Source organism: Pseudomonas sp. E1MeOHC2, assembly GCF_058745025.1.
Genome location: NZ_CP196675.1, coordinates 4,344,106 through 4,400,426, shown reverse-complemented (window position 1 = coordinate 4,400,426; position 56,321 = coordinate 4,344,106). Strand labels below are relative to the sequence as shown.

The 56,321-nt window shown below is 59.9% G+C and carries 52 protein-coding genes, 1 tRNA gene and 3 pseudogenes (2 of these 56 only partly in view); 32 read left to right on the top strand and 24 right to left on the bottom strand.

Translation table 11 applies throughout. The features are described from left to right. On the top strand, positions 1 to 738 hold the 3' portion of the coding sequence (locus ACSSU5_RS19910) for a cupin domain-containing protein (RefSeq protein WP_492559588.1). Its footprint begins 75 nt before the window's first position; 738 of the gene's 813 nt are visible here — the last part of the coding sequence; the start codon falls outside the window, past its left edge; it ends in the stop codon at positions 736 to 738. 133 nt (positions 739 to 871) lie between these two features. Here ACSSU5_RS19910 and ACSSU5_RS19905 read toward each other — a convergent pair whose 3' ends face one another. Genes ACSSU5_RS19905 through ACSSU5_RS19890 form a run of 4 tightly spaced genes read right to left on the bottom strand, consistent with a single transcriptional unit; the run spans position 872 to position 4,827 of the window. Next, entirely contained in the window at positions 872 to 1,714 is an 843-nt protein-coding gene (locus tag ACSSU5_RS19905; RefSeq protein WP_492559587.1) for an ABC transporter permease, read from the bottom strand. Further along, on the bottom strand, positions 1,714 to 2,634 hold the full coding sequence (locus ACSSU5_RS19900; protein WP_492559586.1) for an ABC transporter permease: 921 nt from the start codon (positions 2,632 to 2,634) through the stop codon (positions 1,714 to 1,716). Before ACSSU5_RS19900 ends, ACSSU5_RS19905 begins: the two co-directional genes overlap by 1 nt. Positions 2,635 to 2,678: 44 nt before the next feature. Continuing rightward, positions 2,679 to 3,749 (bottom strand): ABC transporter ATP-binding protein, encoded by a 1,071-nt coding sequence (locus ACSSU5_RS19895; RefSeq protein ID WP_492559585.1) that lies wholly within the window; start codon positions 3,747 to 3,749, stop codon positions 2,679 to 2,681. A gap of 25 nt (positions 3,750 to 3,774) precedes the next feature. Continuing rightward, entirely contained in the window at positions 3,775 to 4,827 is a 1,053-nt protein-coding gene (locus ACSSU5_RS19890; protein WP_492559584.1) for an ABC transporter substrate-binding protein, read from the bottom strand. A gap of 251 nt (positions 4,828 to 5,078) precedes the next feature. Here ACSSU5_RS19890 and ACSSU5_RS19885 point away from each other — a divergent pair, with 251 nt between their 5' ends. From ACSSU5_RS19885 to ACSSU5_RS19855, 7 genes are all read left to right on the top strand, one after another. Then, positions 5,079 to 6,458, top strand: a complete 1,380-nt coding sequence (locus ACSSU5_RS19885; protein WP_492559583.1) for an aspartate aminotransferase family protein — start codon at positions 5,079 to 5,081, stop codon at positions 6,456 to 6,458. A 62-nt stretch (positions 6,459 to 6,520) separates the two neighbouring features. Beyond that, entirely contained in the window at positions 6,521 to 7,054 is a 534-nt protein-coding gene (locus tag ACSSU5_RS19880; RefSeq protein ID WP_492559582.1) for a MarR family winged helix-turn-helix transcriptional regulator, read from the top strand. 3 nt (positions 7,055 to 7,057) lie between these two features. Continuing rightward, complete coding sequence (locus ACSSU5_RS19875; RefSeq protein ID WP_492559581.1) at positions 7,058 to 8,023, top strand: NAD(P)H-dependent flavin oxidoreductase; 966 nt, start codon at positions 7,058 to 7,060, stop codon at positions 8,021 to 8,023. 13 nt (positions 8,024 to 8,036) lie between these two features. Beyond that, complete coding sequence (locus ACSSU5_RS19870) at positions 8,037 to 8,780, top strand: enoyl-CoA hydratase/isomerase family protein (protein ID WP_492559580.1); 744 nt, start codon at positions 8,037 to 8,039, stop codon at positions 8,778 to 8,780. Then, positions 8,777 to 10,018 (top strand): CaiB/BaiF CoA transferase family protein, encoded by a 1,242-nt coding sequence (locus tag ACSSU5_RS19865; RefSeq protein WP_492559579.1) that lies wholly within the window; start codon positions 8,777 to 8,779, stop codon positions 10,016 to 10,018. The genes ACSSU5_RS19870 and ACSSU5_RS19865 overlap by 4 nt, the downstream gene beginning before the upstream one ends. 2 nt (positions 10,019 to 10,020) lie before the next feature. Beyond that, positions 10,021 to 10,770, top strand: a complete 750-nt coding sequence (locus tag ACSSU5_RS19860; RefSeq protein WP_492559578.1) for an enoyl-CoA hydratase/isomerase family protein — start codon at positions 10,021 to 10,023, stop codon at positions 10,768 to 10,770. A gap of 11 nt (positions 10,771 to 10,781) precedes the next feature. Continuing rightward, complete coding sequence (locus ACSSU5_RS19855) at positions 10,782 to 12,410, top strand: AMP-binding protein (protein WP_492559577.1); 1,629 nt, start codon at positions 10,782 to 10,784, stop codon at positions 12,408 to 12,410. 143 nt (positions 12,411 to 12,553) lie between these two features. On the opposite strand, the gene ACSSU5_RS19850 is transcribed toward ACSSU5_RS19855, so the two are convergent. Both ACSSU5_RS19850 and ACSSU5_RS19845 read right to left on the bottom strand, forming a co-directional pair. Next, positions 12,554 to 13,114, bottom strand: a complete 561-nt coding sequence (locus ACSSU5_RS19850) for an AAA family ATPase (protein WP_492559576.1) — start codon at positions 13,112 to 13,114, stop codon at positions 12,554 to 12,556. A gap of 292 nt (positions 13,115 to 13,406) precedes the next feature. Further along, positions 13,407 to 13,613, bottom strand: a complete 207-nt coding sequence (locus ACSSU5_RS19845) for a hypothetical protein (RefSeq protein ID WP_492559575.1) — start codon at positions 13,611 to 13,613, stop codon at positions 13,407 to 13,409. Between the two features lie 916 nt (positions 13,614 to 14,529). Here ACSSU5_RS19845 and ACSSU5_RS19840 point away from each other — a divergent pair. Beyond that, on the top strand, positions 14,530 to 14,967 hold the full coding sequence (locus ACSSU5_RS19840) for a GNAT family N-acetyltransferase (RefSeq protein WP_492559574.1): 438 nt from the start codon (positions 14,530 to 14,532) through the stop codon (positions 14,965 to 14,967). On the opposite strand, the pseudogene ACSSU5_RS19835 reads toward ACSSU5_RS19840, so the two are convergent. Next, a pseudogene (locus tag ACSSU5_RS19835) lies at positions 14,964 to 15,161 on the bottom strand (helix-turn-helix domain-containing protein); the annotation flags it as partial. The gene ACSSU5_RS19840 and the pseudogene ACSSU5_RS19835 sit on opposite strands and share 4 nt — an antisense overlap. Beyond that, a pseudogene (locus tag ACSSU5_RS19830) lies at positions 15,162 to 15,521 on the bottom strand (hypothetical protein); the annotation flags it as partial. It lies immediately after the preceding pseudogene. Between the two features lie 590 nt (positions 15,522 to 16,111). Here ACSSU5_RS19830 and ACSSU5_RS19825 point away from each other — a divergent pair. Further along, positions 16,112 to 16,318 carry a hypothetical protein gene (locus tag ACSSU5_RS19825; RefSeq protein WP_492559573.1) on the top strand — a complete coding sequence of 69 codons (207 nt, stop codon included), beginning with the start codon at positions 16,112 to 16,114 and terminating at the stop codon, positions 16,316 to 16,318. 326 nt (positions 16,319 to 16,644) lie between these two features. On the opposite strand, the gene ACSSU5_RS19820 is transcribed toward ACSSU5_RS19825, so the two are convergent. Then, entirely contained in the window at positions 16,645 to 17,364 is a 720-nt protein-coding gene (locus ACSSU5_RS19820; RefSeq protein WP_492559572.1) for a helix-turn-helix transcriptional regulator, read from the bottom strand. Positions 17,365 to 17,525: 161 nt separating this feature from the next. Between ACSSU5_RS19820 and ACSSU5_RS19815 the strand changes: the two genes are divergently transcribed. Then, entirely contained in the window at positions 17,526 to 18,503 is a 978-nt protein-coding gene (locus ACSSU5_RS19815) for an alpha/beta fold hydrolase (RefSeq protein ID WP_492559571.1), read from the top strand. 729 nt (positions 18,504 to 19,232) lie between these two features. Here ACSSU5_RS19815 and ACSSU5_RS19810 read toward each other — a convergent pair. From ACSSU5_RS19810 to ACSSU5_RS19795, 4 genes and pseudogenes are all read right to left on the bottom strand, one after another. Next, positions 19,233 to 20,258, bottom strand: coding sequence for a hypothetical protein (locus tag ACSSU5_RS19810; protein ID WP_492559570.1), 1,026 nt, complete (start codon positions 20,256 to 20,258; stop codon positions 19,233 to 19,235). A 239-nt stretch (positions 20,259 to 20,497) separates the two neighbouring features. Beyond that, a complete protein-coding gene (locus ACSSU5_RS19805; RefSeq protein WP_492559569.1) occupies positions 20,498 to 21,292 on the bottom strand; it encodes a DNA adenine methylase in 795 nt (264 codons plus the stop codon). Positions 21,293 to 21,442: 150 nt separating this feature from the next. Then, on the bottom strand, positions 21,443 to 21,997 hold the full coding sequence (locus tag ACSSU5_RS19800) for a lysis system spanin subunit (RefSeq protein WP_492559568.1): 555 nt from the start codon (positions 21,995 to 21,997) through the stop codon (positions 21,443 to 21,445). Further along, positions 21,997 to 22,089: pseudogene (locus ACSSU5_RS19795) on the bottom strand (glycoside hydrolase family 19 protein); the annotation flags it as partial. The pseudogene ACSSU5_RS19795 and the gene ACSSU5_RS19800, both read right to left, overlap by 1 nt. On the opposite strand from ACSSU5_RS19795, the gene ACSSU5_RS19790 reads away from it, so the two are divergent. Next, on the top strand, positions 22,063 to 22,971 hold the full coding sequence (locus ACSSU5_RS19790; protein ID WP_492561344.1) for a tyrosine-type recombinase/integrase: 909 nt from the start codon (positions 22,063 to 22,065) through the stop codon (positions 22,969 to 22,971). The pseudogene ACSSU5_RS19795 and the gene ACSSU5_RS19790 overlap by 27 nt on opposite strands. A 45-nt stretch (positions 22,972 to 23,016) precedes the next feature. Here ACSSU5_RS19790 and ACSSU5_RS19785 read toward each other — a convergent pair whose 3' ends face one another. Beyond that, complete coding sequence (locus ACSSU5_RS19785) at positions 23,017 to 25,839, bottom strand: HD domain-containing protein (RefSeq protein ID WP_492559567.1); 2,823 nt, start codon at positions 25,837 to 25,839, stop codon at positions 23,017 to 23,019. Positions 25,840 to 26,154: 315 nt separating this feature from the next. After that, a tRNA-Ser gene (locus tag ACSSU5_RS19780) sits at positions 26,155 to 26,242 on the bottom strand. Between the two features lie 133 nt (positions 26,243 to 26,375). Between ACSSU5_RS19780 and ACSSU5_RS19775 the strand changes: the two genes are divergently transcribed. The 8 genes from ACSSU5_RS19775 (at position 26,376) to ACSSU5_RS19740 (ending at position 32,160) form a co-directional block, all read left to right on the top strand. Further along, entirely contained in the window at positions 26,376 to 27,047 is a 672-nt protein-coding gene (locus tag ACSSU5_RS19775) for a Bax inhibitor-1/YccA family protein (RefSeq protein WP_264309345.1), read from the top strand. Between the two features lie 179 nt (positions 27,048 to 27,226). Beyond that, the gene (locus ACSSU5_RS19770; RefSeq protein WP_492559566.1) at positions 27,227 to 28,606 is read left to right on the top strand and encodes a nucleobase:cation symporter-2 family protein; all 1,380 of its coding nucleotides are present in this window, start codon (positions 27,227 to 27,229) and stop codon (positions 28,604 to 28,606) included. A 116-nt stretch (positions 28,607 to 28,722) separates the two neighbouring features. After that, positions 28,723 to 29,115: a sulfurtransferase complex subunit TusD gene (tusD, locus tag ACSSU5_RS19765; RefSeq protein WP_264309347.1), complete on the top strand. Its 393-nt coding sequence runs from the start codon at positions 28,723 to 28,725 to the stop codon at positions 29,113 to 29,115. A 1-nt stretch (position 29,116) separates the two neighbouring features. Beyond that, complete coding sequence (gene tusC / locus ACSSU5_RS19760; protein WP_264309348.1) at positions 29,117 to 29,476, top strand: sulfurtransferase complex subunit TusC; 360 nt, start codon at positions 29,117 to 29,119, stop codon at positions 29,474 to 29,476. After that, positions 29,476 to 29,772, top strand: coding sequence for a sulfurtransferase complex subunit TusB (tusB, locus tag ACSSU5_RS19755; RefSeq protein ID WP_492559565.1), 297 nt, complete (start codon positions 29,476 to 29,478; stop codon positions 29,770 to 29,772). The genes tusC and tusB overlap by 1 nt, the downstream gene beginning before the upstream one ends. Then, positions 29,769 to 30,104, top strand: coding sequence for a TusE/DsrC/DsvC family sulfur relay protein (locus ACSSU5_RS19750; protein ID WP_492559564.1), 336 nt, complete (start codon positions 29,769 to 29,771; stop codon positions 30,102 to 30,104). Before tusB ends, ACSSU5_RS19750 begins: the two co-directional genes overlap by 4 nt. Then, positions 30,101 to 31,102 (top strand): glycosyl transferase family protein, encoded by a 1,002-nt coding sequence (locus ACSSU5_RS19745; RefSeq protein WP_492559563.1) that lies wholly within the window; start codon positions 30,101 to 30,103, stop codon positions 31,100 to 31,102. The genes ACSSU5_RS19750 and ACSSU5_RS19745 overlap by 4 nt, the downstream gene beginning before the upstream one ends. A gap of 95 nt (positions 31,103 to 31,197) precedes the next feature. After that, the gene (locus tag ACSSU5_RS19740) at positions 31,198 to 32,160 is read left to right on the top strand and encodes a glutathione S-transferase family protein (protein ID WP_492559562.1); all 963 of its coding nucleotides are present in this window, start codon (positions 31,198 to 31,200) and stop codon (positions 32,158 to 32,160) included. 33 nt (positions 32,161 to 32,193) lie between these two features. Here ACSSU5_RS19740 and cysG read toward each other — a convergent pair whose 3' ends face one another. The 6 genes from cysG to ACSSU5_RS19710 form a co-directional block, all read right to left on the bottom strand. Further along, positions 32,194 to 33,585, bottom strand: a complete 1,392-nt coding sequence (gene cysG / locus ACSSU5_RS19735; RefSeq protein WP_264309353.1) for a siroheme synthase CysG — start codon at positions 33,583 to 33,585, stop codon at positions 32,194 to 32,196. Further along, on the bottom strand, positions 33,586 to 34,866 hold the full coding sequence (gene serS, locus ACSSU5_RS19730; RefSeq protein WP_264309354.1) for a serine--tRNA ligase: 1,281 nt from the start codon (positions 34,864 to 34,866) through the stop codon (positions 33,586 to 33,588). 30 nt (positions 34,867 to 34,896) lie between these two features. Then, positions 34,897 to 35,271: a fluoride efflux transporter CrcB gene (crcB, locus tag ACSSU5_RS19725; RefSeq protein ID WP_264309355.1), complete on the bottom strand. Its 375-nt coding sequence runs from the start codon at positions 35,269 to 35,271 to the stop codon at positions 34,897 to 34,899. Then, positions 35,268 to 36,593 carry a replication-associated recombination protein A gene (locus ACSSU5_RS19720; protein ID WP_492559561.1) on the bottom strand — a complete coding sequence of 442 codons (1,326 nt, stop codon included), beginning with the start codon at positions 36,591 to 36,593 and terminating at the stop codon, positions 35,268 to 35,270. The genes crcB and ACSSU5_RS19720 overlap by 4 nt, the downstream gene beginning before the upstream one ends. 12 nt (positions 36,594 to 36,605) lie before the next feature. Then, positions 36,606 to 37,229 carry an outer membrane lipoprotein periplasmic chaperone LolA gene (gene lolA / locus ACSSU5_RS19715; RefSeq protein ID WP_264309357.1) on the bottom strand — a complete coding sequence of 208 codons (624 nt, stop codon included), beginning with the start codon at positions 37,227 to 37,229 and terminating at the stop codon, positions 36,606 to 36,608. A 62-nt stretch (positions 37,230 to 37,291) separates the two neighbouring features. Continuing rightward, a complete protein-coding gene (locus ACSSU5_RS19710; protein ID WP_492559560.1) occupies positions 37,292 to 39,763 on the bottom strand; it encodes a DNA translocase FtsK in 2,472 nt (823 codons plus the stop codon). A 350-nt stretch (positions 39,764 to 40,113) separates the two neighbouring features. Here ACSSU5_RS19710 and aat point away from each other — a divergent pair, with 350 nt between their 5' ends. The 3 genes from aat to infA all read left to right on the top strand — a co-directional run bounded on the left by aat (position 40,114) and on the right by infA (position 41,880). After that, entirely contained in the window at positions 40,114 to 40,794 is a 681-nt protein-coding gene (aat, locus tag ACSSU5_RS19705) for a leucyl/phenylalanyl-tRNA--protein transferase (protein WP_492559559.1), read from the top strand. 57 nt (positions 40,795 to 40,851) lie between these two features. Continuing rightward, positions 40,852 to 41,559, top strand: coding sequence for an arginyltransferase (locus tag ACSSU5_RS19700; protein ID WP_264309359.1), 708 nt, complete (start codon positions 40,852 to 40,854; stop codon positions 41,557 to 41,559). A gap of 102 nt (positions 41,560 to 41,661) precedes the next feature. Then, entirely contained in the window at positions 41,662 to 41,880 is a 219-nt protein-coding gene (gene infA / locus ACSSU5_RS19695; RefSeq protein WP_002553999.1) for a translation initiation factor IF-1, read from the top strand. Positions 41,881 to 42,045: 165 nt separating this feature from the next. On the opposite strand, the gene clpA is transcribed toward infA, so the two are convergent. After that, positions 42,046 to 44,316, bottom strand: coding sequence for an ATP-dependent Clp protease ATP-binding subunit ClpA (gene clpA, locus ACSSU5_RS19690; RefSeq protein ID WP_264309360.1), 2,271 nt, complete (start codon positions 44,314 to 44,316; stop codon positions 42,046 to 42,048). 30 nt (positions 44,317 to 44,346) lie between these two features. Further along, positions 44,347 to 44,709 (bottom strand): ATP-dependent Clp protease adapter ClpS, encoded by a 363-nt coding sequence (gene clpS, locus ACSSU5_RS19685; RefSeq protein WP_264309361.1) that lies wholly within the window; start codon positions 44,707 to 44,709, stop codon positions 44,347 to 44,349. A gap of 230 nt (positions 44,710 to 44,939) precedes the next feature. Between clpS and cspD the strand changes: the two genes are divergently transcribed. Further along, positions 44,940 to 45,206 (top strand): cold shock domain-containing protein CspD, encoded by a 267-nt coding sequence (gene cspD / locus ACSSU5_RS19680; protein WP_264309362.1) that lies wholly within the window; start codon positions 44,940 to 44,942, stop codon positions 45,204 to 45,206. A 70-nt stretch (positions 45,207 to 45,276) separates the two neighbouring features. Here the strand turns inward: cspD and icd are convergent, their stop codons facing one another. After that, positions 45,277 to 46,533: an NADP-dependent isocitrate dehydrogenase gene (icd, locus tag ACSSU5_RS19675; protein WP_492559558.1), complete on the bottom strand. Its 1,257-nt coding sequence runs from the start codon at positions 46,531 to 46,533 to the stop codon at positions 45,277 to 45,279. A gap of 415 nt (positions 46,534 to 46,948) precedes the next feature. Between icd and ACSSU5_RS19670 the strand changes: the two genes are divergently transcribed. The 8 genes from ACSSU5_RS19670 to ACSSU5_RS19635 form a co-directional block, all read left to right on the top strand. Beyond that, positions 46,949 to 49,174 (top strand): NADP-dependent isocitrate dehydrogenase, encoded by a 2,226-nt coding sequence (locus tag ACSSU5_RS19670; protein ID WP_264309364.1) that lies wholly within the window; start codon positions 46,949 to 46,951, stop codon positions 49,172 to 49,174. 202 nt (positions 49,175 to 49,376) lie between these two features. Then, a complete protein-coding gene (locus ACSSU5_RS19665) occupies positions 49,377 to 49,817 on the top strand; it encodes an NUDIX hydrolase (RefSeq protein WP_264309365.1) in 441 nt (146 codons plus the stop codon). Between the two features lie 59 nt (positions 49,818 to 49,876). Further along, positions 49,877 to 51,001 carry a tRNA 2-thiouridine(34) synthase MnmA gene (mnmA, locus tag ACSSU5_RS19660; RefSeq protein ID WP_264309366.1) on the top strand — a complete coding sequence of 375 codons (1,125 nt, stop codon included), beginning with the start codon at positions 49,877 to 49,879 and terminating at the stop codon, positions 50,999 to 51,001. Beyond that, the gene (hflD, locus tag ACSSU5_RS19655) at positions 50,998 to 51,624 is read left to right on the top strand and encodes a high frequency lysogenization protein HflD (RefSeq protein WP_264309367.1); all 627 of its coding nucleotides are present in this window, start codon (positions 50,998 to 51,000) and stop codon (positions 51,622 to 51,624) included. Before mnmA ends, hflD begins: the two co-directional genes overlap by 4 nt. A 215-nt stretch (positions 51,625 to 51,839) precedes the next feature. Next, positions 51,840 to 53,210 carry an adenylosuccinate lyase gene (gene purB / locus ACSSU5_RS19650; protein WP_264309368.1) on the top strand — a complete coding sequence of 457 codons (1,371 nt, stop codon included), beginning with the start codon at positions 51,840 to 51,842 and terminating at the stop codon, positions 53,208 to 53,210. 81 nt (positions 53,211 to 53,291) lie between these two features. Further along, positions 53,292 to 54,458 (top strand): ribosomal protein uL16 3-hydroxylase, encoded by a 1,167-nt coding sequence (locus tag ACSSU5_RS19645; RefSeq protein WP_264309369.1) that lies wholly within the window; start codon positions 53,292 to 53,294, stop codon positions 54,456 to 54,458. Beyond that, complete coding sequence (locus tag ACSSU5_RS19640) at positions 54,451 to 54,885, top strand: GNAT family N-acetyltransferase (protein WP_264309370.1); 435 nt, start codon at positions 54,451 to 54,453, stop codon at positions 54,883 to 54,885. The genes ACSSU5_RS19645 and ACSSU5_RS19640 overlap by 8 nt, the downstream gene beginning before the upstream one ends. Positions 54,886 to 55,114: 229 nt before the next feature. Then, positions 55,115 to 56,321, top strand: the 5' portion of a protein-coding gene (locus tag ACSSU5_RS19635; protein WP_492561343.1) for a DNA topoisomerase III. 752 nt of this gene lie beyond the right edge of the window; the window shows 1,207 of its 1,959 coding nt (coding positions 1-1,207); its start codon is at positions 55,115 to 55,117; its stop codon lies beyond the right edge, outside the window.

Genomic DNA, 56,321 nt, shown 5'->3' with positions numbered 1-56,321 from the left:
GCCAATGAGCGCCTGTTGCTGGTCCATCGCAGCGAACTGCTGGGCAGCGCGCCCACGCAGGCACTGCAGGGCCAGCAGATCCACGACATGCATTTGACCGCACTGTCGCGCACAAGCCTCGTGCAGCTTGACGGTGCCTCTCAGGCACTGTCCCACGCCGATGGCGAACGCACCTTGATCGTCCTGGAAGGGAACGTGACCTTCAGCTTCGCTGGCCAGCAGAAAACCCTGGGGGCCGGTGATTATGTCGCCATTCCGGGAGGCTTGGGTTATCAGATGGCGCCCGCCAATGGCGGGCAAGCGTTGCTGCTGGGCTTCGACGTGCCGCTGATCGACATGGCTGCCAGTCAGCAGGCTGACCTGAAGGGCCCTGCACAGGCAACAGTGCCGGTGATCAAGTTGCAGCAAACCGTGATGGCCAGCACGACAAGCTGGGATGATCCCAGCGACCGGGGCTGGACCTTGGCGAAGACCGCAGACAAGCGCGTCAATCTGGTAGAAATGCGCTCGGCGCTCAAGAATCACAGCCATCCTGACGCAGACCACTCGCTGATCCTGCTCAAAGGTAGCGCCCGCATCGCCACGCCCAGCGAGGACCGCGTGCTCAAGCCGGGCGACTACGTGTCTATCCCGCGCAACGTCGCACACAAGTACTACGTCGAAGGCAATCAGCCAGCCTTGTTCATCAGCTTCGACGCCCCCGCCTACGACCCTGCCAAGACCCTCTATTTCGAGTAATCCACTCGCCCGAGCAGTACCCCGCCATGCCGTGCCACGACCGCGGTGTGGCGGTTTTTTCTTCTACCTTTTCCTTGCTACACATAAAAAAACCCCGGAAATTGCTTTCCGGGGTTTGCTTTTGCGAAGGCGCTTAGCCCACTGACGACACTCGCTGGCGGCGCTTCTCCATGCCTTTGATGTACTGCATCAACACCAGCAGCAAGATCGACAGCAGGATCATCAGTGTCGAGACCGCAGCGACCGTCGGGTCGATCTGGTCGCGAATGTTGGCGAACATCCGGCGAGTCAAGGTCGAGCTGTCGCCGCCGACGATGAACAGCGCGATGACCACCTCATCGAAGGAGGCGATGAAGGCGAATAACGCCCCCGAGATGATCGACAGGCGAATCTGCGGCAGTGTCACCGTAAGGAATGCCCAAGCTCGCGAGGCACCCAGGCTGCGGGCAGCCATTTCCTGGTTCATGTCGAAGCCCTGCAAGCCATTACCCACGGCGATCAGCACGAATGGAATGGCGAGCACGCTGTGAGCCAGTACCAACCCGATCACCGTGTTGTTCAGGCCTGTTCGGGAGTAGACGAAGAACACGCCAACGGCGACCAAAATGATCGGCACCAACATCGGCAGCATCATCAAGCCGTTGGCTAGTTTTGCCATCCCGCCGCGCGCCTGCGACAGGCCATAGGCCGCCATGGTACCCAGCACCGTGGCGATCAACGTGGAGATGACCGCCACCTTGAACGACACCCAGGTCGCCAGCATCCATTCAGGCGAGGTGAGGTAGGCTTCGTACCAGCGCAAGCTCCATTCCCGAGGCGGGAACTCAAGGTACTGCGAAGCCGAGAACGACATGGGAATCACGATCAGGCACGGCACGATCAGGAACAGCAGGATCAATGCAGCCAGGCCATACAGCCAGAGGCGATGCAGGTGCGTGATCTGGGTCGGCGTCACCGCCTGATTGAGCTTCAGCATCAGCCGTTCCTCCGCGGGTCGTTGAGGCCGAAGAGCCGTCTCAACGTCAACAGGATCAGTACCGTCACCACCAGCAAGGCAACACCCAGCGCACTGGCCGCACCCCAGTTACCGTACAGGGCGATGGTGTCGCTGATCTTCATCGACCACATCGCCACCCGGCCACCGCCGAGTAAAGCCGGGGTCAGATAGAAACCAAGGCAGAGTACGAATACCAGTGTGATGCCCGAGGCCAACCCTGGCAGCGACAGTGGCAGGAACACTTGCCGCCAAGCCTGGGACGGTGTGGCCCCGCAGTTTGCAGCGGCCGATAGCAACAGCGGGTCGATGTTCTTCATCTTGTCGTAGAGCGGCAGGACCAGGAACGGCAGCATCACGTGGACCATGCCCACCACCGTGCCGAAGAAGTTGTGCACGAGTGCCAACGGTTCGTGAATCACACCGATGTCCAACAGCCAGGTGTTGATGATGCCTTGACGCTGCAGCAGCACCAACCAGGCATAGGTACGCACGAGGATGGAGGTCCAGAATGGCAGCAACACAAAGGCCATGCAGATCTGGCTGGCCCGCTCGGGCAACTGCGACAGCAGGTACGCCAAGGGGTAGCCCAGCAGAACGCAGACCGCAGTGACGCAGAACGCCACCTGGAAGGTAATGCTGAAGCTGCTCATGTACACCGGCCGCAGCAGCCGCTCGTAGTTGGCCGCCGTCAGGGCGCCGGAGTTATCGAACGCCGACATCCAGAACAACCAGGCCAGCGGCACCGCCAGCACCGCGAAGACCAGCAGGAAACCCGGTAGCGTCAGCGACAGCAAGCTCCAGCGTTCCTTGCACTCAGCCCTGGCCAGGAGAGTCTCCATCGCCGGACCAGAAGCCCCGTCGGTGCCCACGGGCATGCGCACGGTACTTGTCATTTTCATGTTCGAACCTCGTTGAAGCGCATGAGGGAGGTCGTCTTTCGAAGTCATGCCGACTCCGCCACCAACAACGTGTCTTCGGCATGCAGCCACAGTTCTACCGTTGTGCCTGGTACGGGTACCGGCACGTCGCGGAAGCCTTTCTGGTGACGGGCAACGAGCTCCGTGCCGTCTGGAAGCACAAGGCCGACGTGGTAGCTGTCCCCCTGATAGACCACATCCCGCGCGGTGCCCTGGATACGGTTCATGGCGGTGCCATCGATGCCTGCCTGCCATTGCAGTCGTTCCGGGCGAACCATCAGCCAGCGTTTGCGCGGATGGCGTACCGCTGTGTCCTTGGGCAGTTTCAACCCGCGGCCCTGCAGCAGGACGGCACCGTCGCCCTCTTCCACTTCGAGGAAACAGCTTTCGCCAATGAATCCGGCGACGAAGCGGTCGCTGGGTCGCTCGTAGAGAGCGTCAGGCGTGTCGAGTTGGACCAACCGCCCCTTGTTCAAGACCGCAATACGGTGCGACAGGGTCAGGGCTTCTTTCTGATCGTGGGTGACATAGATGGTAGTCATGCCTAGGCGCGCGTGCAGCCGCTTGAGCTCCAACTGCATGTGTTCGCGCAGGTTCTTGTCCAACGCCGAAAGCGGTTCGTCCATCAGCAGGATCTTTGGTTCGAAGACCATGGCCCTGGCCAGCGCCACGCGTTGGCGTTGCCCACCGGACAACTGATGGATCCCGCGCTCGCCAAGATGATCCATCTGCACCATCTCAAGTGCCGCCTTCACCCGCCGGGCGCATTCGGCGCCGGTCACTTTGCGCAGGCGCAACGGGTAGGCGACATTGTCGGCCACGCTCATGTGCGGGAACAGGGCATAGTTCTGGAACACCATGCCTACGTCGCGCTTGTGCGGTGGGCGGGTAAGAAACTCCACGCCATCGACCTTGATGCTGCCCGAGTCAGGCCGGATGAACCCGGCAAGCACGTTCAGCAGCGTAGTCTTCCCGGACCCCGAAGGACCTAGCAGGGTGAGAAACTCACCCGCCTTTACATCGAGGGATACATGATCGATAGCGGTGAATGACCCGTAGCCTTTGTAGACATCACGAATCGCGATATTGCCTTGCATGATTCCGACCTCCGACGATCCAGTACTATTTTGCGATCAGCTCTTTGTAATCTTCCTGAACCTCAGGAAGATGCTTGCCCCACCAGCTCGGGTCCATCATCGTTTGCTTGGCCCGATTGCCCGGTGACATGTTCGACTGTTCGAGCACCTGCGCCGGGAAATTGCCCTTTACGAAGGCTTGGTCATTGGTCGGGCCGTAATACCCCATCATGGTGGGAATACGCGCCTGGATATCGGCGGAAACAGTACTGGCAATGAGCTTCTGCGCCGCCGCCACGTTTTTCGCGCCCTTGAGAATGGCCATGCAGCCGTAGCCCAACAGCCCGTCTTCATAGGTATAGGCGACCGGCGCCTTGTCTTTCAGCACCGAATCGACCCGGCTGCTCCAGATGGCGATCAGGTCCACTTCACCGTCCTTGATCAATTGCGAAGACTGGGCACCGGAAGTCCACCAGACGGCGACACTGGGCTTGATCTTCTCCAGGGACGCCAGGCCGCGCTCGATGTCCAACGGGTAGAGCTTGTCGCGAGGCACACCATCGGCGAGCAGCGCCACTTCGAGCATTTCATCCGGCGCCACCGACAGCGCGCGACGGCCGGGGAATTTCTTGGTGTCCCAGAACTCCTGCCAGTTCTTCGGGCCTTCCTTGAACTTGTCGGTACGCCAGCCCATCACCACCGAATAGCTGTTGGTAGCTACCCAGTCCTTGCCGCGCGCCACGCTGGGAATGCCATCGGCGTTGATCACCGAATAATCCAACGGCTCGAACAGCCCCTGTTCGGAGAGCGCTGCACAGTCATTGGCGCCTATGTGAATGGCATCCCAGGCGGGTTTTCCCGACTGCACCTGCAGCCGGACAGAGGGTTGGCCATCGTGGGACTCGGTACGCAGGGATACCCCCGCCTGCTCGGCGGCAGGTTTCCAGAGCGTCTGGATCAGGGCGTCCTGAAGGTTGCCACCATAACCTGCGACGGTCACGGTCGGCGTATCTGCGGCCATCCCCGGCGCAGCCAAGCCGGCGATCGCCAAGCTCAGGAGCAGCCGCAAGGCCTTGGTTGAGGGGAAGTTGTCGATCATTTTCCGGCTCCTATTTTTAACGCCGTCAGCGGCGCGGGCTTTGTTCTTAGGCAGCGGTAAATCTCAAAGCTACAACCTGACTAGACAGAGCGTGGGTCTTGGATGCCCGCTTTCACCTGCCATCCCGAGATACCAACGACCACCGAGATGGTTGACAACATGAACCACATGATTCACATTGTCAACCATGTTAGATAGCCAGGGTCTCCCTGAAAGCAACCCGAAAGCAGATCCGAACTGGAGCCAGTGCCATGTCAAATTCGTTACACGCAGCTGATATCGCTTTCCATATTCATAGCCAGACCAACCTCTCCGTGCATGAGCAGGTCGGGCCGACCGTGATGGTGCGCGGTGAAGGCATCTACACCTGGGACGACAAGGGCAAGCGCTACCTCGATGCCATGTCCGGCATGTGGAGCGCAGCGCTAGGCTACAGCGAAGAGCGCCTGACCAAGGCCGCCCTGCGCCAGATGCAAGAGCTGCCTTACCACCAGAACTTTGCGCACCGCTCCACCGAGCCTGCGATCCAGTTGGCAGAGCGTCTGATCCAACTGGCCCCGGTACCGATGTCCAAGGTCCTGTTCGCCTGCTCCGGTTCCGAAGCCAACGACACTGCGATCAAATTGGCCTGGTACTACTGGAGTGCAGTTGGCCAACCGCAAAGACGCAAGATCATCAGCCGTAACCGCGCTTACCATGGCACCACCGTGGCCAGCGCCAGCCTTACCGGCTTGCCGCACCTGCACCAGGACTTCGGCCTGCCGCTGCCAGGCTTCCTCCACGTGACCTGCCCGCACTACTATCGCGAAGGCTTGCCAGGCGAGAGCGAAGAAGCGTTTTCCACCCGACTGGCAGAGGAACTGGAAGCCATGATCCTGCGCGAAGGCGCAGAAACCATCGCAGCCTTCTTTGCCGAGCCTCTGATGGGCACCGGTGGGGTCATCACGCCACCTGCGGGCTACTTCGAGAAGATTCAAAAGGTGCTCAAACGCCACAGCATCCTGCTGGTCGCCGACGAAGTGATCTGTGGTTTCGGCCGCACGGGGAACTGGTGGGGCTCGCAAACCTACGGCCTGAAACCGGACATGCTCACCTGCGCCAAGGCACTCTCGGCTTCGTACCTGCCGATCTCGGCGCTGATGATTTCCGAGGGCATCTACCAGGCCATGCGCAGCCAAAGCGAGAAAATCGGGGTGTTCGGCCACGGCTACACCTATGGCGGGCACCCGGTACCGGCAGCGGTGGCGCTCGAATGCCTGAACATCTACCTGGAGCGGCGACTGCCTGAACATGCGCAGCACGTTGGGGCACGCTTGGGCGCCGGGCTGCGCAAGCTGGCTGATCACCCGCTGGTAGGTGAAGTACGTGGCGAGGGCCTGATGTGGGGTGTGGAGTTGGTAGCCGACAAGGCCAACAAGACCGCGTTCCCGCGGGAATGGAAGGTTGGCCTGGCAGTATCGCAGCAGACCGAAGCCAACGGCGTCACCGCACGTTCTCTGAACGACTCGGTAGTATTCGCGCCGCCATTGATCATTACCGAGGCCGAAGTTGATCTGGTGCTGGAAGCTTTCAGCAAGGGCCTGGACGCCACTTTGGACAAATTGCTCGCTCAATCGCGATTCAATCGTTGAGCCTGGCCGGCCCCTCCAGAACAATGAGGCACTGATGACAGCTTCCCCTCACAGGTGACCCCATGAAAAAACACGTTACTGCTGCGAAAACCGATCTCGACCAGTCCACCGACATGCGCGATCTGTTTTCCGTGCAACTGCAACGCCTGGCGGGGCTTTCCAGCCGCATCGCAGCGCTGGTGATTCCCCAGCACTTTTCCATCACCGTGCTCGAATGGCGGACTCTTGCGATTCTCGATTACCTCGGTGAGGCCCCTCTTGTCCGGGTAGCCAAACACGCCGGGGTACTCAAGAGTCAGATGAGCCGGCTGGTGACCAACCTGAGCAAACGTGAGCTGATCGAACGCCAGCCCAATCCGGAAGACGGGCGCAGCGCATTGCTGTGCCTGAGCCCCTCTGGCAAGGAACTGGTGCGAAGCATCCTCGAAGACTCGCAAGCCCGTAACGAAGCCATGCTCGACGGCCTGTCGGACCAGGAGCGCGAGCAACTCAAGGCACTGATGAAGCGGGTTTACGCCAACAGCCTGAGCTACTTCAGCGAGCTGAAGAAGCACATTCCATACGACCAGCTTGAAGATGAAGACATTGAGGATTGACCAATGCCAATCGATACCCGTCTGACCCGTTTGCTGGGTATCTCTTATCCAATTGTCCAGGCTGGCATGAGCTGGGCATCGAGTTGCGCAGCATTGCCAGCTGCAGTTTCCAATGCCGGAGGGCTGGGCGTGATCGCCGCCGGCCCAATGCGCCTGGCTGACTTGCGCCAAACCCTCCACAAAATCAGGGAGCTCACCGACAAACCATTTGCAGTGAACATGCCGCTTTACCGCAAGGGCGCCGATGAAATTCTCGACTTGCTGGTGGCCGAGCGCGTACCCGTGATCATCGCCAGCCAGGGATCGCCCAAACAACACCTGGCACGCTTCAAGGACTATGGCGCGACCTGGTTGCATGTGGTCGCCTTCGTCGAACATGCAATCAAAGCCAGCGCCTGCGGCGTGGATGGCCTGGTGGTAGTCGGCACCGAGGCTGGCGGCCATCCGCCGGCGAACGAGGTCAGCACGCTGGTCAATGTGCGCCGGGTGCTTCAGGAAGTTTCCATCCCAGTGGTAGCGGGTGGTGGGGTCGCCGATGGTCATGGCATCGCCGCACTGCTGGCCCTCGGCGCCGATGCGGTGCAACTGGGTACGCGCTTCATGCTCAGCGAAGAGGCCAACCTGCACCCGGCCTACAAACAGAGAGTGCTGGAAGCGCGCATCGACGACACCGTGCTGGTGGGACGCGGCAAGCTGCCTGTGCGCAGCCTGCGCAATGCCTTCACCGAGCGGGTCGCCGCAGCCGAACGCGAGCACCTGCACGAACGCGATCCAGCTGCATACGAAGCACTGCTGGCCTCGGCCAGCCTCAAGCAGGCGTCATTGGACGGCGATGTAGGGAACGGCAAGGTGGAGGCCGGGCAGTGCGCAGGCCTGATCCACGAGCAGCTACCGGCCAGCGCCATCATGCAGTCGCTGATAGAAGAACTTGAACACGCGCTGAGCCGCCTGCGCGCCATGCAATCCTGAGGGGACCCGTGCCATGACCGAAGCTTCCGTCGTACTAACTCACACCGCTGACGGCGTCCAGACCATCACCCTGAACCGTCCCGACAAACTCAATGCCCTGAACTTCGCCCTCACTGAAGGCTTGGTAGCAGCACTGAAAGCCGCCGATGCCGACGACAGCGTACGCGCGGTCATCGTCACTGGAGCCGGCCGCGGCTTTTGTGCCGGTGCCGACACACGCGAATTCGCCGTACTTACACCCGACAATCAGGCGCTGGTAGACCGTCGTGCCGCGTTGACCACTGAATTGCAGGGCCTGGTCAAGCAGATGGGCAAGCCAGTCATCGCGGCCGTCAATGGCTATGCCATGGGCGGTGGCAGTGGCCTGGCGATTTCCTGTGACCTGACCCTGGCGGGTGAGTCGGCCCGTTTTGGCTACCCAGAAGTCAAGCACGGTATCGTCGCTGCCATCGTCATGGCCGGGCTGGTGGAACATGTCGGACGCAAAGCAGCATTCGAGCTGGTAGCAACCGGGCGCACCGTGGCGGCGGCCGAAGCCGTGCAACTTGGTCTTGCAAACCGCGTCGTCGCCGATGACGCGCTGCTCGACGAAGCGCGCGCATTGGCAGCGGCCCTGGCAGCCCATCCAGTCATCGCCATGAGTGCGACCAAGCGTATCTTCCACCAGGTGGCAGAGCTGCCGTTCAGCGAAGGTCTGCAATTGGGCCGTCAACTGAACGCGCGCATGCGTGCATTCCGCCAGGAGCAGCACGTATGAAACCGCTCGCCGGCATTACCGTGATCGAGCTGGCGCGGGTTCTGGCCTGCCCGTTCGCCGGCATGATCCTGGCCGAACTGGGGGCCCGCGTAATCAAGGTGGAGCAGCCCAACAGTGGCGACGAAACTCGCGGCTACGAGCCCTTCGTCGGCCAGGATCAGCTGGCCCGCGACCACATGGACGAGGATGACCTGGCAGCGGCCCTCGGCCATGAGCGCAGCGCCTACTTTTACGCCTTCAACCGCAGCAAAGAGTCAATCACGGTCAACCTTCGCAGTGCTGAAGGCCAACAAGTGGTGCGCGAACTGGTCAGCAGCGCAGATGTAGTGCTGGAGAATTTCCCGGTCGGTACGCTCAAGCGCTACGGCCTCGATTGGCCGAGCCTGAAGGCCATCAACTCGCGGCTGATCTATGTGTCCTGTACTGGCTTCGGCCAGACCGGCCCGTACGCGAAGAAAAAAGGCTATGACACCGTTTTCCAGGCGATGAGCGGCATCATGAGCCTGACCGGCGAAAAAGACGGTGGCCCAGTCAAGCCCGGCATCCCGGTCTCGGACATGAGTTCTGGTTTGTGGATTGCCTTGGGCGTCGTTTCGATGCTGCACGGCCGCTCGCGCGAGGGTGAAGGTTCGTACCTCGACTTCTCCATGCTCGATGGACAAATCAGCCTCTTGGCCCTCGCCGCAGCACGCTATTTCGCTCTCGATGAAGTGCCGGAGCGCCTCGGCACCGAGCATCCAGGGCGGGTGCCTTCTGCGAGTTTCCGTTGCGCAGATGGCGGCTACGTGCACATCACCGGCGCCGACCAGCATTGGAAACCGCTATGTCAGTTGCTTGGCCTCGACGCGCTGGCACATGACCCGCGCCTGCAGGCCAACAGTGGCCGGGTGATGCACCGCGACGAAGTCATGACTGCGCTCAGCGACGCCACTCAGCGCCTGACTCGCGACGAACTCTGTGCAGCCTGCGACGCCGCTGGCGTGCCCGCTGGGCCGCTCAAGCACCTGGACGAGGTAGTGGACGACCCACACTTGAATGCCCGCGGCGTGTTTGGTGCATTCGACCACCCGGAAGGAGGTCGCTTCCCGGCGATCCGCCTGCCGTTCCAATTCGACGGGCTCGATAGCCCTGCACCTGGCCGCCCGCCCCTCCTGGGCGAACACACCGAGGAGGTCCTGTCTGAGCTGGGCTATGACAGCCAGCGTATTCAGGCCCTGCGTACCGAAGGAGCGATTTGACGATGCACGCCCTGCAGCTGGACAGCGTGACGCTGTCTCTCGAAAACCATGTTGCAACCCTCACCCTGAACCGCCCCCAGGCGCGCAATGCCTTGAACACACAGTTGTGCCAGGACCTGCACACTGCGATCCGCGAAGTCCGCGCCCGCGACGATGTCCATGTGCTGCTCATCCGCGCCAACGGTCCAGTGTTCTGCGCCGGCGCCGATCTGAAAGAGCGCAAGGAAATGAGTGAAGACCAGATCCGCGCTCGGCGCATCAAGGCATTCGCGGTGTATGCCGCCATCGAGGAACTGCCGATGCCGGTAGTGGCCGTCGTCGAAGGCCCTGTGGTGGGGTCGGGCTGCGAAATCGCCAGCGCGTGCGACTTCATCGTGGCCAGCGAGACTGCAAGCTTCCGCTACCCGGAAGCACGGTGGGGCACGGTGGGTGCCACACAGCGCCTGCCACGCATCGTCGGTCGTCGCATCGCCAAAGAGCTGATGTTCACCGGGCGTGAAGTCCCTGCTCAAGAGGCGCTGGCCATCGGCCTGGTCAACCAGGTCAGGCCGGTGGAAGCGTTCGAGGCGTTCGTGCAGGAGTTGGCCGCCGGCATCGCCGAAGCCCCAGCCGCAGCCATGCGCAGTGCCAAGCGGACCATCGATCGTGGAGTGGATGACAGCCGCTTTGGCGCCTTGGCTCACGAAATCCTGGCGATCGAAGAAAACCTTGCCCAGGGCACCTGGCGTGCCGGCATGAGCTCGTTTTCCTGAGGACAGATCAAATGACTGCATACGTTTCCCCGCTCCCCGGCCCACTTTGGTCCGTCCTCAGCGACATCGCCAGCCGCTATCCGGAACACGATGCGCTGGTGGCCGACGATGGCCGCATCAGCTATCGCGAGCTGCAGTCGCAGGTGGAAGTCACTGCCCGATCCATGCTCGCACTCGGCCTGCAACGCGGTGATCACATCGGCGTACTGATGGGCAACTCCGTCCAGTGGGCGGTGATCTGGTACGCGGCAGCGTCCATCGGCTTGGTGTGCGTACCCTTCAACACGCGCTTTCGGACCGAAGAGCTGGCTTACGGCCTGAACCATGAGGACGTGCGCGCGATGTTCTGCGTTGATCGCTTCCTCGGCAAAATCGACTTCATGGCCATGCTCCGCGAGTTGGAGCCTGCCCTCGACCAGGCGCTACCTGGCACTGCCCTTCCCATGTTGCGCCACGTCGTGGTGTTCGGCGAACAGGTGCCTGCTGGGGCACTCGCCGCGGAAGGCTTCTTCGATCAGGGCAACGGAATTGCCATGGCCGAGCTGGACGCCGCCCGTGCTGAGGTCGCAGCCGACGATACTCTGCTCATTCAGTTCACCTCCGGTACGACTGCTTTCCCCAAAGGCGTGATGCTTAGCCACGCCTCGATGCTGGGCGTCGCTAAATCGGTGGCCGAACGCATGGGTGTGCAGGCCGACGACCGCTACTTCAGCCCGCGTCCGTTCTACCATGTCGCCGGCAGCACCATGTCGCTGCTGGTGGCTCTGGTGAATGGCGCGACCTTGGTCACCGCCGCCACCTTCGACCCGGCTCAGGCCCTGGCAATCATGAGCCGCGAGCGCTGCACCCTCACCTCCGGCAACGACACCATGTTTCTGATGATGCTCGCTGACCCAACCTTCGCCAGCACCACACTTTACCTGCGTGGTGGCTGGGCCGCTGCGAGCCCGCAGATTCTCGCGGATGTGGTGGAGAAAATGGGCGCGGCGCAGATCTGCAATGCGTACGGCCTCTCCGAAGCATCACCTAATATCGTTATCTCCGATTACCGCGAGCCTTTGGAGTACCGCCTAGACGGCTCGATGAAACCACATGCCGGGCTATGTGTAGAAATCCGCGACCCTGCCACCGGGCAAGCGCTGCCGGCTGGCCAGCCGGGAGAAATCTGCGCCAGCGGTTGGAGCCTGATGAAGGGTTACTACAAGCTGCCTGAGCAGACGGCGTCCGCCCTGCGTGACGGCTGGCTGTATACCGGCGACATCGGCGTTCTCTCGGAAGATGGACATCTGCGCTTCGTCGGTCGTGTCAAGGACATGTTCCGCGTAGGCGGCGAAAACGTCTCACCACTGGAAGTAGAGCAAGTTTTGCTCAAGCACCCGGCAGTGGAGTTGGCGCAGGTCATCGGTGTACCAGACGCCCGGCTCGGTGAGGTTCCTGCGGCATACGTCACGCTTCGCCAAGGTGAACATGCTGGCGTCGATGACCTGATCGGCTTCTGCAAGGAACGCTGCGCCAACTTCAAGGTACCGCGCTTCTTGGCAATCGTGGAGGACTTCGAAAGCATCGGCATGACTGGCTCCAACAAAGTGCAGAAGAACCGTCTGCGTGAACATGCATTGAAGCAGTTCGGCCTCGGCTGAGACTTCATCCTAACCACCCTGCAAGCCGGTGAACTGACCCCCACTTGCAGGGCTCATTCAGAACTTAAAGCTGTAACTATGCTTGGGTTGCAAGCCGAGCGGTCCGATTGTCGAACTGCGGCAGGTTGAAGTTCTTTACCCCATTACACCCTGGCGGCTGCACAGGGCGACTTTCCCGCCAAAGTATTCAGAACGAAATCCACGCGTTCCTGCACGCTGGCCTTGGGCAACAAAAACACCTCGTACCCAAGCTCAGGATAGGCCTTCTGCAATCTCTCGTACTCGGCAAGCGCTGCATGCATGTCATGGCGGCGCTCCGCGTCTTGCCCATAAATTTCCGGCCACGGCGGGGCGAGAAACACGCGACGGTGATAGCGATGCAACTGCCCAAGGCTTGCCAGGAGCGGCTCTCCCGTCAGTTCCTGGAGCGCCGCTGAGGCATCAACCAGACCTCGATCGAAGAACACCCATTTCCCCTTGTCGGCCCTAGCGTTTTTATGGTCGTCCAGTGCTGTTGCGAGGGCTCTACACAGAAAGGCCGCCATGTCGATCCACGGTAAGGCTTGGCCGCCGGTTTGGGCTTCTCCCTGCACGATGCGCCGCCCAGGCTCTTCGACAATGGCATGGCCTTGCCGGTGGAGTTCCGCAAGCAGCGTGGATTTCCCCCCTCCCGAACAGCCAGAAATAACAACGAAATAGTGCATATCAATCTTCACTCCAACAGACGGCGGTATCGGCCGGTACTTGCTATCCTGACTTGGTGGCCATCTTGATCCAGAGCTCCAAATACGGCCCAGTCATTGAGGTCATCCAGTGTGGCATAAAGGTCCTCCTCATTGGCGCGGCACTCGAGTTCGGATAATCAGTCCGCATCGGTTTCGGCCTTCCATACTTCACGCGCGGCGGCAAGTAGATAGAAAAGATTGGCAGCACCGTGCACAAGATCCCGATTTGCTGCAATCCCAGCCGCACCGCGGCTGCCGAGCCAGCTGCATCTCATATGCCTATGGCGTTCAGCAATTGCGCAACGGCCAGCCGTAATGCGATGGCCGTGTGTGCCTCACCTAAGTGTGGAGGATCGTGATTTTTTTCATCCGCGTCCAGATGCGGATTGATCACCAAACTCAGGTTGCTATTAGGGTACAGATCGGTAGCTATGAAAGGTTTCCCCAGTATCGATATCGGCTCAAGAGACTTCATCATTTGCTCTTCTCACCTACCCAACGTGTGCCTTGCAAACAAAATGGGCCACTCTTTCACGCTTCAAATTCACTGCGGCAAGGACAGAGGCGTTAGCCTGTCATTGTTAAATAAATTTAGCGCTGATGAAAAGAAGACGAGTACAGAGAAAAGGTCCCTTAACAAACGTAAAATATGGAGCATTTTCGGTACTTTTGACAACCTCGACAATCCGACACACTGTGTCTTCAGTGCATGACCTTCAAGGGAAAGCTCCATAAAATCAACCATGCCCCATACTTAGTACACTGTGGAGTTGAATGCAGCACTTCCGCCATTTCTGCGTGGTGATGGTGCCCTTGGAGCAACTGCTGGACCAAAATGTCATGCGCTGCATGAGCCACTCGGCGGCTGCAAGGAAGTGATGGGGATGACTTCCGTTGCGCCAAGCCAGTATACTTCTAGCTATTTCACCTCTCTTTCCAACAGGCATTCAGCCGTGCAGCATCTGCCGCTAGAAGTCATCCCCCAGATCACAGTCGTCCAGGCCGTTCTGGAGCACCTCCTGGGCAAGATTGCTCGGTCGGTATTATTCATTTCAAAATCCTATCGCTCGGATCGTCAGGTACCGTAAACACTAGGAAGGCGCTTCCGCCGAGTGCTGTCGACTTGTTCATGCAACAAGGCTGGCCTCTCCGCATGATGCAATAAGCCCTAAACGATGTACGTCTTGCGGACTCACACCAGGCCGACAGCCCCCGCGCAGACAAACTTTTACAAACAATTACTTGATAGCGAAATCCACTTAACATTAAATAATCTCCGTTGGAGATTTAGTAGGTCTCCATCGCACCACAAAAAACCAAAAGATGATGAGAAATCAATAAAACCTCCTCCCCAGCAGAACATAAATACAATACCAGCAACTCAGGAACTGCCAATGATAGTAACACTAACCAAAATCACAAAACACAACTATGAAGCAGTTTGCGAACTCGAAGTCACAGAGGAGCAAGAGGATTATGTGGCCAGTAATACCTGGTCACTCGTCGAGGCCGCATACAATCGCGAATATTCAGCTCGGGCTATTTGCGCAAATGGAGAACCCGTCGGTTTTTTTATGTGGGTTCAAGAATCAGCAAGTAAAATTTCCATCTGGAGATTCATGGTTGATAAAAATCATCAACAGAAATCCATTGGTAGAAAATCCTTAAATCTTGCACTGGAAGAAATAAAGAAAACCGCAAATCTAAAAGAAATTGAAATTTGCTACAGCCCCAAAAACCCAGTGGCAAAAAGATTCTATTCTAGCTTTGGGTTTGTTGAGATTGGTATGGATGCAGACGACGAAGACATGCTAGCCATAATTAATTTGTAGGAGGCGTCGGCAAAGTTGAGCTTATCAGCTATCTGGCCAATGGCTAGGTTGCTGCATGCAAGGAGCGCCTTGATCTCCAGAGTCACCTGCCGATCAATCAGATCCTTCGGGGTGCCATTGAAAAACACGTTGGTTAACTGTGACGGACAGAACGGCGTGATATTTAGAACATCCGCATAGAACTGTTCGTCTTTTTACATGACCATCCGCATTGTGTTACTGATAACGTCAGCCATCGCACCATCGACCTTCAAGCGCTCAGCCTCTTGCGCTGCATCGATGGCTGCTTGTTTAGCACGAGACTCAGCAAGCAGTTCGCTCAGACGGTGATGCACTTTCTCCGCTGTCCCAACCGCATCCACCCTCCAGTCGATCGACCAGATTCTGACAATCTCCCACCCTAGCCCTCTCAGCACGAGTTCTCGGAGCTTGTCGCGATCCCGTGCCGTTGCGCTGAGGTGATAGGTAGCACCATCACATTCCACACCAGCAAGGAATCGGCCTGGAGCATCAGGATGCACTACACCCAGGTCTACTCGGAAGACGATTAATCCGCGATAGCCCTGGTGCTTGTGGGCTCATTTTCTCGGGAGAAGAAACGCTCGTGCTCTTCAGAGATCTGAGACCGTTGGGCAGAATAATCCAGGGACGCTCACTGAAAGCCAGCGCCCAAAGTATGGGCTAGGATATGGGCTGAAACCGACCAGACACAAAAAAGCCCCGAAAAATCAGGGCTTTAGTGATAAATAGTGGCGGAAGCGTAGAGATTCGAACTCTAGGATAGTTGCCCATCGACGGTTTTCAAGTCCACGAATTTTCTTTTATAAAACAATTACTTATCTTAATAAAATTTCCGCACGCCTTCACCAAAGCTCTCGCTGGAGGCCGTATTTTCCGCTGGCGCATTTCGCCATTGCGGAACTGATTTCGGCGTGTTGCCCCGCTCACTGGAGGCTGGCCCCATGACGGGGATTGGTCTGCCTCAGCCAACGTAGGGATGGGAGCCCGCTCGACATACCCATCAATCTACCGTGAGTCAGTAAGCGCAGTTATCCTCACCGTAGCAAGTGGTTTACTCGGATCTCAGGCACCCCACAAACTGCCTTATTACTTCCCTAAAAATCTACGACGCTAGGAGCCAGCAATGGACGAGAAAGCCGCGATCACAGCAGACACAATGGAACTGCTGCTGTTGAATCAAACTGCCATCAGAGCAGCCTTGGAAGAGCTGTCGCTCTGGGTAAGTCAACGTGGTTCGACTCACACCCATGAAAACGTCATGGTGGCCCTGACGGCACTGGACACTCATGCTGAGGCGATCTCGATTGGGATAGAGCGCTTACGGTCCTAAATTAGCCGCTGGTGACCGACTAGTGTGTCTCGTCGAACGAGCCGAGCTAAAACTTGAAGCGGGACAGCGCCCAATGATGGATTGGACACACTAACTACCAACTTCTTTAAAACAAAGGGTTACAGCACACGCTCCATTTCCCTGTACCACTTATGTAGCATCAAAACCTCCCCAAACCTTACGTTAATGGCCTTGCTGCCGTTCGAACAGTGCGCGGCGATTGAAACCGAAGAGTCCAAATTGCTGATTTCCGGCACTGCGGCTAACGTCCGCTGCTTTAGTGGGTGCGGATATAGCGGATAGATGTTGCCTCATATTCAGAAACACTAGCGCTGTGAATTATCCAGAGGCCGGACGCCATCATCGAAAACGACGTTTCGTTTTCGAAACGTCGTTCCTTCGATACAGTGCGGTTTTCTAATCCGGTCCATGCGGAAATGCCGGAAATCCTCACGTGCAGGATCCCAGGCCACCAGATACCAGAGTGGCGGCAGAATCAACATCGCTTGCGGCTCAACCACACGTGTGCTGCTTTCACCTTTCGCATCGCGGTAATTGAACCGCAGATGCAGGCGCTGAAGAAACGCTGCCTCGAACTCCGGAAGCAAGGAAGGGTCCATTGTTCCGATATTGGATCTGTCCACCTGCGGGGCAAGTTCTCCAATATACAGGCAGTCCAGAAAATGCCGTAAATCCCGCATTTTGTCTGACGGCAGTGCCTTTTCAATCTTTGCAAGCCCGGTATCTGCAATGCTTGAAAATGGTAGATTTCCCGCCGCGCGCATAGATGCCACGCTGATCAAAAGCGCAAAAACCTCGATCACTGAAAGACGTGGCGCGGTCTGAACTGAACGAGGGTCAAGCTGCAGCCCGCCGCCGCGACCTGGTTCAGAGCGAATGACAAAACCCTGTTCTCGCAACGCATTAATGTCACGTAGCAGCGTACTGCGGGAAGCCCCTACCTGTCCTGCGAGCTCGGCAATGGTTGATGATCCGTTGCGACGGAGACTGCGTATGATGGCTTCTTGTCGAAGGCGAACATTCATTTTCTTTGGATCAATAATCAAAGGTGTCAGATTTTGACACCTTTACCTCGTAGTTTACGAGTGTCGACGCCAGGTGGATGCCTGGCTCGAACCCTCGGACCTACCGGCATTCAGTGCTGCACCGCTGCCTGATCGCCCATCCAAACCCAAAAGGAAGATAAATGTTTAATTCCAACGGCTTTCCCCAGCCCACTTTGATATCGGTAAACGGTGTTGAATTGGAGGTTTTTGAAGCCGGAAAAGAAAATTTTGGAAACCCGATCGTGCTTTGTCACGGCTGGCCGGCGCATGCCTTTTGCTGGCGGTATCAATTGCCAGCGCTTGTGACCGCTGGCTATCACGTCATCGTGCCGAACCAGCGTGGGTATGGCAATTCTTCACGGCCGACTGACGTTACCGCATATGACCTCGCGCATTTGACTGGCGACCTTGTCGCGCTGCTTGATCACTTCGGATACGACGATGCCGTCTTTGTCGGCCATGATTGGGGCGCCAATGTTGTCTGGGGTACGGCGCTACTGCATCCAAACCGGGTGAGCAAGCTCATCGCGCTCGCACTTCCCTATCAGGAACGGGGTGACATCCCGTGGGTGGAGTTGATCGAAAGCTTCATGGGACCTGATAACTACATGGTGCATTTCAACCGGCACCCCGGAGTGGCGGATGCGATCCTGGATCGAAACAGGCAACAGTTCCTTCGAAATCTGTATTGCAAGAACGAACAAACACAAGCACCCGCCCTAGGAATGGCAATGATCAACTTGGCTGAGGCTGAAGCTGAGGCTGATACCGGAGAGCCGCTCATGACAGATGCCGAGCTGTCTGTCCTCGACGCCGCGTTCGAGGTCTCTGGCTTCACAAGCAGTATCAACTGGTATCGAAATCTGGACCGCAACTGGCATCTCTTGGCGGACGTAGACCCGATTGTTCCTCACCCCGCCCTAATGATCTACGGGGACCGCGATACGATACCAAAGCCCCCCAATCTGAGTGACTTTGTGCCAAACGTTGAGGTTGTCAGTCTGGACACAGGCCACTGGATTCAGGAAGAGAAGCCAAAAGATACAACTAAGATAATTCTGGATTGGTTAAAGCAGACGTCTGCAAGCTACCCCTCAAAAGAGCAACAACTCATTTGAGCCCTCTGTCATGACTGGAGGGCGCAACGAACGCTGAAGGAAAAACGATGGAAGAGCCGACCTTTTTCGTCACTCCGTCGCCTCGAAGTGAATCGCCTCTGATTTCATAGACGGGTCCGAATGTCAGGCTTTTGCCAATTAGCCAGTCCTGAATGACGGAAACGGGTCGGAAGCTGCCTGACACGACCGGTGGCTTTTGGCCGAAAGCAGCCTGTTGCGACCGTCCGCTTTGGGTCGGAAGCGGACCGTCCCACAAGCAGCCCTCTGCCTCATCTCCTCGCACCAGAGTCGAGAATGTGCAGTGGCCAAGCTCCATGTGATGGATTGGGCAGGTCTAGCTTAAATGCCCCAAATCCATTGGATTTACAGCCACCGCGCCAGGGTCTGTACCATTTTTTCCCAAAGGATAGACCCGGTTCGCCCACGGAAGCCGAGCCGGGCCATGCGCTGATCCCGCCTATACAAGGGATAGGGAATTGAACCCGCCCAAGGGACTCAATAGACCTCCGTAGGCCAGCATAAACAGCTATTCTTGCATTAGCGGATGGCCTGCATAGGCCTAACACGCCCTAGTATTTGCCCTAAATTTGCCTTAAGAATTCTCGCACCTGGAGGAGCCGCATGGATGCCTGATTCATGCAATGTGAGTTAGCCGGACGCTTACCATCAAACAGTAAAAAAGCCCAGCACTAGGCTGGGCTTGGTCAGAATATGCGCCAAGCGCTGCAGTTAATTGCCCTGGCCGCCACCGCCCGCCTGTATCAGAGAGTCCGCGCGCACCAGCTTGAACTGGGCAGTCAGCGACATGTCACTTGCGAACCCGATCCTCTCGACCTCGCAATCCTCATATTCATGAGGGCTTGGCTCTCGCCAAAATAACCCTGGCTCACAGTGCTCGTGAGGGTCAAGGCTCGTAGAGATTAGTGGAAAGCACACCCTCAAAGGGGCATTATTCACATTGTGAACTGTCGCTTCTCCCATGATCATAAGCGAGCCAAAGCTCTTTGGCTCATCGGTCATAACACCGGAAGGTAAACGGCGCCTACCGCTGAGAAGCCGATATTGATTTTCTGTGGTTAGACGGCAAGCAGCGGGATCTCCGTCAGGAAGACGAAATTCGGTATTTGATACAAGGCACAATATCGCGAGCGAGACACGATCCGACTGAGCGTCCCAATCAGCCTCATTCAATCTCACGTCCTGAGCATGCATGACAGCCTTAAGCTGGCTATGGAACTCACCCATGTCAAAAGCCGGTCGCGAATGAATAAATTGCAAGACGAACCCGAGTGCCTTCAAAAACTCAACCCCACACTTGGGCTTCTTGTAAACGCAAGTTCCTGCCTTTTTATCAAGAGCAAAACTGCTCTCAATTTTTCCTATTAGGCTAGCACGACTTACTCGACATTCTCCGCGAAGACGGTCCTCATCTACCAACCGAGTCTGAGAGATTAGCAAGCGATAAACATAGATAGGGAACGGCTCACCGATTATTAGTTGGTTTTCCTTATAAGAGTAATCAAGGAGGTATCGCATCGAATCAGTGAAAGACGTGATGGTGGCCTGTGCGAGCCCGCGGTCGCGCGCATCCGGGTGGGCAACAAAATTTGATATTTCAAGGAAAACTTGATTGGCGTCCGCATAAGGCCGCAGCCTCATCAATAAAATCTCGACATCATTCGCATCAAAGGTACCGGACTCGATACGATTGACGATTTGGTTTAGCTTAACTAGATCCTTCAGGGGAAGCGGCATTTAAATCCCTCTACGCTGATCGACACAAACACGGAAGCGTGATGGTTAACGGACTCTACTGGCAAGCTCAAGCAGCATCTATCGAGCCAGCCAATATATGACTACGAGCAAACGGGGCGTACGTCAATTTCGTCAGCCTGATGAATCGGGCATGCTGCAGCTTCGGGATCGAGTTAGCAAGGAACGACCAGGAGCGCGAGCACGCTCGTCAGAACACCTGGTCGCTCATCACAATCTACCTAAAACAACTGACCCAAATCTACCGGCACCCAGTTCATGATCACCAATTCGCCAGTCACGTCCGCCTTGCACTGGCGCTGGTTCGTAGTGGTGTAGCGGATATCCAAGCACTCAAAATGGAAGCCGTCGAAAGCTCTCCGAATGTCTGGGTGGTCGTTAATGCTGACCATCACCCTGCCCTTGCACCGCCGCATAAAGTCAGCCATACGCTCGTACTCCTCGAAGGGAAAGTCGACGCCGTAGCCGGCGGTCTGCCAATACGGTGGGTCCATGTAGAAAAACGTGTGCGCTCGATCATAGCGCTCGGCACAGTCGAGCCAGGAAAGGTTCTCGACGTAGGTACCAGCGAGACGCTGCCACGCAGCAGACAGGTTCTCCTCGATGCGCAGCAGGTTGATAGCCGGCCCAGTGGTGGCGGTGCCGAACGTTTGCCCGGTGACCTTGCCGCCGAACGCATGCTGCTGCAGGTAGAAGAATCGGGCCGCACGCTGGATGTCGGTTAGGATCTCGGGGCGCGTCATCTTTTGCCACTCGAAGATCTGGCGGGAGCTGAGCGCCCATTTAAACTGGCGCACGAACTCCTCCAAGTGGTTCTGTACAACGCGGTAAAGGGTGACCAGGTCACCGTTGAGATCGTTCAGCACCTCCACTGGGGCGGGCTGGGGACGCATGAAGAACAGCGCGGCGCCGCCTGCGAAGACTTCGACATAGCATTCATGAGGGGGAAAGAGGGGGATCAAGCGGTCGGCCAGGCGGCGTTTGCCGCCCATCCAGGGAATGATTGGAGAGGTCATAGGTATGCAAGTCTTTACTGTATGGATAAACAGGTGTTAGGCTCGCCGCGCTTTGTGCACAAGGCAGAGGCTACGGCTGGACTTGCAGGAAAGGTCTGCGGGTTCGGCGGGCCGGGCTGGATGTTGACGCATCCACCCGGCTCGCCTCTTTTACTTGGTGACTTCGCGCATGTAGGCCTGGCAGGCCTGCAGCGCAATCAGCCCCCGGTCGCCTTCGTCGGTGATGGCGACAATTCGTTGAGCATGCGCTCGGTCAAGTTCGGCGCGTACGGCGCCATGTACCACGCCTCCGGTGCCGGCGGCTTCTCGCAGCCCACCGTCACAACCCTGGCCGGCAAAGGTTCCGGCGTCGACAAGGACTGACAGCCGCAGATCAGCGGTAGCAAGCCTGTCACGCAGGCGAGCTTGAGTTTGGTGAGCATCGTTCATCTCCTTCCAATGCGCCTGGCTCTGCTCCTGCAGGTGATTTTCCAGGGTGCGTCGTTGCGCCTGCTGTTCCGCCAACTTCTGGAGGGCAGCAACAGAGGCTTCTTCACGTTCACGGCCACAGGCTCGATCCTTGTCCGCCAGTTGCTGGCCAAAATCCGCAGCCTGTTCGGCGAGCTGCTTCCCGTAGTCGCTCGCCTGCCACACCCAGGCACCGCGACCACCAACCCACAGCCCTACCGCCATGGCGAGCAACGCGATGCGCACGTTGAGTGACATCACTGCAGCACCTCAAGAGCTCGCTTGTAGAGCGCCTGGCGATCCTTCAAACCATTCAGGCCACCATTGATGCGGCGAGTGATCAACTCGAACACCGAGTCATCGGCCTGACTATTCGCCTCCTCGGCGACGTCTTCAATCGGTACGAGCGTGATGTCATCCCTGGAAAGATGCCGCGCACACAAAAAGATAATTTGCTTTCGCTGAAGCAGCTTCGTGCGGCATTCAGCGACGCCCCAATCGAAGCCATTTCTCCGCAGATCATCGCCCAATATCGGGACAAGCGCTCAGGTAAAGTCCGTGCCAACCGAGAAATATCTCTCCTATCGCACATCTTCAATATGGCGCGGGAATGGGGTATTACCGACCGGGTGAACCCTGCTGCTGGCTTACGTAAGAATAAAGAACGTCCCCGTGATTTCTACGCTGGGCCAGGTATCTGGAGTTCCGTTTATGATCGTGCTGCCAGCGAGTTACGCGACGCTATGGATCTTGCTTACCTGACCGGTCAGCGACCGGCAGATGTTCTCTCGATGAGAGCAGTAGATTGTGATACCGAATACCTTCAGGTCGCACAGGGCAAGACATCAAAAAAGCTACGAATCGAGCTCCGCACCGAGGGCCAGGTAAATCAACTTGGACTATTAGTTGAGCGGCTCTCGTCTCAGCGAAAAGAACGCGGAGTTCGAAATCCATATCTGATCACCACTCAAGATGGTAGAGCAGTCACCGCCTCCATGCTTCGGCTCCGTTTCGACGTTGCTAGAAAAGCCGCGATTGAAGATGCCCTTAGGGACCAAGACAATGTTCTAGCCGAACAAATTCGCCAGTTTCAGTTTAGGGACATTCGCCCCAAAGCGGCAAGCGAAATAGTAGATCTCGCTCACGCCAGCCGATTGCTGGGCCACTCAGACAAACGGATCACGGAGACCGTTTATCGCAGGGTGGGCGAAATAGTCCAACCGACACGTTGAGCGTCATTGTAAGAACGGCCCCAACGGGCCGTTCATATTTTACATTTAAACCAATACAGGACCACCGACAACATCAAACCAAGCTTCAGCAAACGGAGAGTTTTTTCGCTCCTTGTCTATGGCATCAGAGTCAGCATCGAAATAAACCGTACAAAATCCGAAGGACTGAGACGCTTCAAGATCCTTAACGACCTTCTCCAGGTCAAACGCCCATTTATCTGTACGGCCCATTGCCCATACACCCCAGTCGCCGTACTCAGCCTCAAGGTTGAGCTCTGCCCAAACACCCTTTGGAATATTTTTGGAGTCGAGAAGCTCTGCAACGTCCGAACCTTTGACCAATATTCGGCGACCCACAATGGTGTTTACGTTTTCGAAGAAACCCGTCCAAATCCCTCTATCTAACGCCCCCATGGCCGACCGCAAAAAATTGGCTCTGCTTACTTTAGTGCGCTTTACACCGTCCGACATCGCATAACTATCGACCCACCTCATGAACTCAGCCGATCTATACGCCCCTTGATTTAATTCAATATTGGTCGCATCTATCGTAATACTAGGCAGCTTGGCAGACCTGAGAATACTAGAGTCAGCAGCTATAACCCCATCCTTAGTTAAAACAAGAGGAGATATGTTCGCCACTGCACTATTCATGACCTCTAAACCGGGGATATTTAAGCTCGCAGCAAGCATCACCTGGTCATACGATATTGTTTTCTCGGAGCTTTTCAACCGTGAGACAATGCTTTCCACAAAATATCTTGAAATATCTGCCGCAAGAAGCCCCTCAAAACCGGTTTTCACGGACGTTATGTCCTGACGTTGTAGATTGATAGGAAAACGACCATCCGGATCAAACACCACCAAATCGACTGGACTTGAGCTGATCGCACCCAACCCTGCCGAAATCACAGGAGTCAATTTATAACCTATATTACCAACAAATATACCATTACATACCACTAGGCCTCGACGACTATCCCAAGCCTGCTGATCGGCAAACTTCCACATTACGTCATCGTATTCAGCACTTGAAGTGCGACGCCATTGACTCTTTTCAAGATCAGCTCCGCACGCAGGAACTAGACGCTTCTGATCAAGGATAGTCACGCCTTCTTTAGATACCACACGGCGAACCTCAGGCGACTCTAGACAATACCAATCCCATCCATCTTCATAAATTTTTCTTGAAAGTAGAGCATCAGTAACTTTGTCTTCTAGCTTTATCTCTATACGAGTACCAGCATGGAAACTACAAGATTTAACCTCAATCGTATCCGACCCTTGATTACATACAAAGAAAAGCCCTTCACTTTCCTTTTTATAAACCGATCGGGTAGTCACCCTAAGTTCTGACCCCAATAAAAATGCGGCCAACAAACCAATTCCAAACCTTCCGGTTCGATGCACGGATGACCGACCATCTGACTCATGGTTCTCTCTCCATACATCACTCCGCCGGAAGGAAGCACCGATATTCAGCAGATACTGATCAACAACATCGGCGGTCATTCCCACCCCAAAGTCCTCTACGATCAATGTCGCAGACTCACCTTCAGGACAGTTCAAAGTCACGACAACATCATCTTTCTTTGTCGGTAAATCTTGGATAACGCCTTTAGAAACGAGGTCCGCCCTCTCCCGACAAGCGTCCACAGCATTCTGAACTAACTCGCGAACTCCCACCTGCGGCCTTGCACCGTATAGCGGCGCCACCAGCAAGTCGAGCAGCTCTGAACTGGCGGTACGAAACTTGAACTCTCTCGGCAGGTACGCTGGGCGGCGGTTCTTGGAAAAGGCAGCCGGATCATCGATATTCGATTTGACCCTACGAATCGTTATGCCTAGAGCGCCAAGCGGCCCCACTCGGCCATATACTTCGCCCAGTACAGCCCAGCAGGAGTCCAACTCTGCCTGAATGTCCCGAAGCAAACGCTGCATACCCAGGAAGGTAGCCACTGTCTCAGGTTCACAGTCGACAAAAATTGCTTCGGGATCATCGTGAGCTTGATTGATCTCACGCACGGACAGGTGTTTGCTCCACTCTCCACGGGAAATCGGGCTAACCAGTGACTTCAGCCGCAGCAGCTGTCCTGGCGCGCGGGACGAATGAATCTGAAGGTAGTCGGCAATGCGCAGGACCATCATGACGAAAGGAACGCGGCAATTGTTGTGGATTCGTCGTTGGGTTGACTCTAGGCGATCCACCGCAGAACGCATGGAGTAATTGTGACTTCTCGCCACAAACCCTGAAAGATCCATTAATCGCCGGTGTTCTGCATCCGCAATCTCCAGCGGAGCGCCTACCCCCGGAATACCGGAAAGTGCGATTTCGTGCGCGAGCCGAGCGTGGTGCCGCCGAAGGAACTCGCCGATCAACAGGCGATGCTTGTAGGTCAGTTCCAGCTTGTTTAGTGGAACGTCACCCACCGGCTCAACACTACCGAACAGATTTCTCAGCTTGCGCTGGTCAAACCGCCGGGCCTCGGCAACAAACTCGCCCCACAGCACTGGCCATTCCGTCTCTTCCTGGATATACCGCGAAAGCCCTGGCTGGTATTCGCCGGCAACCAGAGAGAAGAACCCGTCTTCTGAAAGATGCAGTGCACAGTCGTGCAATAGCACCGAGAGGACCATCACGGCACCGTCTTCCGCAGTGAGGCTGGGCCATGAATCATCGGAGATCAGGCCCTCTGCAGTCAGCAAAACCTCCGAAAGATGCTTCAGGCTGTGATCTGTGTACTCGCTAAAGAATACGGTTCTGTTATCGAGGGTCCACGGACCGACAATAGCTAAGGCTTTCAGTACTACAGCGTTGAGCGCATGGTCACGCGCTATCAGTTCGTGGAATCGCGGGGGCAACTGCATATTAGAGTCCTGTCCGACATATGCTGAACGTAGTATTTACATGCGGGGGGCAATGATAAAGAGGGCGCTGCAAGCCTTGTGCTTGGCATTTTTCCTTTCAAAGCCAAGCCTACCTTGCAGCCCCACCGAAAGACAATCGACCGCTACGCCGCTGCCCTACCTAGCGCAAAGACACTCGCGCCGGCCGCTCATAGGGCGGGGGAAATCCATGATTGCGGAAATGATCGAAAATTTGCGGAAAAGATGGGTGACAAACGGGGAGGATTTTCTGTAGATCAGAAACGAAAAAGCCCTGAATAATCAGGGCTTTGAATATGGCGGAAGCGTAGAGATTCGAACTCTAGGATAGTTGCCCATCGACGGTTTTCAAGACCGTTGCCTTAAACCACTCGGCCACGCTTCCAGCTGGTTTTGCGGCCGCCATAATACCGTAATGAAACACGCTGTCAAACTCTCTGTGTCGCGGGTTGCAGGAGCTCTGATAGACTCCTAGCATCTGAACGTTCGAAACCACAGGTTTACCAAGGAGTGTCGCCATGCGCGAACAGGATTACGCCGTACACCACGGCCAGCAGGTCGAGCAGCAGGAGATCAGCAAGGTCCTGCGCAACACGTACAGCCTGCTGGCACTCACCCTCGCCTTCAGCGGTGTCATGGCCTTCATTGCCCAGCAGATGCGCGTCGGGTACCCGAACATCTTCGTGGTGCTGATCGGCTTCTACGGGCTGTTCTTCCTCACGAACAAGCTGCGTGATTCGGCTTGGGGCCTGGTGTCCACCTTCGCCCTCACCGGCTTCATGGGCTTCATCCTCGGCCCTATCCTCAATCGCTACCTGGGCATGGCCGGTGGCGCTGAAGTGGTCAGCTCGGCATTCGCCATGACCGCACTGGTGTTCGGTGGTCTGTCGGCTTACGTGCTGATTACCCGAAAGGACATGAGCTTCCTCAGCGGCTTCATCACCGCCGGCTTCTTCGTCCTGCTGGGTGCGGTGGTTGCCAGCTTCTTCTTCCAGATCAGCGGCCTGCAACTGGCGATCAGCGCTGGCTTCGTGCTGTTCTCGTCGGTCTGCATCCTGTTCCAGACCAGCGCGATCATCCACGGCGGCGAGCGTAACTACATCATGGCGACCATCAGCTTGTATGTATCGATCTACAACCTGTTCGTCAGCCTGCTGCAGCTGTTCGGCATCATGGGTCGCGACGACTGATACCGTGTTGGATGAAAAAGCCCGCTTCGGCGGGCTTTTTTGTGCGCTCAAGATTGACTTAAAGGTCAGGTAATTAAGCGAATGGTCGCCGAACGTGCCGCCATCCTGCATTTCTCTACCGCAATCACTCATCAGCCCGTAGAATGCGCTCCTTTTTTCTTCCGGGGCGGCTTTCTGCAATGAGCTCACACGAACACAGCCCAGGCGTATCGGCGCCTGCCAATGAACTGGTGCTTGGTCTTGAGGACAAGCCACGGCTGCTGATCGGCCTGTTGGCAGCGCTGCAACATCTGCTGGCGATCATCGTGCCGATCGTCACGCCGGGCCTGCTGATTTGCCAGGCATTGGGCGTTTCGGCGCGGGACACCAACCTGATCGTGTCCATGTCGCTGGTGATCTCCGGTATTGCCACCTTCGTGCAGTGCAAGCGCTTCGGGCCGTTTGGTGCGGGATTGCTGATTGTCCAAGGCACCAGTTTCAACTTCGTCGGGCCGCTGATTGCCGGCGGCGCACTGATGGTCAAGCAAGGCACACCGGTGGAAGGCGTGATGGCCGCCATCTTTGGCGTGGTGATCGCAGGTTCGTTCGTGGAGATGGGTGTTTCGCGCATCCTGCCCTTCGTCAAACGCCTGATTACACCATTGGTGACCGGCATCGTCGTGCTGATGATCGGCCTGACCCTGATCAAGGTCGGCCTGATCAGCATGGGCGGAGGCTTTGGCGCGATGGCCAACGGCACATTCGCCAATGGCGAGAACCTGCTGCTGTCGGGCGTGGTGCTGGCGATCATCGTCATCCTCAACCGCATCCCGGTGGTGTGGATGCGCAGTTGCGCCATTGTCATCGCCCTGGCGGTGGGCTATGCGCTGGCCGGCTACCTGGGCCGCCTGGACTTCACCGGCATGCACGAGGCTGCACTGTTCCAGGTGCCAACGCCCCTGCACTTTGGCCTGAGCTTCTCGTGGGCGCTGTTCATTCCGATGCTGGTAATCTACCTGGTGACTTCGCTGGAAGCCATCGGTGACGTCACCGCCACCAGCAAGGTCTCGCGCCAGCCGGTCGAAGGCCCGGTGTGGATGCAACGGATCAAGGGCGGGGTGCTGGTCAACGGCGCCAACTCGTTGCTGGCTGGCCTTTTCAACACGTTCCCCAGCTCGGTCTTCGCCCAGAATAACGGCGTTATTCAGCTGACCGGTATCGCCAGCCGCCATATCGGTATCTGGATCGCCGTGATGCTGGTGGTACTGGGCCTGTTCCCGTCGGTTGCCGGCGTGATCCAGGCGGTACCGGAGCCGGTACTGGGTGGCGCGGCCATGGTCATGTTCGGCGCGGTTGCGGCCTCGGGTATCAACATCCTGGCCAGCACCCAGCTGGACCGCCGCGCGCTGCTGATCATTGCCGTGTCGCTGGCCCTGGGCTTGGGCGTGGCACAGGTGCCGGAGTTCCTGGCCCACATGCCGGCGGCAATCCGCAATGTCCTGGAGTCGGGCGTCGCTACCGGTGGTATCTGCGCCCTGGTGCTGAACTGGTTCCTGCCAGAGAGCAAACAACACGCCTGAGCCCCGCAGGCCTGATCTGAAAAGCCCATCCCTTTCCACAAGGCCGCGTGCCCTTGTATGAGCGGGGGTGGGCTTTTTTGCTTTATCATGGCGGCATTCCTTTGCATGAGTTGTCCATGAAATTCGCGATCGCGGTTTTTTCCCCGGCCCATGCGCCCTCCTCGCGCCGCGCCCTGCGCTTTGCTGAGGCGGTGCTGGCCGGCGGGCATGAGATTGCCCGGTTGTTTTTCTACCAGGACGGGGTACACAGTGCCTCGGCCAATGTGGTCGCGCCCCAGGATGAGCTGGATGTCGCCGCCCAGTGGCGCACCTTCATCGACAGCCACCAACTGGACGCCGTGGTATGCATCGCGGCTGCCCTGCGCCGCGGCGTGCTCGACGAAGCCGAGGCAAGCCGCTACCAGCGCCCGGCCGCGAACCTGCCCAAACCTTGGGAGCTGTCGGGGCTCGGCCAACTGCACGAGGCGGCGCAAAGTGCCGATCGCCTGATCTGCTTTGGAGGCGATTGAAATGGCCAAATCCTTGTTGATCATCAGCCGCCAGGCCCCCTGGAACGGCCCATCGGCCCGTGAAGCGCTGGACATCGCCTTGGCTGGCGGTGCGTTCGACCTGCCGCTGGGCATGCTGTTTCTCGATGACGGTGTATTTCAGCTTGCCCCTGGCCAGCAACCTACCGCGCTGCAGCAGAAAAACCTCGGCGCCAACTTGCAGGCCTTGCCGATGTTCGGCGTCGACGAACTGTTCGCCTGCCACCATAGCCTCTGCCAGCGCGGCCTTGCCGCCGACGCCCTGGAGCTGCCGGTACAGGTGCTGGACGACGCAGCCCTGAGCGCATTGATTGCCCGATTCGACCAGGTGGTAACGCTCTGATGACGACCCTGCATGTAATTTCCCACTCGCCCTTCGGTGATGACCGCCTGGCCAGTTGCCTGCGCCTGCTTGGCGCTGACGATGCACTGCTGCTGTGCGGTGATGCGGTTTATGCACTGCATGCCGGCAGCGAACCACAACGCCTGCTGCAGGCCGCAGACCTGAAACAGCGCCTGTTCGCCCTCGACGAAGACCTGCAAGCCCGCGCAGTTGCCAACAACCTGGCCAAACCAGTGGACTACGCCGCATTCGTCGAACTGTCCCTGCATTACGACAAGGTCAACAGCTGGTTATGAGTACGCTCAACGTTGGCGATCACACGGTTGCCCTGGACAAGGACGGGTTTCTGGTAGACCTGCAAGACTGGTCCCCGGCCGTCGCCGATGCCCTCGCCGCACGCGAAGGCATCCCCTTGACCGACGACCACTGGGAAATCCTCGAACTGCTACGCCAGTTCTACCAGGAGTTCCAACTGTCACCCGCGACACGCCCGCTGATCAAGTACACCGCCCTCAAGCTGGGCCCGGAAAAGGGCAACAGCCCACACCTTAACCGCCTGTTCAACGGCACTCCCGCCAAACTTGCCGCCAAGCTGGCGGGCCTGCCCAAGCCGACCAACTGCATATGATCGAACCACGCCCGCTCACCCTGCAAACCCCTGCCGAACACCCGTTCGCCGAATTCGTGCGCATTCTTGGCAAAGGCAAGCGCGGCGCGCGTGGCCTGACCCGCGAGGAAGCGCATGGGGCAATGACCTTGTTGCTGGAGGACAAAGTCGAGGACGCCCAACTGGGTGCCTTCCTGATGCTGCTACGCCACAAGGAAGAAAGCGCCGAAGAACTGGCCGGTTTCACCGAGGCCCTGCGTTCACACCTGCAGGCCCCACACATTGCCGTGGACCTGGACTGGCCCACCTACGCTGGCAAGAAGCGTCACCTGCCGTGGTACCTGCTGGCGGCCAAATGCCTGGCCAACAACGGCGTGCGCATCCTGATGCACGGCGGCGGCGCCCACACCGCCGGGCGCATGTACACCGAACAGCTGCTCGAACTGCTGCAGATCCCACTGTGCCGCGACTGGTCGGCGGTCGGCACCGCGCTCGACCAGCAACGGCTCGCGTTCTTCCCGCTGCAAGACTGGGCGCCGCAGCTGCAACGCATGATTGACCTGCGCAACACACTCGGTTTGCGTTCGCCGATTCATTCCCTGGCACGGGTGCTCAACCCACTGGGGGCGCGCTGTGGCCTGCAGAGCATCTTCCACCCCGGCTATCAGGCGGTGCACCGCGAAGCCAGCCGCCTGCTCGGCGACCACGCCGTGGTGATCAAGGGCGACGGCGGCGAGATCGAGGTCAACCCGGACGTCATCAGCCACCTCTACGGCACCACGGCGGGCCAGGCTTGGGACGAAGAGTGGCCGGCCTTGAGCGAGCGCCGCCATGTAAAACCGCCCAGCCTGCAACCGCAGCAGTTGATCACGGTGTGGCAGGGTGACGCCGAGGACAGCTACGGCGAAATGGCCGTGGTCGCCACCATGGCCTTGGCCCTGCGCGGCCTCGGGCAGGATCGCGACCAGGCCTTCGCCACGGCGTGTCGTTACTGGAGTGAACGCAAAACATCGATTTAATCGATTAAACACCCCGAGTCTTTGCGCTATTTATTCGAACGATTTTCCCTAGACTGGGCTCCAACGACAAACAACTGTGTTCCGAGGAGCTCGACATGGGCCTTTTGATCGACGGCCGCTGGCACGACCAGTGGTATGAAACAGGCAAGGACGGGGCCTTCAAACGCGAAAACGCTCAGCGCCGCAACCCTTTGCCCGCGCCTGAGGCCGGCCGTTATCACCTGTACGTATCACTGGCTTGCCCATGGGCTCATCGCACCCTCATTTTCCGCGCCCTCAAGGCCCTGGAGCCACTCATCGATGTGTCGGTGGTGAGCTGGCTGATGCAAGAAAACGGCTGGACCTTCGACCAGCAGCAAGGCTCTAGCGGCGACCACCTGGACGCGCTTGAATTTCTGCACCAGCGCTACACCCAGGATGACCCGCATTACACCGGGCGCGTGACCGTGCCAGTGCTGTGGGACAAGCAAGAGAAACGCATCGTCAACAACGAATCGTCGGAGATCATCCGCATCTTCAACAGCGCCTTCGACGAGCTGACCGGCAACCGCCTGGACCTGTACCCCGAGCCTTTGCGGCCAACGATCGAAGCGCTGAACGAGCGGATCTACCCGGCAGTGAACAATGGCGTATACCGCGCAGGTTTCGCCACCACCCAGGATGCCTACGAAGCGGCATTCGACGAGGTTTTTAATGAACTGGATTACCTGGAGGCGCTGCTGAGCCGCCAGCGATACCTTGCCGGAGAGTACCTGACCGAGGCCGATGTACGCCTGTTCACCACGCTGGTGCGCTTCGATGCGGTGTATCACGGGCACTTCAAGTGCAACCTGCGGCGCCTGAGCGACTACCACAACCTGTCAAACTGGCTGCGTGAACTGTACCAGTGGCCGGGGGTAGCACAGACGGTGGATATGGAACACATCCAAAAGCACTATTACATGAGCCACAAGACCATCAACCCGAATGGGATCGTGCCAAAAGGGCCGTTGCAGGACTTTGGCCTGGCGCATGATCGGGAACGGTTGGCGGGCCAAGGGATCTGGATTAACCGCTAATAAGGTTGGGGCCGCAAAGCGGCCCCAACGATTTCAGCTGTCTTGCGAACCTTCAAACCACGCCAGCTTCTCACGCAACTGCACCACTTCCCCGACAATCACCAGGGTCGGGGCATGCACTTCATGCTGGGCGACAAGGGCCGGCAAATCCGCCAAGGTGCCCGTGAACACTCGCTGATTACGCGTCGTTCCCTGCTGCACCAGCGCCGCAGGTGTACTGGCCGCACGGCCATGACGAATCAGTTCGGCGCAAATGGTCGGCAAGCCCACCAACCCCATGTAGAACACCAGGGTCTGGGCCGGTGCCACCAGGTCATCCCAAGGCAAATTGCTGGTGCCGTCCTTGAGGTGCCCGGTAACGAAGCGCACCGATTGAGCATAATCGCGATGGGTCAGCGGAATACCGCCGTAGGCTGAGCAACCACTGGCGGCGGTAATGCCCGGCACCACCTGGAACGGGATGCCCTGCTCGGCCAGTTCTTCGATTTCCTCGCCACCACGGCCAAAGATGAACGGATCGCCACCCTTGAGCCGCAGCACGCGCTTGCCCTGCTTGGCCAGATCGACCAACAGACGGTTGATCTGGTCCTGCGGCACGGCATGCTCGGCGCGGCGTTTGCCGACGTAGATACGCTCAGCATCACGCCGGCACATCTCGATAATGGCCGGGGCCACCAGGCGGTCGTACAACACCACATCGGCCTGCTGCATCAGGCGCAAGGCGCGGAAGGTCAGCAAGTCCGGATCGCCCGGCCCTGCCCCTACCAGATACACCTCACCGCCCTGCTGCACCGGCGCGCCATCGACCATCGCCTGCAACAAGCGCTCGGCCTCGGCGCCCTGCCCGGCCAGCTGGCGCTCGGCGATCGGCCCCTGGAACACGTTTTCCCAGAAGCCGCGACGCTGGTTGACGTCCGGGTACAGGCGTTTGACCTGGTGCCGGAAACGCGCTGCCAACCCGGCCAGTTCACCGTAAGCCGAAGGGATCCACGCCTCCAGCTTGGCGCGAATCAAACGCGCCAGCACTGGCGCATCACCGCCACTGGAGACTGCCACCACCAACGGCGAGCGGTCGACGATGGCAGGGAAGATCACCGTGCACAGGGCCGGCGCGTCCACCACGTTGACCGGCAGGTTGAGCGCCTGGGCATCGGCCGACACCTGGGCGTTGAGCCCAGTGTCGTCAGTGGCCGCGATTACCAGCCGGCAACCGACCAGGTCGGCCGCCTGATAGCCGCGCACCAGGACCTCACCACCACCTTCCCGGGCCAGTACGGCCAGTTGGCCGTCAACCTCGGGCGCCACCACGCGCAGCGCGGCGCCGGCATCCGCCAGCAGGCGCGCCTTGCGCAAGGCAATTTCACCGCCGCCGACGACCAGTACCCGGCCGCCCTGCAGCTTGTGGAACAGTGGCAGGTAATCCATTTAGCGGATGACCTCGACACCACCCATGTACGGCTTGAGCACCTCAGGCACACGGATCGAACCGTCGGCCTGCTGGTAGTTCTCCAGCACTGCCACCAGGGTGCGGCCTACTGCCAGGCCGGAACCGTTGAGGGTGTGCACCAGCTCTGGTTTGCCGGTTTCTGGGTTGCGCCAGCGGGCCTGCATGCGACGCGCCTGGAAATCACCGCAGTTGGAGCAAGAGCTGATCTCGCGGTACTTGTCCTGGCTTGGCACCCACACTTCCAGGTCGTAGGTCTTCACTGCACCGAAGCCCATGTCGCCGGTGCACAGGGCCAGCACGCGGTAAGGCAGCTCCAACAGTTGCAGCACACGCTCAGCGTTGCCCGTCAGGCCTTCCAGGGCTTCCATCGACTTGGACGGCTCGACCACCTGGACCATCTCGACCTTGTCGAACTGGTGCTGGCGGATCATGCCGCGGGTATCACGGCCCGAAGCGCCGGCTTCACTGCGGAAGCATGGCGTGTGGGCAACCAGCTTGAGCGGCAGTTGCTTGGCATCGAGGATTTCGCCGGCGACCAGGTTGGTCAGCGACACCTCAGCGGTTGGGATCAGGTAGAAGTCGGCTTCGCCTTCGCGGCTGATCTTGAACAGGTCTTCCTCGAACTTCGGCAACTGGCCGGTGCCCTGCAGGGCCGGCGCCTGTACCAGGTACGGGGTGTAGTGCTCTTCGTAGCCGTGCTCGCCGGTGTGCAGGTTGATCATGAACTGCGCCAGGGCGCGGTGCAGGCGGGCGATCGGCCCACGCAGCACGGCAAAGCGGGCGCCGGACAGCTTGGCAGCAGCCTCGAAGTCCAGGCCACCGCTGATCTCGCCCAGGGCGACGTGGTCCTTGATGTCAAAGTCGAACGCTGTAGGGGTGCCCCAGCGGCGCACTTCGACGTTGTCGTCTTCGCTGGCACCGACCGGTACGCTGGCGTCCGGCAGGTTGGGGATGGTCAGCAGGATGCCGTCCAGCTCAGCCTGGATGCCGTCCAGTTCGACCTTGCCGGCGGCCAGTTCATTGGCCATGCGCTCGACGTCGGCCATCAGCGGCGCGATGTCTTCGCCTTTGGCTTTGGCCTGGCCGATGGACTTGGAGCGGGCGTTACGCTCGGCCTGCAGCTGCTCGGTGCGGGTTTGCACGGCCTTGCGGCGCTCTTCCAGTGATTCGATGCGCGCGACATCCAGGCTGAAGCCACGGGAGGCCAGGCGATCCGCCACTTCCTGAAGTTGGCCGCGTAACAGTTTGGAATCGAGCATATCGTTCTCTCGTTATGTGTAGGTGTTGGTTCAGAATCGGGTCAGGGACAGGCCGGCCCAGGTTGCGAGCAGCCCGCCCACCACGCTGATACCGGTATAGCCCAAAGCCAGGGGCATCTGCCCGCTTTCCATGAGGCGTACGGTATCGAGCGAAAAGGAGGAAAACGTCGTCAAGCCGCCAAGGAAGCCGACGATCAGCCCGGCGCGCAGCTCGACCGGCACCAGCGGCTTGTGCAAAAACAGACCGTAAAGCAGGCCGATCAGCAGGCAGCCGATCAGGTTGACCGCCAGCGTACCGAGATAGAAGTGCCGTGGCCAGTGGGCAACCACCCAGTTCGAGGTGGCAAATCGCAGCAGCGTACCCGCAATCCCCCCGGCACTGACAGCAGCGATCACTGCAATCATGGTTTTCTCCTTTGCCGGGGGCTGCTGCGATCCAGCTCGGCCAGGTGCCGTAGCTTCTCGCCGATTTTCAGCTCCAGGCCACGGGGCACGGGCTGGTAATACTGGCGTGGCTCAAGCTGGTCGGGGAAGTAATCCTCGCCCGCCGCATAAGCATCGGGCTCGTCATGGGCATAGCGGTACTCATCGCCATAGCCCAGTTGCTTCATCAGTTTGGTCGGGGCGTTACGCAGGTGCAGCGGCACCTCCAGCGAACCATGCTCGGCGGCTTCGCGCAGCGCGGTCTTGAAGCCCATGTACACCGCGTTGCTCTTCGGCGCGCAGGCAATGTAGGTGATGGCCTGGGCCACTGCCAGCTCACCCTCGGGGCTGCCCAGGCGCTCTTGTACGTCCCAGGCCGACAGGCACAGGCTCAGGGCACGCGGGTCGGCATTGCCGATGTCTTCGCTGGCCATGCGCACCACGCGCCGGGCGATGTACAACGGGTCACAACCACCATCGAGCATGCGCGCGAACCAGTACAGCGCAGCATCGGGGTTGGAGCCGCGCACCGATTTGTGCAGCGCCGAGATCTGGTCATAGAAGGCCTCGCCGCCTTTGTCGAAGCGTCGGCGGCTGTCGCCGAGCAGGCTTTGCAGCAGCTCGACGCCAATTTCGCTGCCATCTTCAGCCAGGTCCGAGGCATTTTCGAGGAAATTGAGCATGCGCCGGCCATCACCGTCAGCGGCCGCCATGAGCATCTTGAACGCCTCGTCGCCGACCCGCAGGTTGTGCTTGCCCAGGCCGCGCTCTTCAGTGAGCGCACGGTCGACCAACTTGCGCAGGGCCGGCTCATCCAGGCTCTTGAGCACATACACCCGCGCCCGCGAGAGCAAGGCGTTGTTCAACTCGAAAGACGGGTTTTCAGTGGTGGCGCCGATGAAGAGCAGCGTGCCGTCTTCTACATAGGGCAGAAAAGCGTCCTGCTGCGACTTGTTGAAGCGGTGCACTTCGTCCACGAACAGAATGGTCCGACGACCATACTGAGCCGCCTGTTGCTTGGCCACCTCGACCGCCTGGCGGATCTCCTTGACCCCTGCCAGCACCGCCGAGACCGTTTCGAAGTGAGCGTCACAGAACTGCGCCAGCAGCCGCGCCAGGGTGGTCTTGCCGACCCCGGGCGGCCCCCAGAAGATCATCGAGTGCAATGCCCCCTGCTCCAGCGCCTCGCGCAGCGGCTTGCCGCGCGCCAGCAGGTGCTCCTGGCCGACATACTCGTCCAGGTTGGACGGGCGCAGGCGAGCGGCCAAAGGCTGGGCGACGGGTTCGCTTCGAAACAGGTCCATCACGGGCTCCGCTTACTCCTGGATGATGTCCGCGCCTTTCGGGACATCGAACTTGAACGTGCTGTCCGGCACCGCCTGGTTGGCCTTGACGCCATTGAACAGGATGTTGGTGCGCTGGCCGACGCTGTCGATCAGTTGCATGTCATTGATCAGGCCCTTGCGGAACGACACGCGCAGCGAGTCGAACAGGGTGTCCTTGGTTTTCGGTTTGAGGGTGAAGTCCATTACTTCGCCCTGCTCTTTCGAGGCGATGTCGAAACTCTGGCTGATCTTCGACACGTCACCGGACAGCAGCAGTGCCGGGGTCTGGTTCAGACGCACGTCGAGCTTCTTGATGGTGGCCTGTTCCAGGTCCGGGTCCCACAACGTGACGTTCTTGCCGTCCGACACCACCACCTGCTCCTGTGGTGCATCGGTGTGCCAGTAGAACAGGCCCGGGCGCTTGACTGTCATCTTGCCCGAAGTTTCCTGCAGGCTGGTGCCATCGGCACCCAAGGTCAGCTGGGAAAAGTTGGCCTCGATGGTCTGCGACTTTTCCAGCAGCTGGGTCAGGCGTTGTACATCTTGCTCACCGGCAAAAGCCGAAACGCTGCCCAGAGCAAGGGCAGAAACCAACAGCATGCGAATCGCGCGCATGGTAATCCTCATTGAGCATTGAAAAGGCCGGGCGCCACCGTTGGCGCCCGGCAAGGTGTTCATCAATCGCGCGGGCCGCCCGGGGCAATCACTTCCCGCGAGCCGTTGCTGTTCATCGGGGTGACCACGCCGGCCATCTCCATCGCCTCGATCATGCGGGCGGCGCGGTTATAGCCGATCTTCAGCTTGCGCTGCACCGCCGAAATGGACGCACGACGGCTTTCGAGCACGAATTGCACGGCCTCATCATACAGCGCATCGCTTTCCGAATCGTCGCTGTCACCGCCACCACCACCGCCTTCGAAGCCACTGCCGGCCTCTTCGACGCCGTTGAGGATGTCGTCGTTGTAGTCCGGCGCGCCGCGCTGCTTCCAGGCCTCCACCACACGGTGCACTTCGTCATCGGAAACGAACGCGCCATGCACACGAATCGGCAGGCTGGTGCCCGGCGGCATGTAGAGCATGTCACCGTGACCGAGCAACTGCTCGGCGCCACCCTGGTCGATGATCGTGCGGGAGTCGATCTTGCTCGACACCTGGAACGCCATGCGAGTCGGGATGTTGGCCTTGATCAGGCCGGTGATCACGTCCACAGACGGGCGCTGGGTGGCGAGGATCAGGTGAATACCAGCGGCACGGGCCTTCTGGGCGATACGGGCGATCAGCTCTTCGACCTTCTTGCCGACGATCATCATCATGTCGGCAAATTCGTCGACCACCACCACGATGGTCGGCAGGGTCTTCAGCGCAGGCGGCTCATCGTCCATGCTTTCGCGGCGGTACAGCGGGTCGTGAATGACCTCGCCCGCTTCCTGGGCGTCCTTGATCTTGCGGTTGAAGCCGCCCAGGTTACGCACGCCCATGGCGGCCATCAGCTTGTAGCGCCGCTCCATCTCGGCCACGCTCCAGCGCAGCGCGTTGGCGGCGTCCTTCATGTCGGTGACCACCGGGCACAGCAAGTGCGGGATGCCCTCGTAGATCGACAGTTCGAGCATTTTCGGGTCGATCATGATCAGCCGCGCATCTTCCGGCCCGGACTTGAACAGGATCGACAGGATCATCGCGTTCACACCCACCGACTTACCGGAACCGGTGGTACCGGCGACCAGCAGGTGCGGCATCTTGGCCAGGTCGGTGATCACCGGCTTGCCGCCAATGTCATGCCCCAGCGCCAGCGCGACGGGCGATTTGGATTCGTCGAACAATGGCGACGACAACACTTCGGAGAAGCGCACCATCTGCCGGTTTTCGTTGGGGATCTCGATACCCACGGTGGTTTTGCCCGGGATCACCTCGACCACGCGCACGCTGGTCACGGCCAGGGATCGCGCCAGGTCCTTGGCCAGGTTGGCGATGCGGCTGACCTTGACGCCGGCCGCCGGCTGGATTTCGTAGCGGGTAATGACCGGGCCTGGGTGGATGGAGTCCACCGAAACCTCCACGCCGAATTCCTTGAGTTTGATTTCCAGCAGTTGGCCAACGCCGGCCAGGGATTCTGGCGAGTACTCGATCTTCTTCTGCTCGGCCGGATCGAGGATGGAAATGGAGGGCAACGTGCCTTCCACGGCGCTGTCGACGAACAGGGGCGCCTGCTTCTCCTTCATCACCCGCTTGCTTGGCTCCGGCGCCTTAACCGGGGCGGGAGGGATGATCACCGGGGCTGCGGGTTGCTCACGCGGCGCCACCGCCTCGCGGGCCACCACGGTCTCGCGTGGCACCACAGGTTCGCGCGGCGCAGCAGGCCGGGCCGGCGCTTCGTCGCGTTCGACGTTGCGCTCGCGCAGCTGTGGCTTGACCGGCTCGCGCTTCTGCGCGGCCATTGGCGCCGTGTTGAAGCTCGGCTCATCGACTTCGCGCAACTGCGCCTCCAGGCGCTTGCGCTCGTTGCGGGCTTCCCACCAGCGGTTGGCAGCACCCTGCACCAGTTCGAACAGGTCGAGGGTGATCTTGCCGGTCATGTCCATCACTTTGAACCAGGACAGGTCGGTGAACACCGTCAGGCCGAACAGGAACAGGGCAATGAACATCAGCGTGCTGCCCTGCACGTTCAGCAGGCTGCGCGCGAGCTCGCCGAGGCTTTCACCCAGGGCGCCGCCCGCCGAGAACGGCAGGCTCGCCGGCGGGTGGAAATGGATGTGCGCCAGGGCCGCGCCCGACAGCACAAGGAACACCAGCCCAATCAGGCGCCAGGAGAACAGCCAGCCGCTCCATTCCCAGGGCTGGTGGCGTTCGCGGAAGATCTGCAACGTCTTGATCGCCAGCAGCAGCGGGAAGATATAGGCGAAATAGCCCAGCACCATGAACAGGATATCGGCGAAGTAGGCGCCCGCTCGCCCGGCGGCATTCTGCACCTGGTCAACGTTGCTGGTGTGGCTGAAGCCAGGGTCGGAGGTGTCGTAGGTCAGCAGCGCCATCCACAGGTACAGGCACATGGCGCCGACGGCGATCAACGCACCTTCCTTCAGGCGATAGTGCAGCTGCTGCCGCCACATAGGCACTGGCAAGGGAGCTGGAGTTGCGGTGGATTTCTTCAAAACGCGTCTATTCCTGCGCGTGCTGCGCGTCCAATAGTGATCGGCCGGTGCCCGGCCAATGAACCACTACTTTTAACATTACTGCCCGCTAGCCGCCATGACGGCGCGCCGCACATGGGCTTGAGGGTGCTACTTTCACTTAGCTGCAATTTGAGCATGCATTTTCTTTTGTGACAAAGGCTTATGCTGTGTTTTTGCACAGGTATGACAGCAAATGTCCCGGTTGGTGCCTGTGGCCACATGAATGTGCGGGAAAATACCTGGAGTCACAGCGAATGGATTTCAACGATTGACCCTGCTTTTCAGCCACGCCATGCTGGCCGCTCCCCTCCCCCACCGCACAATAGACCATGCTCACCTGGCTGACCCGCGACTCGCTGACCTTTCCGCCCTTGGAAAAGGCCCTGCATGAACCCAACGGCCTGCTCGCCGCCGGCGGCGACCTGAGCCCCGAACGCCTGGTGCAGGCCTATCGCCATGGCTGCTTCCCCTGGTACCAGGACGGCCAGCCGATCCTCTGGTGGTCACCCAACCCCCGCACCGTGCTGCTGCCAGACGAACTGCACGTCTCGCGCTCGCTGGCCAAGTTCATCCGCCAGGGCCGCTACCAGGTCAGCTTCGACACCGACTTCGCCGCCGTGATCGCCGCCTGCGCGGCGCCACGCGACTACAGCGGCGGCACCTGGATCACCGACACCATGCGCGCCGCCTACTGCGAGCTGCACCGACGCGGCCATGCCCACTCGGTGGAAGTACGCCAGGACGGTGAGCTGGTCGGCGGCCTGTACGGCCTGGCCATGGGCCGCCTGTTTTTCGGCGAATCGATGTTCAGCCGCGCCGACAACGCCTCCAAGGTCGGCTTCGTGACCCTGGTCACGCACCTGCGCCAGGCCGGTTTTGTGCTGATCGACTGCCAGATGCCGACCAACCACCTGCACAGCCTTGGCGCCCGCGCCATCAGCCGCGCCGAGTTTGCCGGGTACCTGGCGCGCTACCTCGATCAGCCCAACAGCGCCACCTGGGTTCGCTAGGCGAGTTCTCATAGCTGGCTTACACTTAAAGGCAAAGTCTCACCGAGGGGGTTGATCATGACAGAGTTGGCGCGGTTGAAGTTCTATGCCACTCAGCCCCACTCCTGCAGCTACCTGCCCGAGGAGCAAGCGACCACGCTGTTTCTCGACCCCAGCCAGCCGATGGACGTGAACGTGTACGCCGACCTCTCGGAGATGGGTTTTCGGCGCAGTGGCGATCACCTGTACCGCCCCCATTGCCAGAACTGCAACGCCTGCGTACCGGCACGCATTCCGGCGGCGCGCTTCATCCCCAACCGCCAGCAGCGACGCATCCTCAAGCGTAACGCCGATCTGACCGTAACTGCTGCCCGCCCGGCGTTCAAAGAAGAGTACTTCGACCTGTACCGGCGCTACATCGAGATCCGTCACGCCGACGGCGACATGTACCCGCCCAGCCGCGACCAGTTCTCCACCTTCCTGGTGCGCGACCTGCCGTTCTGCTGGTTCTACGAGTTCCGCCTGGCGGGGCGCCTGCTGGCAGTGGCGGTGTGCGACCTGCTGCCTAACGGCCTGTCGGCGGTGTACACCTTCTACGAGCCCGATGAAGAGCGCCGCAGCCTGGGCCGATTCGCCATCCTCTGGCAGATCACCGAAGCCCTGCGGCAGAATCTTGAGGCGGTTTACCTCGGGTACTGGATCAAGAACTGCAAGAAGATGAATTACAAGACGCAGTATCGCCCCATCGAGCTGCTGATCAACCAGCGCTGGGTCACCCTCAACTGAAAGCATTGGCTTGAAACACTATTTTCCGGCATAATCCACGCCACTTTTTTGCCCGGTGCGGTTATGCGTCGGGCCAACACTGGATACCGAGGGCTCAACTGCATGTCGAAAGAAGACAGCTTCGAAATGGAAGGTACTGTCGTCGACACCCTGCCCAACACCATGTTCCGCGTGGAGTTGGAAAACGGGCACGTCGTAACCGCGCACATCTCCGGAAAGATGCGCAAGAACTACATCCGTATTCTCACTGGCGACAAGGTCCGCGTCGAACTGACACCTTACGATCTGAGCAAAGGCCGCATCACTTACCGTGCGCGCTAAGCCCAAGCCATGAAAAAGCCCGGCCAAGTGCCGGGCTTTTTTGTGCACTCAAGATTGCAAGGGGCTGCTCCGCAGCCCATTCGCAGGCAAGCCCGCCCCCACAAGGGCATGTGACACCTGTGGGAGCGGGCTTGCCCGCGAATGGGCCGCATAGCGGCCCCGCTATCAGGCAACCTCAGCCGTGGTCTCGAAGTCGAACACCAGTTCGCCATCGCGCAGGTCGACGTGCACCACGCCGCCATGCTCGGCCAGCTCGCCAAACAGGATCTCCTCGGCCAGCGGCCGCTTGATCTTGTCCTGGATCAGCCGCGCCATTGGCCGCGCACCCATCTGCACATCGTAGCCCGAGGCCGCCAACCAGCCGCGTGCGTCATCGCTGACTTCCAGCAGTACACGCTTGTCTTCCAGCTGGGCCTGCAGTTCGATAAGGAACTTGTCGACGATGCTCTTGATCGTCTCGTGGCTCAGGCGGCCAAACTGGATGATGGTGTCCAGACGGTTGCGGAACTCCGGCGTGAAGCTCTTGCGAATGACCTCCATGGCATCGGACGCATGGTCCTGATGGGTAAACCCGATCGAAGCCCGCGCCGCGGTTTCAGCCCCGGCGTTGGTGGTCATGATCAGGATCACGTTGCGGAAGTCCGCCTTGCGCCCGTTGTTGTCGGTCAGCGTGCCGTGGTCCATCACCTGCAGCAGCAGGTTGAAGACTTCCGGATGCGCCTTCTCGATTTCGTCCAGCAGCAACACGCAATGCGGCTGCTTGGTGATCGCCTCGGTCAACAGGCCACCCTGATCGAACCCGACGTAGCCCGGCGGCGCACCGATCAGGCGCGAAACGGTATGCCGCTCCATGTACTCGGACATGTCGAAGCGCACCAGCTCAACACCCAGCGCCTTGGCCAACTGCCGCGCCGCTTCGGTCTTGCCGACACCGGTTGGCCCGGCGAACAGGAACGAGCCGACCGGTTTATCGGGCGCCTTGAGCCCTGCACGGGACAACTTGATCGCAGTAGCCAGTGAGTCGATGGCAGGGTCCTGACCGAACACGGTCAGCTTCAGATCACGCTCCAGGTTGCGCAGCAGCTCCTTGTCGGAACTGGTGACATGCTTAGGCGGAATGCGCGCAATCTTGGCGACAATGTCTTCGACCTGCGGCACTTCGATACGTTTGACCCGGTTTGCCTCAGGCTGCAGGCGCTGGTAGGCACCCGCCTCGTCGATCACGTCGATGGCCTTGTCCGGCATGTGCCGGTCATTGATGTAGCGCGAGGCCAGCTCGGCGGCGGCGCGCAAGGCTTCGTCGCTGTACTCGATGTTGTGGTGGCTCTCGAACCGGCCCTTGAGCCCGCGCAGGATCCCCACGGTGTCTTCCACCGAAGGCTCGCTGACATCGACCTTCTGGAAGCGCCGCGCCAATGCACGATCTTTCTCGAAGATGCCGCGAAACTCCTGGAAGGTGGTCGAGCCGATGCAGCGAATGTCGCCGGACGACAACAGCGGCTTGAGCAGGTTGGACGCATCCATTACCCCACCGGAAGCCGCACCGGCGCCGATGATGGTGTGGATCTCGTCAATGAACAAAATCGCCTGCGGACGCTTGCGCAGCTCGCCGAGCAGCGCCTTGAAGCGCTTCTCGAAGTCGCCACGGTACTTGGTGCCGGCCAGCAGCGCACCCAAATCGAGGGAGTACACCACGCTCTGGGCCAGCAGGTCAGGTACCTGACCGTCGACGATACGCTTGGCCAGGCCTTCGGCGATGGCCGTCTTGCCCACCCCGGCCTCACCGACCAGCAGCGGGTTGTTCTTGCGCCGACGCGCCAGGATCTGGGCGACACGCTCGACTTCCTGCTCACGGCCCACCAGCGGGTCGATACGCCCGGCACGTGCCAGTTCGTTCAAGTTGCTGGCATAGGCGTCCAGCGGGTTGCTCGACGATGACGTTTCGCCACCGTCCTCGTCCTGCATTTCCTGCTCGCCGTCGGTGTTCGGGCCATGGCCCGGCACCTTGGAAATGCCATGGGCAATGTAGTTGACCACGTCGATACGGGCCACGCTCTGCTGCTTGAGCAGAAACACAGCCTGGCTTTCCTGTTCGCTGAAGATCGCCACCAGCACGTTGGCACCGGTCACTTCGCGCTTGCCAGAGCTTTGCACGTGGAACACGGCACGCTGCAGCACGCGCTGGAAGCCCAGGGTCGGCTGGGTCTCGCGGTCTTCGTCGTTGACCGGAATCAAGGGCGTGGTGGAATCGATGAACTCTTGCAGGTCGTGCTTGAGTTTGTCGAGATTGGCGCCACAGGCGCGCAGAACGGTCGCGGCAGCCTCATTGTCAAGGAGTGCCAGCAGCAGATGTTCGACGGTCATGAACTCATGACGCTTCGAACGAGCCTCCTTGAAGGCCAGATTGAGGGTGACTTCGAGCTCGCGGTTTAACATAGCTTCACCTCATACCCAAGTGGTCGGCGATTAACCGTCCTTCTCGATTTCACAGAGTAGCGGATGCTGGCTTTCCCTGGCGTATTGGTTGACCTGCATGGCCTTTGTTTCGGCGATGTCACGGGTAAACAATCCGCACACTGCCCGCCCTTCGGTATGGACGGTCAGCATGATCTTGGTCGCCAGCTCGCGGTTCAGACTGAAGAACGTCTCGAGCACTTCGACGACGAAATCCATTGGTGTGTAGTCATCGTTGAACAAAACCACCTTGTACATGGGTGGCGCCTGCAGGATCGGCTTGGCTTCCTGGACAGCGAGACCGGAGCCGTCCTCCTCATTCGATTGCGGGCGATCCTGATTGAATGTTAGTCGAATCTCACTAGGTGCATGCATGGAAAGAATTTCATCATGATCGACAGGTTAAAGTTGTGGGTTGAGCGCAAAGTCAGCCTCCAGCGCACGCGCCGCATGACCTTGACTATCGGCAAAACGGTGTTACAACCAATAAGAACCCACCGTGGTCGATAAAGATCCGCGCAGTCAACCAGATTTTTCGCATGGTTCGTATGCGGATGAAGTGGATGATACTCCAGTGATGGAGTCCTTTGCAGAGGGACATAGGGATGGCAAGCGGTAAAGTCAAGTGGTTCAACAATGCTAAGGGCTACGGATTCATCAACGAGGAAGGTAAATCCGAAGACCTGTTCGCCCATTACTCGGCCATCCAGATGGACGGATACAAGACGCTCAAGGCCGGCCAGACCGTGGAGTTCGACATCATTCAGGGCCCCAAAGGCCTGCACGCGGTCAATATAAAGGGCAAGGAGGCCGTTACCGCTACGGCGGCCAAGGCCCAAGGCCAGACCGCGAGCGAAACCGCGAGAGCCTGAACCACTGCTCCCTGCCGGTATACGAAAAAACCGGTCGTCTCTTTAGCCAGACGACCGGTTTTCTCTTGCCTTACATGTGCTTGATCATCTCATCGCCGAAGCCCGAGCTGCCCACCAGCTTCGCCCCGTCCATCAGGCGTTCGAAGTCGTAGGTCACAGTCTTGGCGGCAATCGCGCCATTGGTGCCCTTGATGATCAGGTCGGCCGCCTCGGTCCAGCCCATGTGGCGCAGCATCATCTCTGCCGACAGAATCACCGAGCCTGGGTTGACCTTGTCCTGCCCGGCGTACTTGGGCGCGGTGCCATGGGTGGCCTCGAACATGGCCACGGTGTCGGACAGGTTGGCGCCCGGCGCGATGCCGATGCCACCCACCTCCGCCGCGAGGGCGTCGGACAGGTAGTCACCGTTGAGGTTGAGCGTGGCGATCACGTCATACTCGGCCGGGCGCAGCAGGATCTGCTGGAGCATGGCGTCGGCGATGGCGTCCTTGACGACGACCTCGCGGCCGGTCTTGGGGTTCTTGAACTTCATCCACGGGCCGCCGTCGAGCAGCTCGGCGCCAAACTCATCCCGTGCTACCTCGTAGCCCCAGTCCTTGAAGGCCCCTTCGGTGAACTTCATGATGTTGCCCTTGTGCACCAGGGTCAGCGATTCACGGTCGTTGTCCACCACGTACTGCAAGGCCTTGCGCACCAGGCGCTTGGTGCCCTCGCGGGAGACCGGCTTGACGCCGATGCCGCAGTCCTGGTCGAAGCGGATCTTGGTGACGCCCATCTCCTCCTTGAGGAACTTGATCACCTTGTTCGCCTCGGGCGACCCGGCCTTCCACTCGATGCCCGCGTAGATGTCTTCGGAGTTCTCGCGGAAGATCACCATGTCCACATCGCCAGGCTTTTTCACCGGGCTCGGCACGCCCTGGAACCACACCACCGGGCGCAGGCACACGTACAGGTCAAGCTGCTGGCGCAAGGCCACGTTCAACGAACGGATGCCGCCCCCGACCGGCGTGGTCAACGGGCCTTTGATCGACACCACGTACTCACGCACCGCGTCGAGGGTTTCCTGCGGCAGCCAGGTGTCCTGGTCATAAATCTGGGTGGCCTTCTCGCCCGCGTACACCTCCATCCAGGCGATCTTGCGCTTGCCGCCGTAGGCCTTCTGCACGGCGGCATCCACCACCTTGATCATTACCGGCGAGACATCGACGCCGATCCCATCGCCTTCGATATAAGGAATGATGGGGTTGTCAGGCACATTGAGCGAATGGTCTGCATTGACGGTGATCTTGGCGCCGTCGGTCGGAACCTTGATTTTCTGGTATCCCATGCTTGCACTACTCCGCTATCGGGTGTGATTGGACATCCTGCGATCCCACTGAGCCTAAACCACATCCGCCGACCTGCAAGCACTGCGACAACACACCACATTGCCCCTACGTCTTTGGTCTTATAAATGGCGCCGATGTCACTTCGCCTTGCTGAATAGCCCGATTGGTTTGATATACTGCGCCGCGACCGAAGGGTCACCGGGGCGAACCCTAGGAAAATGCGGCTCGCCCTTGGCCATGAATGGCCACGAAGCCTGGGCTGTTACCGCAGTTCAGCACTTGACGCTCGACTGATGCATCCACCATCACCGCTCGCAGCCTCTCGACTTTCCGCTCATGGCGTCGCCAGGGCGAAGCGCCTACCCTGCGCACCTCGAGACTCGAGTACGCTCAGCACATAGAGAGTTAACCCGCATGCCCACCCGTTCCAAGATCATCTATACCTTCACCGACGAAGCCCCCGCCCTCGCCACCTACTCGCTGCTGCCGATCGTCGAAGCGTTCACCGCCTCGGCTGACATCGCCGTCGAAACTCGCGACATTTCCCTGGCTGGCCGTATCCTCGCGGCTTTCCCGGAGCAACTGGGCGCCGAGAAGCAAGTAGGCGATCACTTGGCGGAACTGGGCCAACTGGCTACCACCCCTGAAGCCAACATCATCAAGCTGCCGAACATCAGCGCCTCGGTACCGCAGCTCAAGGCCGCGATCAAGGAACTGCAAGGCAAGGGCTTCAACATCCCTGATTACGCCGACGAGCCGTCCACCGAGGCCGAGAAAGAATCCCGCGCCCGTTACGACCGCATCAAGGGCAGCGCCGTGAACCCGGTACTGCGCGAAGGCAACTCCGACCGCCGCGCGCCGCTGTCGGTCAAGAACTACGCACGCAAGCACCCGCACAAGATGGGCGCCTGGGCCGCCGACTCGCAGTCGCACGTTGCCCACATGACCCAAGGCGACTTCTACGGCAGCGAAAAGGCCGCACTGATCGAAGCTGACGACAGCCTGCGCATCGAGCTGGTCGCCAAAGACGGCACCACCACCGTCCTCAAGGCCAAGACTGCGGTCAAGGCTGCCGAGATCGTCGACTGCGCCACCATGAGCCGCAAGGCCCTGAAAGCCTTCATCGCCGAGCAGATCGCCGATGCCAAGGCCTCCGGCGTACTGCTGTCGGTCCACCTGAAAGCCACCATGATGAAGGTCTCCGACCCGATCATGTTCGGCGTCATCGTCGAAGAGTTCTACAACGACGTACTGGCCAAGCACGCCGCAGCACTGGCTGAAGTGGGCTTCAACGCCAACAACGGCATCGGCGACCTGTACGCCCGCATCAAGGACCTGCCAGCTGACAAGCAGGCCGAGATCGAAGCCGACATCCAGGCCCTGTACGCCGTTCGCCCGGCCCTGGCCATGGTCAACTCCGACAAAGGCATCACCAACCTGCACGTGCCGAGCGACGTCATCGTCGACGCCTCGATGCCGGCCATGATCCGTGACTCGGGCAAGATGTGGAACACCGCAGGTGAGCTGCAAGATGCCAAGGCGGTCATCCCGGATCGCTGCTACGCCGGCATCTACCAGGCCACCATCGAAGACTGCAAAGTCAACGGCGCCTTCGACCCGACCACCATGGGCAGCGTGCCGAACGTTGGCCTGATGGCGCAGAAAGCCGAAGAGTACGGCTCCCACGACAAGACCTTCCAGATCCAGGCCGATGGCGTGGTACGTGTGGTCGATGGCAAAGGCCAGGTCGTGCTGCAGCAGAACGTCGAAGCCGGTGACATCTTCCGCATGTGCCAGACCAAAGACGCGCCGATCCAGGACTGGGTCAAGCTGGCCGTCAACCGTGCCCGCCTGAGCAACACCCCAGCGGTGTTCTGGCTGGACCCGGCTCGCGCCCACGACGGCGTGATGATCGAGAAGGTGCAGCAGTACCTGAAGGATCACGACACCGCCGGCCTGGACATCCGTGTTCTGGCACCGGTCGATGCCATCAAGTTCTCCCTGGCCCGCATCCGCGAAGGCAAGGACACCATTTCGGTGACCGGCAACGTGCTGCGCGACTACCTGACCGACCTGTTCCCGATCATGGAGCTGGGCACCAGCGCCAAGATGCTGTCGATCGTCCCGCTGATGAACGGCGGTGGCCTGTTCGAAACCGGCGCTGGCGGTTCGGCACCCAAGCACGTGCAGCAGCTGGTTGAAGAGAACTTCCTGCGTTGGGACTCGCTGGGTGAATTCCTGGCCCTGGCCGCTTCCCTGGAGCACCTGGGCAACACCTACGACAACCCGCGTGCCAAGGTCCTGGCCAACACCCTGGACCAAGCCACCGGCAAGTTCCTCGACACCAACAAGTCGCCTTCGCGCAAAGTCGGTGGTATCGACAACCGCGGCAGCCACTTCTACCTGACCCTGTACTGGGCCGAAGCCCTGGCCGCTCAGGCTGACGACGCCGCCCTGCAGGCGCGCTTCGCCCCGCTGGCAAAAGCCCTGGCCGAGAACGAAGCGACCATCGTCGCCGAGCTCAACGCCGTTCAGGGCAAGCCGGCCGACATCGGTGGCTACTACGCCCCGGATGCCGAGCTGACTGCCAAGGTGATGCGCCCGAGCCAAACCTTCAACAGCGCCATTGCCGCGCTGTAAGGTTCGCTTGAAGTAACCCCACAAACCCCGGCCACGCACCGGGGTTTGTGCTTTCTGGGATTGGAGCTGCTGCGCAGCCCTTCGCGGGCAAGCCCGCTCCCACAGGTACCGCGCAAAACCTGCGCCTTGTGCAGTACCGGTGGGAGCGGGCTTGCCCGCGAAGGGCCGCAAAGCGGCCCCAGCGATCAAATGGGAGACAAGCATGACCTGGCAACCCCACATCACCGTCGCTACCGTCGTCGAGCACGAAGGCAAATTCCTCTTCGTCGAAGAATTCAAAGCCGACCAGCACGTCTTCAACCAACCCGCTGGCCACCTTGAGCCCAACGAAACCCTGCCCCAGGCCGCCCTGCGCGAAACCCTCGAAGAAACCGCCTGGGAAGTCGAACTGACCGGCGTCGTTGGCATCTACCTGTACACCGCCCCCAGCAATGGCGTCACCTACCAGCGCATCTGCTTCGCTGCCCGCCCCGTACGCCACCACGCCGACCTGAGCCTGGACAGCGACATCGTTCGCGCCGTCTGGATGACCCGCGACGAACTGTTGGCCGACCCAACGCGCTGGCGCAGCGAGCTGGTGCCACGCTGCATCGACGACTACCTCGCAGGCCCCCTGCACAGCCTCGCCCTGCTGCGCGACTGACGCGCGGCCTCGGGTTTGATAGAATCGGCGTTTTTCCCCTCTGATACACATCGGTAGCCATGACCAGCCCAGCACTCAAAGACCCCGCCAAGACCCGCGTCATCGTCGGCATGTCCGGCGGCGTGGACTCTTCCGTCTCCGCCCTTCTGCTCATGGAGCAGGGGTACCAGGTGGAAGGGCTGTTCATGAAAAACTGGGAAGAGGACGACGGCACCGAATACTGCACCGCCCGCGAAGACCTGGCCGACGCCCAGGCCGTGTGCGATCGCATCGGCATCAAGCTGCACACCGCCAACTTCGCCGCCGAGTACTGGGACCATGTGTTCGAGCACTTCCTCGAAGAATACAAGGCCGGCCGCACGCCCAACCCGGACATCCTCTGCAACCGCGAAATCAAGTTCAAGGCGTTCCTCGACTACGCCCTGTCGCTGGGTGCCGACCTGATCGCCACCGGCCATTACGTGCGCCGTCGCGACACCGGCGAACTCACCGAACTGCTCAAGGGCCTGGACCCGAACAAGGACCAGAGCTACTTCCTGCATGCCGTCGGCGGCAAGGAAATCGCCCGCACCCTGTTCCCGGTCGGCGAGCTGGAAAAACCCGAAGTGCGCGCCATTGCCGAAAAGCATGGCCTGGCCACGGCCAAGAAAAAGGATTCCACAGGTATCTGCTTCATCGGCGAACGCCGTTTCAGCGACTTCCTCAAGCAGTACCTGCCGGCTCAGCCCGGTGAAATTCAGACCACCGACGGCGAAGTGATCGGCCGTCACCATGGCCTGATGTACCACACCATCGGCCAGCGCCAGGGCTTAGGGATTGGCGGCCTGAAGGACGCCGGCGACGAGCCGTGGTACGTGCTGCACAAGGACTTGGCCCGCAATGTGCTGGTGGTCGGCCAGGGCAATGAACACCCTTGGCTGTTCTCCCGCGCCCTGCTCGCCTCGGACATCTACTGGGTCAACCCGATCGACCTCAGCAGCCCGCGCAAGCTCACCGCCAAGGTGCGCTACCGTCAGAGCGACCAGCTCTGCACCCTGGAGCTGACCGAGAGCGGTTACCGTGCCGTGTTCGACGAACCGCAACGCGCTGTCACCCCAGGCCAGTCGGTGGTGTTCTATGACGGTGAGGTGTGCCTGGGCGGCGGCGTGATCGAGGCCGCAGAGCCCTGGAGCCCGCGCGCATGAGCAACCTGCAGGAGCAATTGATTGCCCTGGGCGGCGTGTTCCAGGCCGCCGTGCTGGTCGACCGCATCGCCCGCACCGGCCAGGCCAGCGAGGCCAACATCGGCTGCATGCTGGGCAGCCTGCTGGTGCGCGACCCCAAGGACACCCTGGAGGTGTTCGGCGGTGACGACCTCAACCTGCGCGACGGTTACCGTGCACTGGTCGGCGCACTGGAGCGCGACCCCAGCAGCCTGCAGCGTGAACCGCTGCGCTATGCCCTGTCGATGCTGGGCCTGGAACGCCAACTGGCCAAGCGCGGCGACCTGCTCGATACCATCGGCAACCGCTTGCCGCAAATCCAGTCGCAAGCTGACCATTTCGGCCTGGTTCATGAAAACGTCATCGCTTCCAGTGGAGCCTTGTACCAGGACACCCTGAGTACCTTGCGCCAGCGTATCCAGGTGCACGGCGACATGCGTTTCCTGCAGCAGGCCAGCAACGCCTCGAAAATCCGCGCCCTGCTGCTGGCCGGCATCCGTGCCGCGCGCCTGTGGCGCCAGCTTGGCGGCCATCGCTGGCAGTTGGTGTTCAGCCGTCGCAAGCTGCTCAACGAACTGTACGACATGATGCGCAGCGCCAGCTGAGGGGCTGCGCTGATCCTTGTGGGAGCGGCCTTGCCCGCGAAGCAGGCGACTCGGTGGATGGCACCGGCTTCGCCGGTGTTCGCGGGCAAGCCCGCTCCCACAGGGTTTGCCACCAGCATCAAATAGGCCCGACCTTTGGTCAGCCACCCGACTCGGGCGCATTTTTCATGTATGATATGCGCCCTTCCAAAAGCCTGACTGTCCGAGAACACCCCATGCAGCTTTCCTCGCTCACTGCGGTTTCCCCTGTAGACGGCCGTTATGCCGGCAAAACCCAGGCCTTGCGCCCCATTTTCAGCGAATACGGCCTGATCCGTTTCCGCGCCCTGGTCGAAGTGCGCTGGTTGCAGCGCCTGGCCGCCCACCCGCAGATCAGCGAAGTGCCGGCGTTCTCCGCCGAAGCCAACGCCCTGCTGGACACCCTGGCCACCGACTTCAAGCTCGAGCACGCCGAACGCGTCAAGGAAATCGAGCGCACCACCAACCACGACGTCAAGGCCATCGAGTACCTGCTCAAAGAGCAGGCCGCCCAGTTGCCTGAACTGGCCAAGGTCAGCGAGTTCATCCATTTCGCCTGCACCAGCGAGGACATCAACAACCTGTCCCACGCCCTGATGCTGCGCGCCGGCCGTGACGACGTGCTGCTGCCGCTGATGCGCCAGATCGCCGACGCCATCCGCGCCCAGGCCCACGCCCTGGCCGACGTGCCGATGCTGTCGCGCACCCACGGTCAGCCGGCTTCGCCGACCACCTTGGGCAAAGAGCTGGCCAACGTCGTGTACCGCCTGGAGCGCCAGATCGCCCAGGTAGCCGCCGTGCCGCTGCTGGGCAAGATCAACGGCGCCGTAGGCAACTACAACGCCCACCTGTCGGCCTACTCGCAGATCGACTGGGAAGCCAACGCCCGCGCCTTCATCGAAGACGAGCTGGGCCTGCAGTTCAACCCGTACACCACGCAGATCGAGCCGCACGACTACATCGCCGAGCTGTTCGACGCGATCGCCCGCTTCAACACCATCCTCATCGATTTCGACCGCGATGTGTGGGGCTACATCTCCCTGGGTTACTTCAAGCAGAAGACCGTCGCCGGTGAAATCGGCTCGTCGACCATGCCGCACAAGGTCAACCCGATCGACTTCGAAAACTCCGAAGGCAACCTGGGTATCGCCAACGCGCTGTTCCAGCACCTGGCCAGCAAGCTGCCGATCTCGCGCTGGCAGCGCGACCTGACCGACTCCACCGTGCTGCGCAACCTGGGCGTGGGCTTCGCTCACAGCGTCATCGCCTACGAAGCCAGCCTCAAGGGCATCGGCAAGCTGGAAGTCAACACCGCACGCATCGCCGCCGACCTGGACGCCTGCTGGGAAGTGCTGGCCGAGCCGATCCAGACGGTCATGCGCCGCTTCAACATCGAGAACCCCTACGAGAAGCTCAAAGAGCTGACCCGTGGCAAGGGCATTACCCCTGAAGCGCTGCTGACCTTCATCGACGGCCTGGATATGCCAGCCGACGCCAAGGCCGAGCTCAAGCAACTGACCCCTGCCACCTACATCGGTAACGCGGCAGCGCAGGCCAAACGCATCTAAGCTGACCGTCGCGTTCAACGCCCGGCTTAGCCGGGCGTTTTTATTCCCGGACGAAAATTACGTTTTTTCAATAGGTTGAACATGAATCCTGATACTCCACTGCAGCTGCTGGGCGGCATCTCGGCCCGCGAATTCATGCGCGACTACTGGCAGAAGAAGCCCCTGCTGGTACGCCAGGCCTTCCCCGACTTCATCAGCCCGATCGAACCCGACGAACTGGCCGGCCTAGCGCTGGAAGAAGAAGTCGAGTCGCGTATCGTGCTGGAGCACGGCGCACACCCGTGGGAGCTGCGCCGCGGCCCGTTCAACGAAGACACCTTCGCTGAACTGCCGGAAAAGGACTGGACCCTGCTGGTGCAGGCCGTGGACCAGTTTGTCCCGGAAGTGGCCGAGCTTTTGGAGAACTTCCGCTTCCTGCCCAGCTGGCGCATCGACGATGTGATGATCAGCTTCGCCGCCCCAGGTGGCAGCGTCGGCCCGCACTTCGACAACTATGACGTGTTCCTGCTGCAAGGCCACGGTCAGCGTAACTGGAAAATCGGCCAGATGTGCAGCAGCGAGAGCCCGCTGCTGGAGCACGCAGACCTGCGCATTCTGGCTGAATTCGAGCAGAGCGATGAGTGGACCCTGGAGCCGGGCGACATGCTCTACCTGCCACCACGCCTGGCGCACTACGGCGTGGCCGTGGATGACTGCCTGACTTACTCGGTCGGCTTCCGTGCACCAAGCGCCGCCGAAGTGCTGACCCACTTCACCGACTTCCTCAGCCAGTTCCTGCCGGACGAAGAGCGCTACAGCGATGCCGACGCCCAGCCGGTCAGCGACCCGCACCAGATCCAGCACGATGCCCTCGACCGCCTCAAAGGCCTGCTCGACAAGCACATGGGTGACAAAGACCTGCTGCTGACCTGGTTCGGCCAGTTCATGACCGAGCCGCGCTACCCAGAGCAGGTCGCAGGTGAAGAGCTGAGCGAGAAGGAGCTGATCGAAGCCCTGGAAGATGGCGCCATCCTGATCCGCAATCCAAGCGCGCGCATGGCCTGGTCCGAGCTCAACGACGACCTGATGCTGTTTGCCAGCGGCCGCAGCTGCCCGTTGCCCGCCAAACTGCGTGAACTGCTGAAGCTGGTCTGTGCCGCAGATGCGTTACACATCGAAAACCTTGCAGAGTGGCTGGAGGATGAAGATGGCCTTATGCTGGTACAGCAGTTGATCAAACAAGGAAGCCTGGGATTCGCCAATGAATAAAATTCGTGTGCGCCTCGCCGACTGGCATAAGGACAACGCCGACATCCGCCGTATCCGTGAGGCGGTGTTCATTGCCGAACAGCACGTTCCGCCGGAGCTCGAGTGGGATTCGGATGATCCAAGCGCAGTGCACTTCCTGGCCCTTGAGGGCGACTACCCGATCGGTACTGCCCGCCTGCTGCCCGACGGCACCATCGGCCGGGTCTCGGTGCTCAAGGACTGGCGCGGGCTGAAGGTGGGCGACGCGCTGATGAATGCGGTCATCGTCGAAGCTCAGCATCGTGACCTGAAGCAGCAAACGCTCAGCGCCCAGGTGCACGCCACGCCGTTCTACGAACGCCTGGGCTTTCGTGTGGTCAGCGAAGAGTTCCTTGAAGCCGGCATCCCGCATGTGGACATGGTGCGCGACTCTCGCGAAATCGCCTGATCCATAAGCCGTGGTTTCACTGACCCCTTCGCGGGGCAAGCCCGCAAGTCTTTCACTGATCTTGAATGCAGTGGAGGACTTGTGGGAGCGGGCTTGCCCCGCGAAGAGGCCAGCAAAGACAACACATCTCCACTGACAAAAAACTGTACATCCATCCAGATAAAACTTGCCTCCGCGCCCCCGCTTGCGCATCCTAGTGCCCATCACCCCCGATGAAGCGTGCTCGGCCATGCGCCTGTTCCTCTGCGAAAAACCCTCCCAGGCAAAAGACATCGCCAAAGTGCTCGGCGCCACGCGCAAGGCCGACGGCTGCTGGCAAGGCACCGATGTCTGCGTGACCTGGTGCATCGGCCACCTGCTCGAAACCGCCCCGCCGGACAGTTACGACGAACGCTACAAGCGCTGGAACCTCGCCGACCTGCCGATCATTCCCGAAAAGTGGAAGATGCTGGTCAAGCCCAAGACTGCCAGCCAGTTCAAGGCCGTCAAGCGCTTGCTCGGTGAAGCTCGCGAGCTTGTGATTGCCACCGATGCCGACCGCGAAGGCGAAATGATCGCCCGCGAGCTGGTCGAACACTGCCGCTACCGCGGGCCGATCCAGCGCCTGTGGCTGTCGGCCCTCGACGACGCTTCCATCCGTAAAGCCCTGGCGCGCCTGCTGCCCGGCCAGGAAACCTTCAGCCTTTATCACTCGGCGCTGGGCCGCTCCCGCGCCGACTGGCTGATCGGCATGAACATGAGCCGGCTGTTCACCTTGCTCGGCCGTCAGTCCGGTTACCAAGGGGTGCTACCCGTAGGCCGGGTGCAGACCCCGACCCTGCGACTGGTGGTGGACCGTGATCGCAGCATCGCTGACTTCGTGCCGGTGCCGTTCTGGGCCATCGACGTGCAACTTGAACATGCAGGCCAAGGCTTCAATGCTCAGTGGCGGGCCCCGGAAGATGCCTGTGACGACCAGGGTCGATGCCTGAACCAGGCACTGGCGCAACAGGCTGCCGCCGACATGGGCAATGCAGGCACTGCCCGAGTGGCCAAGGTAGCGACCGAACGCGTGCGCGAAGCCGCCCCGCTGCCCTTCGACCTGGGTACCCTGCAGGAGCTGTGCTCGAAGAAGTTCGGCTTCGGCGCCCAGGAAACCCTCGATATTGCCCAGGCCTTGTACGAAACCCACAAGCTGATCACCTACCCGCGCAGCGACTGCGGCTACCTGCCGCTGAGCCAGCATGCCGAGGCCCCCGCCATCCTCGCCGCCCTGCAGCGCGCCGATGCAAGCCTCGCGCCGCTGCAGGCGCACCTGGAGCCACAGCGGCGCTCCCGCGCCTGGAACGACGCCAAGGTCAGTGCCCACCATGGCATCATCCCCACCGCTGCCGCCAGCGACCCCGCGCGCCTGCCCGCCAAGTACAAGGCGGTCTACACCCTGATCCGTGCCCGCT

Excerpts from the sequence above, each read along its gene's own strand:
- ACSSU5_RS19905 (WP_492559587.1), bottom strand. The coding sequence starts at position 1,714 with ATGCTGAAGCTCAATCAGGCGGTGACGCCGACCCAGATCACGCACCTG.
- ACSSU5_RS19900 (WP_492559586.1), bottom strand. The coding sequence starts at position 2,634 with ATGAAAATGACAAGTACCGTGCGCATGCCCGTGGGCACCGACGGGGCT.
- ACSSU5_RS19895 (WP_492559585.1), bottom strand. The coding sequence starts at position 3,749 with ATGCAAGGCAATATCGCGATTCGTGATGTCTACAAAGGCTACGGGTCA.
- ACSSU5_RS19890 (WP_492559584.1), bottom strand. The coding sequence starts at position 4,827 with ATGATCGACAACTTCCCCTCAACCAAGGCCTTGCGGCTGCTCCTGAGC.
- ACSSU5_RS19885 (WP_492559583.1), top strand. The coding sequence starts at position 5,079 with ATGTCAAATTCGTTACACGCAGCTGATATCGCTTTCCATATTCATAGC.
- ACSSU5_RS19880 (WP_492559582.1), top strand. The coding sequence starts at position 6,521 with ATGAAAAAACACGTTACTGCTGCGAAAACCGATCTCGACCAGTCCACC.
- ACSSU5_RS19875 (WP_492559581.1), top strand. The coding sequence starts at position 7,058 with ATGCCAATCGATACCCGTCTGACCCGTTTGCTGGGTATCTCTTATCCA.
- ACSSU5_RS19870 (WP_492559580.1), top strand. The coding sequence starts at position 8,037 with ATGACCGAAGCTTCCGTCGTACTAACTCACACCGCTGACGGCGTCCAG.
- ACSSU5_RS19865 (WP_492559579.1), top strand. The coding sequence starts at position 8,777 with ATGAAACCGCTCGCCGGCATTACCGTGATCGAGCTGGCGCGGGTTCTG.
- ACSSU5_RS19860 (WP_492559578.1), top strand. The coding sequence starts at position 10,021 with ATGCACGCCCTGCAGCTGGACAGCGTGACGCTGTCTCTCGAAAACCAT.
- ACSSU5_RS19855 (WP_492559577.1), top strand. The coding sequence starts at position 10,782 with ATGACTGCATACGTTTCCCCGCTCCCCGGCCCACTTTGGTCCGTCCTC.
- ACSSU5_RS19850 (WP_492559576.1), bottom strand. The coding sequence starts at position 13,114 with ATGCACTATTTCGTTGTTATTTCTGGCTGTTCGGGAGGGGGGAAATCC.
- ACSSU5_RS19845 (WP_492559575.1), bottom strand. The coding sequence starts at position 13,613 with ATGATGAAGTCTCTTGAGCCGATATCGATACTGGGGAAACCTTTCATA.
- ACSSU5_RS19840 (WP_492559574.1), top strand. The coding sequence starts at position 14,530 with ATGATAGTAACACTAACCAAAATCACAAAACACAACTATGAAGCAGTT.
- ACSSU5_RS19825 (WP_492559573.1), top strand. The coding sequence starts at position 16,112 with ATGGACGAGAAAGCCGCGATCACAGCAGACACAATGGAACTGCTGCTG.
- ACSSU5_RS19820 (WP_492559572.1), bottom strand. The coding sequence starts at position 17,364 with ATGAATGTTCGCCTTCGACAAGAAGCCATCATACGCAGTCTCCGTCGC.
- ACSSU5_RS19815 (WP_492559571.1), top strand. The coding sequence starts at position 17,526 with ATGTTTAATTCCAACGGCTTTCCCCAGCCCACTTTGATATCGGTAAAC.
- ACSSU5_RS19810 (WP_492559570.1), bottom strand. The coding sequence starts at position 20,258 with ATGCCGCTTCCCCTGAAGGATCTAGTTAAGCTAAACCAAATCGTCAAT.
- ACSSU5_RS19805 (WP_492559569.1), bottom strand. The coding sequence starts at position 21,292 with ATGACCTCTCCAATCATTCCCTGGATGGGCGGCAAACGCCGCCTGGCC.
- ACSSU5_RS19800 (WP_492559568.1), bottom strand. The coding sequence starts at position 21,997 with ATGTCACTCAACGTGCGCATCGCGTTGCTCGCCATGGCGGTAGGGCTG.
- ACSSU5_RS19785 (WP_492559567.1), bottom strand. The coding sequence starts at position 25,839 with ATGCAGTTGCCCCCGCGATTCCACGAACTGATAGCGCGTGACCATGCG.
- ACSSU5_RS19775 (WP_264309345.1), top strand. The coding sequence starts at position 26,376 with ATGCGCGAACAGGATTACGCCGTACACCACGGCCAGCAGGTCGAGCAG.
- ACSSU5_RS19770 (WP_492559566.1), top strand. The coding sequence starts at position 27,227 with ATGAGCTCACACGAACACAGCCCAGGCGTATCGGCGCCTGCCAATGAA.
- tusD (WP_264309347.1), top strand. The coding sequence starts at position 28,723 with ATGAAATTCGCGATCGCGGTTTTTTCCCCGGCCCATGCGCCCTCCTCG.
- tusC (WP_264309348.1), top strand. The coding sequence starts at position 29,117 with ATGGCCAAATCCTTGTTGATCATCAGCCGCCAGGCCCCCTGGAACGGC.
- tusB (WP_492559565.1), top strand. The coding sequence starts at position 29,476 with ATGACGACCCTGCATGTAATTTCCCACTCGCCCTTCGGTGATGACCGC.
- ACSSU5_RS19750 (WP_492559564.1), top strand. The coding sequence starts at position 29,769 with ATGAGTACGCTCAACGTTGGCGATCACACGGTTGCCCTGGACAAGGAC.
- ACSSU5_RS19745 (WP_492559563.1), top strand. The coding sequence starts at position 30,101 with ATGATCGAACCACGCCCGCTCACCCTGCAAACCCCTGCCGAACACCCG.
- ACSSU5_RS19740 (WP_492559562.1), top strand. The coding sequence starts at position 31,198 with ATGGGCCTTTTGATCGACGGCCGCTGGCACGACCAGTGGTATGAAACA.
- cysG (WP_264309353.1), bottom strand. The coding sequence starts at position 33,585 with ATGGATTACCTGCCACTGTTCCACAAGCTGCAGGGCGGCCGGGTACTG.
- serS (WP_264309354.1), bottom strand. The coding sequence starts at position 34,866 with ATGCTCGATTCCAAACTGTTACGCGGCCAACTTCAGGAAGTGGCGGAT.
- crcB (WP_264309355.1), bottom strand. The coding sequence starts at position 35,271 with ATGATTGCAGTGATCGCTGCTGTCAGTGCCGGGGGGATTGCGGGTACG.
- ACSSU5_RS19720 (WP_492559561.1), bottom strand. The coding sequence starts at position 36,593 with ATGGACCTGTTTCGAAGCGAACCCGTCGCCCAGCCTTTGGCCGCTCGC.
- lolA (WP_264309357.1), bottom strand. The coding sequence starts at position 37,229 with ATGCGCGCGATTCGCATGCTGTTGGTTTCTGCCCTTGCTCTGGGCAGC.
- aat (WP_492559559.1), top strand. The coding sequence starts at position 40,114 with ATGCTCACCTGGCTGACCCGCGACTCGCTGACCTTTCCGCCCTTGGAA.
- ACSSU5_RS19700 (WP_264309359.1), top strand. The coding sequence starts at position 40,852 with ATGACAGAGTTGGCGCGGTTGAAGTTCTATGCCACTCAGCCCCACTCC.
- infA (WP_002553999.1), top strand. The coding sequence starts at position 41,662 with ATGTCGAAAGAAGACAGCTTCGAAATGGAAGGTACTGTCGTCGACACC.
- clpA (WP_264309360.1), bottom strand. The coding sequence starts at position 44,316 with ATGTTAAACCGCGAGCTCGAAGTCACCCTCAATCTGGCCTTCAAGGAG.
- clpS (WP_264309361.1), bottom strand. The coding sequence starts at position 44,709 with ATGCATGCACCTAGTGAGATTCGACTAACATTCAATCAGGATCGCCCG.
- cspD (WP_264309362.1), top strand. The coding sequence starts at position 44,940 with ATGGCAAGCGGTAAAGTCAAGTGGTTCAACAATGCTAAGGGCTACGGA.
- icd (WP_492559558.1), bottom strand. The coding sequence starts at position 46,533 with ATGGGATACCAGAAAATCAAGGTTCCGACCGACGGCGCCAAGATCACC.
- ACSSU5_RS19670 (WP_264309364.1), top strand. The coding sequence starts at position 46,949 with ATGCCCACCCGTTCCAAGATCATCTATACCTTCACCGACGAAGCCCCC.
- ACSSU5_RS19665 (WP_264309365.1), top strand. The coding sequence starts at position 49,377 with ATGACCTGGCAACCCCACATCACCGTCGCTACCGTCGTCGAGCACGAA.
- mnmA (WP_264309366.1), top strand. The coding sequence starts at position 49,877 with ATGACCAGCCCAGCACTCAAAGACCCCGCCAAGACCCGCGTCATCGTC.
- hflD (WP_264309367.1), top strand. The coding sequence starts at position 50,998 with ATGAGCAACCTGCAGGAGCAATTGATTGCCCTGGGCGGCGTGTTCCAG.
- purB (WP_264309368.1), top strand. The coding sequence starts at position 51,840 with ATGCAGCTTTCCTCGCTCACTGCGGTTTCCCCTGTAGACGGCCGTTAT.
- ACSSU5_RS19645 (WP_264309369.1), top strand. The coding sequence starts at position 53,292 with ATGAATCCTGATACTCCACTGCAGCTGCTGGGCGGCATCTCGGCCCGC.
- ACSSU5_RS19640 (WP_264309370.1), top strand. The coding sequence starts at position 54,451 with ATGAATAAAATTCGTGTGCGCCTCGCCGACTGGCATAAGGACAACGCC.